Origin of the sequence: Arthrobacter sp. zg-Y750 (genome assembly GCF_020907365.1) — a bacterium.
Lineage (GTDB): Bacteria > Actinomycetota > Actinomycetes > Actinomycetales > Micrococcaceae > Arthrobacter_B.
This window is the reverse complement of sequence record NZ_JAJJOC010000014.1, coordinates 1-57,387: the sequence shown is the minus strand read 5'-3', so window position 1 is coordinate 57,387 and position 57,387 is coordinate 1. Positions and strand designations below refer to the sequence as shown.

The window sequence follows — 57,387 nt, the reverse complement described above, 5'->3', positions numbered from 1 at the left end:
GCGCCTGGCCAAGGAACTGATTGCCCGCGGCGGCGCGCCCTAAGCCGGCGCGCGGCGCGGCGGCTGCCAAAGCGGGCGCAGCAAAGGCCGCCGAGGTCTCCGATGCCCCGGAACGCGGCGGCTTCGAAGTACGGCTGGCAAACTTCACCGGACCCTTCGACGTCCTGCTGGGACTGATCTCCAAGCACGAACTGGACATCACCGAGATTGCCCTGGCGGCCGTCACCGACGAGTTCCTGGGCTACATCCGCGAGCTCTTCGGAACCGGGCCGGAAGTGGCACTGGACGAGGCCAGCGAATTCCTGGTTATTGCCGCCACCCTCCTGGACCTAAAGGCCGCACGCCTGCTGCCGGCAGGCGACGTCGAAGACGAAGAGGACGTGGCGCTGCTGGAAGCCCGCGACCTGCTCTTTGCACGCCTGCTGCAGTACAAGGCGTTTAAGGAGATGGCCTCCCGGATGGGGGAGCGGCTTCAGGAGGAGGCCCGCCGCTTCCCGCGGCAGGTCTCCCTGGACCCGCACTTTGCCGCCATGCTCCCGGAATTGATCTGGCGCACCACGCCCCGGCAGTTCGCCGACCTGGCTGAGCGTGCCCTGCAGCCCCGGGACGAACAACCGCCCACCGTGGGCCTGGAGCACCTGCACGCCCCCAAGACGAGCGTCCGGGAGCAGGCCGGCATCATTGCCGGCCGGCTGTTCGCCGAAGGCGCCGCCACATTCGCTGCGCTGGTGTCCGACGCCGACGGTCCGGTGGCGGTGGCGCGTTTCCTGGCGCTGCTGGAAATGTTCCGGGACGGCACAGTGAGTTTCGAACAGCAGGCACCTCTGGGTGAGCTGCGCATCACCTGGACCGGCGGCGACCCCTCGGCCCGGGACATAACGGACGAATATGACGGCCCAGGACCGGGCGCCGCCGCAGATACAGAAGGAGCGCAGGCATGACGACTGCCAACCAGGACACGTGGCGTGTCAACGGTGCCGGCCCCACAACCGGCATGCTGGACATCGCCGGCATGCCCGGCGGAGTCAAGGCCGCAGTCGAAGCGGTGCTGATGGTTGTGGACGAACCCGCCGCGCCGGCGGAGCTGGCCGCAGTGATCGGAGTTCCCGAGCCTGAGGTGCTCGCGGCCCTGACGGAACTGCAGCGTGAGTATGACGGCTATACTGGGGATGGACCCGAGGGCGCACCGCGTGGTTTTGAACTCCGCGACGTAGCAGGCGGATGGCGGATTTTTTCCCGCGCTGACTTTGCGCCCGTTGTGTCGAAGTTTGTACTGGAAGGCCAGAGTGCACGGCTGTCGCAGGCCGCACTGGAAACATTGGCGGTGATTGCCTATCGGCAGCCCGTCTCCCGGGCCCGGGTCTCAGCGATCCGGGGAGTAAACGTCGATTCGGTGGTCCGCACGCTGGTTCAGCGTGGATTGATCGTCGACGCCGGCACCGAAACTATTACGGGTTCGCTGCTGTACCGGACAACGCCGTACTTTTTGGAACGGCTTGGCTTGGGGAGCCTCGACGAACTTCCGCAGATTGCACCGCACCTGCCCGGGCTGGAAAACCTGGCCGAATTTGAAGACACTACTTACTAACCGCTAGACCCCAAAGGACTTACTCATGACCCCAGCACCCCGTTCCGGATCCGGCCGCAACACCCCCCGCGGCGGCGGACGCAGTGCCGGTGGCCCCGCCGGCGGCAAGACCTTCGGCGGCAAGGGCGGCGGCCGCGGCTCGAAGCCCGGCTCCTCCCGTACCGGCGGACCCCGCTCCGGCTCCGGCCTGAAGCCCGGCGAAGACCGCGCCAACGGCTACCGCCCCGCCCGCGAGGTCCGTCCGGAGAAATTCAAGTCCGACGCCGTGAAGGCCTTCGGCGACAGTTCCGCCAAGTCCGCCCCCCGCACGGGTGCGCCCAAGTCCGGCGGCGCCCGCCCCGGTGCCAAAACCGGTGCCGGAAAGTTCGGCGGCCCGCAGGCCGGCCAGCGCAAGAGCGGGGACCGTGCCTTCCGCAACGAACGCTTCGGCCAGAACCTGGGACCGGTCCGCCGTTCCACCACCCGCCGCCCTGCCGCGCCGGTCATCTCCGAGCACCACAACCCCGAGGGCGTCCGCCTGCAGAAGGTCATGGCCAGTGCCGGCGTCGCCTCCCGCCGCGTGTGCGAGGAAATGATCGCCGAAGGCCGCGTGGAGGTTGACGGCGAGGTTGTCACCGAGCTCGGTGTCCGCGTTGACCCGGCCACCGTCGCCATCCACGTTGACGGCATGCGCCTGCAGCTGGACGAAACCCAGAAGTACTACGTGTTCAACAAGCCGCGCGGTGTTATCTCCACCATGGAGGACCCCGAAGGCCGTCCGTGCATCAGCGACTACCTCAAGCCCTCCAGCAAGCACGAACGCCTGTTCCACGTGGGACGCCTCGACAACGAGACTGAGGGCCTGCTGCTGCTGACCAACGACGGCGAGCTGACCAACCGGCTCACCCACCCCTCCTTCGAAGTGCCCAAGACCTACCTGGTCCAGGTCCGCGGACCCATGGGCCAGGGCGTCGGCGCGCAGCTGCGCGAGGGCATTGAGCTGGAAGACGGCTTCCAGAAGGTCGACTCCTTCAAGCTGGTGGACTCCACCCCCGGGCACATCCTGGTGGAGGTCGTCCTGCACTCAGGCCGCAACCGTATTGTCCGCCGCCTGTTCGACGCCGTCGGGCACCCGGTGGAGCGCCTGGTCCGCACCAAGATCGGCCCGATCAGCCTGGGTGACCAGCGCCAGGGCAGCATCCGCGTCCTCGGCCGCACCGAGGTGGGACACCTCCTCGCTTCCGTAGGACTGTAAGCCATGGCCGCTGCCGCTGACGGGGGTACCCACCTGTCCGGATCCGTGCTGATCATCGGCACGGGACTGCTGGGCACCAGCATCGGCCTCGGGCTCTCCGCCCGCGGCGTGGATGTGGTGCTCTCGGACATCTCTCCCTCCACAGAGGCGGTGGCCCGCGACATCGGCGCCGGCCGGCTGCTCGGTACCGTGGGCGAAGGCTTTGCGCCTTCGCTGGTGGTGGTTGCCGCACCGCCGGACGTCACCGCGTCCCTCGCGGCGGCCGCGCTCAAGGACTGGCCGGACGCCGTCGTCGTCGACATTGCCAGCGTCAAGTCGGCAGTGCTGGCGGACCTGCGCGGCTACGACGCCGACCTGTCCCGGTACGTGGGCACACACCCGATGGCGGGCCGGGAGAAATCCGGGCCGGTTGCTGCGCGTGCGGAGCTGTTCAACGGCATGCCGTGGGTGATTTGTGCGCCGGTGGAAGCGGCCCCGGAAGCTGTGCGCCGCGCGGAGGCCCTGGCATATGACCTGGGTGCCGTGGTGGCCCGGATGTCCGCGGAGGAGCACGACGCGTCGGTGGCCCTGACCTCTCATCTGCCGCAGGTCATGGCCTCCCTGGTGGCCAGCCGGCTGCAGGAAACCCCGCCGCAGTCCCTGGCCCTGGCCGGGAACGGGTTGCGGGACGTCACCCGGATAGCGGCCAGCGACCCGCGGCTGTGGGTGCAGATCCTCAGCGGCAACGCGGACCGGCTGGTGCCCATCCTGCACGGGGTCCGCGAGGACCTGAACCGTCTGATCCGGACCTTGGAGGATCCGGTGGCGGACGGCGCCCGGCTGGACATGGCCCAGCTGATTGCCGAGGGAAACGTGGGCCAGGCCCGCATTCCCGGCAAGCACGGCGGCCCGGCCCAGTCCTTTGTGTCCTTCACCGTCCTGGTGGATGACACGCCCGGGCAGATCGCCCGGCTGCTCACCGAAATCGGTGAGATCGGCGTGAACCTGGAAGACCTGCGCCTGGAGCATGCCTCCGGACGCCAGGTGGGCCGGGCGGAGATTTCCGTCCTGCCCGGCCGGATGAATGACCTTGTTTCTGAATTAAGCGCCCGCGGGTGGAAGGTAGTGCAGTGAGTTCCAAGATTGATCCGGCCCAGTTCCGGCAGGGCAAGCCGCTGGTGGTGGCCATTGACGGGCCGTCCGGTTCCGGCAAGTCCAGCATCAGCCGCGAGGTGGCCCGCCGGCTGCACGCTGCCTACCTCGACACCGGCGCCATGTACCGCGCCGTAACCCTCTCCTGCATGGAAGCCGGAATCGACCTGACCGATTCGGTGGCCGTGGAAGCGGCTGCCGAAAGCGCCGACATTGCCCTGAGCGTTTCTCCGAACGAGGAATGGGTCCGGGTCAGCGGCCGGGACGTCACCGACGCCATCCGGGAACCCTCTGTCTCCTCTTCGGTCAGCGCCGTGGCCACGACGCTTGGCGCCCGGGCCGAACTGGTCCGCCGGCAGCAGCAGCTGATCCGGGATTCGGGGCTGCGGATTGTGGCCGAAGGCCGCGACATCACCACGGTGGTGGCGCCGCACGCCGAGGTCCGCATCCTGCTCACGGCCAGCGAAGAAGCCCGTCTGCGCCGCCGCGGCATCCAGCTCGGCGGAACGCAGAGCGCCGCCGCCCTGAAGGAACAGGTGCTGGTCCGCGACGCCAAGGACTCCACGGTGGTGGAATTCCAGCAGGCCGCCGACGGCGTCGTCACCATCGATTCCTCCGACCTGGACTTCGAAGAGACCGTTGCCGCGGTGCTCGACGTCGTCTACGCCAGCACCCACTAACCACCCCCGCCGGGGTTCCGGCACCGAACACGGGCACCTGCCCGTGTTTCAATGGGAGGAGGGCCGGCGCGGCAATGCCGCGCGGATCCTCCCGCACACTTACCGGGCTGAACGTCCGGCGACGGCCTGTACGCGCAGTGCTGCAGACCTCAACGGAAAGAAAGCAATTCTATGAACGGAAAACCTCTCAACGACGACACCGCCGGTGATTGGGCCTCCGCGGAGGAGTACATCCCCGCAGGAACCGACTCGGTCAACGAGCGCCTCGCAGCCATCGACGACGACGAGGCCGAGGTTCGCGCCCGCTCCCTCCGCGCCGGTCTTGACGACTACGAGCTCGACGAAGAAGACGCTGCCCTGCTGGACGGCGGCTTTGACGAATTCGACGAAGACGCACCCCTCCGCCAGGATCCCGTGGTGGCCATTGTCGGCCGCCCGAACGTCGGCAAGTCCACCCTGGTCAACCGCATCCTGGGCCGCCGCGAAGCGGTTGTCGAGGATACCCCCGGCGTCACCCGCGACCGGGTGTCCTACCCGGCCACCTGGAACGGCGTGAACTTCACCCTTGTGGACACCGGCGGCTGGGAACACGACGCCCGCGGCATCCACGCCCGCGTGGCCGACCAGGCCGAGATCGCCGTCGACCACGCCGACGCCGTCATGCTGGTGGTTGATGCCACAGTAGGCATCACCGCCACGGATGAAGCCGTGGTGCGGATGCTGCGCGGCAAGGGCAAGCCCGTCGTCGTCGTCGCCAACAAGGTGGACGACATCCAGAACGAAGCCGACGCCTCGTCCCTCTGGGGCCTGGGCTTCGGCGAGCCGTACCCGGTTTCGGCCCTGCATGGCCGCGGCACCGGCGACATGCTGGACGCCGTCCTGGACGTGCTGCCGGAGTACTCCGCCTACGGCGGACTGGACCGCTCCGGCGGTCCGCGCCGCATCGCCCTGATCGGCCGCCCGAACGTGGGCAAGTCCTCACTGCTGAACAAGCTGGCCGGATCCGAGCGCGTGGTTGTTGACGACCTCGCCGGCACCACCCGCGACCCGGTGGACGAAATGGTTGAACTGGGCGGCCGTACCTGGCGCTTCGTGGATACCGCAGGCATCCGCCGCCGCCAGCACATGGCCCAGGGTGCGGACTTCTACGCTTCGCTGCGCACCCAGGCCGCGCTGGAAAAGGCCGAGGTTGCCGTCGTGCTGCTGGCTGTGGACGAGGTCCTCAGCGAGCAGGATGTTCGCATCCTGCAGCTGGCGATCGAATCCGGCCGCGCACTGGTCCTCGCCTTCAACAAGTGGGACCTGCTCGACGACGACCGCCGCCGCTACCTCAAGACCGAAATCGAGCGCGACCTCGCCCACGTGGAGTGGGCCCCGCACGTGAACATCTCGGCCAAGACCGGCTGGCACAAGGACAAGCTGGTGCCCGCCCTGGACACCGCCCTGGAAAACTGGGACAAGCGCATCCCGACGGGCAAGCTCAACGCCTTCCTGGGCGAGCTTGTGGCCGCGCACCCGCACCCGGTCCGCGGCGGCAAGCAGCCCCGCATCCTCTTCGGCACGCAGGCGTCCTCCCGCCCGCCGAAGTTCGTACTGTTCACCACCGGCTTCCTGGACCCGGGCTACCGCCGGTTCATCACCCGCCGCCTGCGCGAAACCTTCGGCTTCGAAGGAACGCCGATTGAGGTTTCCATGCGGGTGCGCGAGAAGCGCGGCAAGAACAGCAAGCGCTAATCCGTCAGTTCCGGCGTCTTGTGCCCCGGTCCGGCTTCCCTTCTGGGCGAGCGGGGCCGGGGTCTCGCGTTCTGCGGGGATGCCCCGCCGCGTTGGAGGCGGCGCGGAACCGCTCCCGGGCCGTCTCCTGTACAGCTGACGCTGCCTTCGGGACCTCCGGACAGCAGGAGCTGTACAGTAGGCGGATTTCCCGGCCGCCCGGCTGCCGCAGAGGGGTTTGTTCGGGAGGGTACGTGCCGATTCGGGACTTTTGCCAACTATGATGTAGAGTATTCGAGTTGGTTCGGCCGGAAATAAACCGGCCGGGTAACGGGTTGTGGCGCAGCTTGGTAGCGCACTTGACTGGGGGTCAAGGGGTCGCAGGTTCAAATCCTGTCAACCCGACAGATAGCCTGATGAAACGTAAGTTTCGTCAGGCTTTTGTCGTTAACAAGCCCATATGCACCGACTCAGGGCTGCGGCCTCAGAGCCGCCAGGTCATCGGCCACGGCGGTCATCCGGTCGCGAAACTGGTGCCCGCCCGTCGCATGGCCGCGGACCCGGGCGTGCGGAAGCCGGGCAGCGTGGCGCCCGAGGTGGCCGAAGGGCACAACGTCGTCGTCCCGGCAGTGGTGCAGCCAGACCGGCAGGCCCGCCGGCAGTTCTGCTTCGGGCGGCAGGGCGTACTCCGCCTGCCAGCCCTCTGCGCCCCAGAACGGCATGGCCAGGAGGGCGAGTCCCAGCGGAGGGTCGCCCGGCCGGCTGCCCGAGAAGTGCTGCAGGGCCATGGACGCTCCAAACGAATGGCCTACGATCACCAGTTCCGGCCCGAGGGCTGCCCGTTGCCGTTCGATTTCGCTGCGCCAGGCCGCTGCGGACATGTCCTCGTCCGGAAAGCGCGGCGCCGACACAGGTACTCCCAGTAGTTCGTACAGTGCCTCGGCCATCGGCTGGTCATCTTCCCAGCCGCCGGCACCGTGGATAAAGAGGATTTCCATCTGGTGCTCCATTCCCGTACCGCTATTTTCCAACGAAAGCAGCGGATAGGGTACGGGTCCCGGGCAGGACCGGGACGCGGGGCATTTGGAACAGGCATGAGAACGGACAAGGGATGCGGAGCAGGCAAACTGCAGCGGCTGTGGCAGTGCTGACTCTGGCCGGGGTTACGGCCTGTTCAGGAACGGGCGGAACCGGACAGCGAACACCGCTCCCGGCAACGCCGGCACCGGCTACGGTTATGTCTGGAGCTGCCGCCCCGGACACCATCACCACCGGCCTCGACGCCCCGTGGTCCATCGTGTTCTTTGAAGGCGTCCCGCTCGTCAGCGAACGCGACTCGAGCCGGATCCTGGAGCTCGACGGCGAGGGCACCAGCCGCGAAGTTGGAACCGTCGCCGATGCAGCAGGCAGGGGAGAGGGCGGTTTGCTGGGGATTGCTGTACGGGACGGGTTCCTCTACGCCTACCTGACCGCTGGGGAAGGGAACCGGATTGAACGGCGGGAACTGGTCGGAACAGCCGGATCGCTGCAGCTGGGGCCGCCGGATACGGTACTGGACGGGATTCCCGCCGGTCCAGTCCACAACGGAGGACGCATCGCCTTCGGCCCGGACGGCATGCTCTACGCCACCACGGGCGACGCCGGAAACCGCGCCAGCGCGCAGGACCTGGAATCCGTCTCGGGCAAGATCCTGCGGATGACGCCCGAGGGCGCCGCGCCCGGGGACAATCCCTTCCCCGGCTCGCTCGTGTACAGCTACGGGCACCGCAATCCGCAGGGAATTGCCTGGGACGCCAATGGTGTCCTCTACGCGACCGAATTCGGGCAGGACACCTGGGATGAGCTGAACGTGATTGTTCCCGGCCAAAACTACGGCTGGCCTGAAGCAGAGGGCATCACCGGGGAAGCCGGTTTCACTGACCCGGTGCAGCAGTGGACGCCGGACGATGCGAGCCCCAGCGGGATGGCGGTGTCCAACGGGTACGCCTACATCGCGAACCTGAGGGGCCAGCGCATGCGGCGGGTTCCGCTCAGCGACCCCGGCAGCTCCGCGGAGTACTTCGCCGGAGAGTACGGCCGGCTGCGCGACGTCGTGAATGCACCGGACGGGAGCCTGTGGGTGCTCACCAACAACACTGACGGCCGCGGAAGCCCAGGCCCGGACGATGACCGCGTCCTCCGGCTGGAGCCGGAAGGGTGACGGCGGCTAAACGATCTGGTTGATCCGGATCAGGCTTCCGGTCGGATCCCGGAACGCGCAGTCGCGCACACCGTAGTCCTGATCGATGGGTTCCTGGACGACGTCGGCCCCGGCCGCTTCCAGCCGCGCGAACAACCCGTCGAGGTCATCGGTGGCCAGCGTCACGGACGAATACACACCCTTGGCGATGAGGTCCAGGATGGTCTGCCGCTCGGCGTCGGTAATCCCCGGATCGATAGCCGGCGGCTGCAGCACGATGGAAGTCTCCGGCTGGTCCACGGGGCCAACGGTGATCCACCGCATGTCCTCGTAGCCGACGTCGTTTCGCACCTCGAAGCCGAGGACATCGCGGTAAAAGCCCAAAGCGGCTTCGGCGTTGGTCTGTGGAAGGAAGGTGTAATGAATGTTGAGGTTCATGCTCGAAAGGCTACGCGCGGGCGCCAGCGTGCGCTTCTTGATTCCTGACCGGCCTGGTCACCTGCTTCGCCTGGCACGGTGGAATGCCCGCCGCGTCCGGAGCATGGCTGCGCCGGTAGGTGCTGGGCGGCACCCCCACCAGTTCCGTGAAGCGGGTGCTGAAGGTGCCCAGCGAGGAGAAACCCACCGCAAAGCAGATTTCCGTTACGCTGAGGTCCCCGCGCCTCAATAAGGTCATGGCGCGCTCAATCCGCCGGGTCATCAGGTAGGAATACGGCGACTCGCCATAGATGCGGCGGAACTCACGGCTGAGGTGTCCCGCGGACAGATACGCCCCGCGCGCCAGCTCCTCCACATTCAGGGGCCGGGCATACTCCCGGTCGATCCGGTCCCGAACGCGGCGGATCAGCGTGATGTTCTCCAGTCGCCGGGACCGGGCACCTGCCGAAGCTGTACCTGCCGACCCCGTGCTTGCCGAACCCGTGTCCTCCGAATCCATACGGCTATTTTTGCGCACCGCCGGACCAGTGTCCCGGTTGACCGCCGCTTAATCCGGGCTCATGCCGCAGCTAAGGTTCAGCACGGCGCCGTTCATGGCCTCGGCCCCGCCATCGGCAAGGAAAACCGCCGCGCGGGCGACGTCGTCGAGCGTCGGCAGGGTTTTACTGCTGGTCAGGGATTCCAGAAAGGTCCGGAATTCGCTCACCGGCATCGGCAGATCGGGTGTGTCGCCCAGTGTTTCGGCGATCCGCTGCGGCCGAAGGCAAACAGTGCGTACACCTGAGGGGCCCAGCTCGGCCGCCAGTGTACGCGTCAGGGCCTCGACGGCGGCGCAGGCCGCGGCGAATCCGCCCACGCCCGCCAGCGACATCCGGGCGGGCGAGGCGGAGAGGGTCAGGATGGTCCCCGCCTGCTGCCGGACCATGTGCCCGGCTGCTGCCCGCGCGGTCAGGAACTGTGTCCGCGGCCAGGCCGTGAGCGGGTCCAGGAGGTCGGCCAGCGGCATCTCCAGCAGCGGGATTCCCTGCACCAGCGGGATTCCGACGGCGTTGATCACGACATCGATCCGTCCGGCTGAAGAGATTACCTCCCTGGTGAAGTCCTCCACCGCCAGAGGATCGGCGGCATCCAGCACGTGCGTCGACACCGGCTCGGCGGTGAGGTCCCGAAGCTTCGCGGCGGTTCGGGACAGGTGCTCGTCCGTCCTGCCCGCCAGGAAGAGCCGGGCGCCCCGGGCGGCGAAGGCCGAAGCCACCGCGCTGCCGATGGCGCCCGCGGCTCCGTAGACAACTGCAACTGATCCTTGAACCGGCATGTTTTCTCCTTCGGTCAGCTCTATCCCGCAAACTTGCAGGCCGGGAACACCGGTGTCACCCGTGGCCGCGCTATTGCCCCCCGGCGGAGGTTAATGGGCAGCGCGCTTCCGGCGCCGCCGCCGGCGCATTATCCTGTCACCGGAAACCGGCGGGCCTGCTGCTGGAAGGCCTGCTGCAGGTGCTGGTCGTAGAGGGCTTGGACGGAGTCCATGAGCAGCTGGTACAACGGGGCATAGATGTCGTCACGCCTCCGGAAACCGAACCCTGGGGCGAGCGGTTTGCCTAGTACCGGGATCCGAACGGTCTGATAGTCCAACTCGTTGAGTGGGTGGAGGGACATGAGTGACAACATCCCAACGGAGCTCGCACGGGAGGAGCTTGTCCGTCTGGAACGGCGGCTGGCCCTGGAAGGTGCACCGGCATATGAGGACCTGCTGCACCGGGACGCTCTGGTCATCGTCCCCGGTGCCGTGCTCAACAAGGGGGAATGCGTTGCAGCCATTCAAGCCTCCGCTCCCTGGGACCGAATCGATATCGACCCGTTCTGGTATTTCGGTACGGCCGACACAGCAAGCATCGCGTACAGGTTCACAGGCAACCGCGGCCCCGACGAGTACCAGGCCGTGATGCTGTCCAGCTACCTTCTCGACGCGGGTTGGCCTCAGTTGATCCATCATCAGCAGACAGTGGAGGCGCCATAGCTGCCCCCTTTCTTTGGATCCGGGTCCCGAAGCATCCATTACCACCGTTTCGGTTGCAGGGTGAAAGGCGGGATGGAAGCCTCGGTGCATGCAAAATTTGAAGCTCCGTAAGGCCCTGGTCCTACCTTCCGTCTGCAGCCTGGCGGCAGGGCTTGCAGTGGCAGGAACGCTGTTCACGGCTCCCGCGGCCGCGGCACTGGCGCCGGTCAATCCTGTCCGGATCAACGACGCCGCCCCGGCGAACTCAGGATTCCTCGTTTTTGTGGAAGGAAATACGGCCATCAATGCAGATGAATCGGAAGGTTCCATCGCAACTGGAGGGAACCTGAGCTTCAGCACCTCCTACAACATCGCCATTTCGGAAGTACTCCAGACACCCACTGCACCCGGTGATCCGGCTCCGGTGTCGCTTTGGGTCGGGGGAGGAATCGCCTGGCCGGACAACGGGTCAATCGTCAGCGTGAACCAGGGCACCACGAAGGTCGGGGACACGAGCACCTACACGGCGTACGACGTGGACCCGAACGGCGCTCAAGTGAATTACCGGTTGACCGAGTTCGGTCAGCCGTACACGTCCACGCCCCAGATCAATGGCACGGTCCGCCAGACTCCCGCATCCGTCGCCGCGACCGAGGGCATTGTCGACATTCCCGGCGCTTTCACCCAATACCGGGCGCTCACCCAGGAGATGGGGGCCTGCACCGAGACCTTGGCACTGCGCAACGCCAACGGCGATCCGTTGCCCCGTCCGGTGGCTGCCGGGACCAACGCCTACATCACCCTCGTGGAAGGCCAGACCAACGTCCTGAACCTCACGGCCGAGGAACTGGACGCCCTGGACGTCCTTACCTTCACCAACCAGCCCACCGCGGCCACACCATTGCTGGTCAATGTCTCTGGGACCTCGTTCAACGGAACCACCCCGAACCTTGCCGGCATAGGCCGGGCCCAAGCACCGTATATCATGTGGAACTTCCCTTTCGCCACCAGTGTTACCGCCACGGGAGGGGCCGCCCTGCAGGGAACGTTGTATGCACCGAACGCGGACGTCGCTTGGCTCACCACCCAGAACATTGAAGGAAACATTATCGCGGGCTCGCTCACCCACGGGGCTTTGAACGAGCGGGAGACAGGACCGCGCGAGATCCACAGTGAGGCGTTCGCCACCACGTTGAGCTGCGCAGATCCGACACCTACTCCCACTCCGACTCCGACGCCAACTCCCACTCCGACGCCGACTCCCACTCCCACTCCGGAGCCCACGCCCACGCCCACGACGTGCCCGCCGACCCCAACTCCCACCCCAACGCCCACTCCCACACCGACGATCACGCCGACCCCGACAACCACGCCGACCCCGACAATCACGCCTACTCCGACAATCACGCCTACTCCGGAACCGACCACTACTCGGGCCTGTCTGCCAGCCGCCAACCCGCTACCGGCCCAGACTGTGCGGCCCCAGCTACCCAACACTGGTACCGGGCCTGCGGCTCTGCGCTGGCTTTCCGCAGCGCTCGTGCTGGCAGGAGGCACGGGAATCTATCTTGCCCGGGGCCGTGGATCGCGCGAATAGCCGGGAACGCACGCCAGGCACGGATCGGTGCAGGCACTACCTATGTGGCGGGTGGGGCCAGCGTGAAACTCATGCGAACTTTTGCATTTACTGTTGTCGAGCGGAAACCAAGGTGCAAGCCTCTGGCCTATGCACACTAAACGTCACTCAAGAGCCCTAATTGTCACTACTATGTGCAGCCTCGCGACAGGGTTCGCCCTGACAGGCTCCCTGGCCACCGCCCCGTCCGCCGCCGCGCTTGAACCGGCGTCCTCGGCCCAGGTCAGCAATGCCGTTTCGTTGGAAAACGGCATACTTATGTCCCTTACCGACCCCACACCCACGTGTTCCCCCTCGCTGGCGCCCGCCCCTACAGAGCCGGCGCCAACGCCAACCGATCCGGATCCCGTGCCCACGTCAGGCGTCCCGGAGCCTACGCCTACAGTCCCGGCGCCGACCCCGACGCCCACGGAGCCTTCGCCCAGCCCGACGACGACGGAGCCCAGCCCGCCGGTGACTACCTCGGAGCCCAGCCCGCCGATGACTACCTCGGAGCCGAGCCCGCCGATGACGGACCCCGAGCCGAGTTCGACGGCAACTGACCCCTCGTTGACCGTAACGGGCTTGACGGTTGACAGGGTCCTGGCCGTCTCGCCTCCGTGCATGGGTGCTGTGGATTCATCGCAGCCCGAACGGGCAGGCTTGGCCAACACCGGAACAACCGGTACGTCGCTCAGCCTGCTGGCCGCAGGCGGAATGCTGACAGCCGGTGCGGCCGGGCTTTACTTCGTTCGCCGCCGCGGAGTTCGGGAGTAGAACGCTCTGCCGGTCCATCCTTCCCATAGCAAAGGTCCCTGCCGGCCCCCGTACTTGACGGGGCGCCGGCAGGCCGCCGGCCAGTTGGAACCGCCCCGCGTTGGGCAGGGCCCGGGGGGCCATGGCCGGTCCGGCGACGCAGTGCTCCGCCGCAGCGCCTCATCCGACCGCTCAGACGGAGGTGGAAGGGACCCGGCGCGACAGCATGTTTCGACGCCCCTGAACAACCAGTGCCGTTGGAGGCCGGCAGCGGGTAGGCTAATACAGCAGGTAAGGCAGAAACAGTCATCGGAACCGGGTCAGCCAGGACAACTGGCTGATCAGTTTTCTTTTTGGGGAGGAAATTGCACATGGCGGGCGAGCAGTACAGCGCCGAACGAACGGGCGACCGACGGGAACCCAGCTCGGAAGACACCACATCCATCAGTCTTCCGCCAATCTCAGACTCCACCACGGTGGAGCCTAAGCTCACCCCGGACGAGCGCGCCGCGGTCGCGGCCCTTCCGGCGGGCTCCGCCCTGCTGATTGCCCACACCGGCCCCAACGCAGGTGCGCGTTTCCTGCTGGACCAAGACGTCACCACTGCAGGACGGCACCCCAACGCGGACGTTTTCCTGGACGACGTGACGGTGTCCCGCAAGCATGTGGAGTTCCGGCGCACTGCAGAAGGATTCCGGGTAGTGGATGCCATGAGCCTGAACGGCACCTATGTCAACAACGACCGCGTGGACAGCGTGCTGCTGCGCACCGGCAGCGAAGTGCAGATCGGCAAGTTCCGCCTGACTTTCTATGCTGCCCGGCCCGCATCTGCAGGAAACCAGGCGCCGGCACAGGCGTAGGGCAGATAAGGTAGTAGTCATGTCAGCATCTCAGTCCGTCAGGCGCAGCACCGGACCCGAACGGCTGCGCGGCAGGGTGCTGAACATCGGTGAAGTACTCGGCGAGCTCAGCGGGGATTTCCCCGCCATCAGCGCGTCCAAGATCCGTTTCCTGGAGGAAAAGGGTCTGGTGACGCCGCAGCGTACGGCGGCCGGCTACCGGAAATACAGCACCGCCGACGTCGAGCGCCTCCGCTTTGTGCTTGCCCTCCAGCGAGACCAGTACCTGCCCCTGAAGGTCATCAAGGATTACCTTGATGCGATCGACCGGGGTGAACGGCCCGAATCCCTCCCCGGCGGGATGTCCTTGGCACCGCGAGTTGTTTCCGACCAGCTGGCCGGAGAGCTGTCGGCCCGAGCACACGCGCGGACACTGACGTTTGACGAACTGGTGCAGGAATCCGGAGCCAGCGCCGAGCTGGTGCGGAGTTTGGCCAGCTACGGCCTGATCGGGCCGGCCGATGAGAACTACGACGAGCACGCGCTGAAAGTGGCCAAGGCGTGCGCCCAGCTTGAAGCCCATGGCATCGAGCCGCGGCACCTGCGCCCTTTCCGTGCCGCAGCGGATCGTGAACTGGGCCTGGTGGAACGTGTGGTTGCTCCGGTTGCGTCCCGGCGCGACGTTGCGTCCAAAGCCAGAGCTGCCGAAACCGCACGGGAAATCAGCGACCTGTGCCTGAGCCTGCACAGTGCGCTGGTCCACGGCCAGATCGCGCGGATGGAGTCCTGAGCATGCAGGAAGTCGAAGTTGTGGGTGTCCGGATTGAACTGCCGTCCAACCAACCGCTGGTCCTGCTCAAGGAAATAAACGGGGAACGCCACCTGCCCATCTGGATCGGGGCGCCCGAGGCCAGCGCAATCGCTTTTGTGCAGCAGGGCATTGTTCCGCCGCGCCCCATGACCCATGACCTGCTGGTGAACCTCATCCACGCGCTCAAGCGCGAGGTCAGCCTCGTTCGGCTGATCTCCGTGGAGGACACCGTCTTCCACGCCGAGATCGTCTTCGAGGACGGCACAGCGGTCAATTCACGTGCCTCTGACGCCATCGCAGTGGCCCTGCGCATCCCCTGCCCTATTTACTGCGCCGACCAGGTCCTTGACGAGGCAGGCGTCCGCATTGCCGACGCTGACGACGACGGCGAGGAAGAGCAGGACAACGCCGAGCAGGAAATGCGGCAGTTCCGCGAATTCCTGGCCGACGTCGAGCCTGAAGACTTCGAGCGCTAGACGCTTTTCCGGTCCCCGGGTCCGACACGCTGCGGAAAGTTCCGCCGCCTCTTTGACCTTGGTGCCCGTCAGTTCTAACGTCGAAGACATAGAGTTCCCATTGCACCGGGGGAGTTCTCGGGGGACACTGAGAAAGCCCCGACAGCTCCGGCCAGTGCCGACCCCCAGGGGAACCGTTACTAGGAGGCACAAGTGAGTCCGAAAGGCGATGCCGGCCAGCATGCCGCAGCACCGGGGAGCATCCCTTCCCAGAGTGCGCAGGGCTTGCTGTTCACGGAGGACCTGCCTGTGCTGGATGAAGACGCCGGCTACCGCGGTCCCACGGCCTGCAAGGCCGCCGGAATCACCTACCGCCAGCTGGATTACTGGGCCCGGACCGGGCTCGTTGAACCTGCCGTACGCGGTGCGGCCGGCTCCGGTACCCAGCGGCTGTACAGTTTCCGCGACATCCTGGTACTGAAAGTCGTCAAGCGCCTTTTGGACACCGGGGTATCGCTCCAACAGATCCGTACCGCGGTGGAACACCTGCGGGAGCGCGGCGTGGAGGATCTGGCGCAGATCACCCTGATGAGCGACGGCGCCAGTGTGTACGAATGCACCTCCGCAGACGAGGTCATTGACCTGGTGCAGGGCGGACAGGGTGTCTTCGGAATTGCAGTCGGCCGCGTGTGGCGAGAGGTTGAAGGCAGCCTGGCCCAGCTCCCGAGCGAACACGTCAATGACTTTCCCGGCGACGAGCTGAGCCAGCGCCGGATCGCCCGCAAAATCAGCTAGTCTCCTGCCGGCAGCGCCGGCAATAACGCTATGACGAATGCAGGAAGGCCACCCCGCGGGGTGGCCTTCCTGCATTTGTACGGTGAATCCTCAGCGGATGCTCAGATGCTGTCTTGGTTTACGCGACCGGGCGCCGCATCACGCGGTTGCGCACACTGCCCGTGTCCATGAGGTTCTTCAGCAACGCATCAAAGGTTCCGGAGGCCTGCTTGGCGGATTCGCCGGGCCAGTGGTGGACGGAATGCGCTGCACCCTGAATCTGCTGCCAGTTGGCCTGCTCGGCAATGGTGGGGCTAAGCAGCAGATCGCCGAACATCTGCTTCATTTCAGCCAACCGGAAAACATGCTCATTGGAACTGGGACGGACCCGGTTGGCAATGATCCCCGCCGGAGCGAGGTTGGGAGCGAACTCCTCCCGGAAAAGTTCAAGGGCACGCATGGTCCGCTCGGTTCCGGCAACGGAAAACAGGCCGGGTTCGGCAACCAGCAGCACCCGGTTGCTGGCGGTCCATGCCATGCGGGTCAGCCCGTTCAGGGATGGCGGGCAGTCGATGAGGACCAGCCCGTAGCCGGTGACCCGGGAGAGCAGGTTGGTCAGGCGGCGGAGATCCCGCTTGCCCAGATCCGGGCGGTCGTAGATACCCGAATAAGCCGAGCCCATGGCAACGTCCAGCACGGGGCGCTTGCCGGTGTCCTTGGCCAGGCGGCGGGCGTTCTCCACCCAGCCGCTGGGCACCACGTTGTCGCTGAACTGGACCCGGCGGGGACTGCGCAGCATCTCGCCGATGCCCAGCTGGTTTCCCGCACTGACGCCCAGGCCCGTGGTTGCATCAGCGTGCGGGTCCAGGTCCACGACCAGGGTCGGAATGCCCGCGGCCAGCGCGGCGGATGCCAGACCCAGAGTGACGGAGGTCTTGCCGACGCCGCCCTTCAGGCTGCTGATGCTCACTACTTGCACTTGTTGAACCAAAACCTAACGTGTCTAGGAATCACTGGAGGCTGCACACTCATTCTATGTGACGGACTACGGTTACCCTCGCATCAGGGATTTGCAGGGGTGGCGCTTACACTGGTGCAACAGTGTGAGCCCCGGCACGGTCCAGGCAGCGCTGTTCTCCCGGAGTTGCGCCCGCAGGCGGGCTTCGGTGCGTTCTGCCGATGGCCCGACAGCGTAGGTAGAATCCGATACAGGCGGTACTGTCCAGGTGCCCCAGCCCGCAATAGACGCAGGAGACCCATGTTCTCGAAGATATTGGTAGCCAACCGGGGCGAAATCGCCATCCGTGCCTTCCGGGCGGCCTATGAACTCGGTGCCAAGACCGTAGCCGTATTTCCGCACGAGGACCGCAACTCCATTCACCGGCAAAAGGCCGACGAGGCCTACCTGATCGGTGAAGAGGGGCATCCGGTCCGGGCGTACCTGGATGTGGACGAAATCGTCCGGGTGGCCAAGGAGTCCGGCTGCGACGCCATCTACCCCGGTTACGGCTTCCTGTCGGAAAACGCGCAGCTGGCCCGGGCCGCGGCCGACGCCGGCATCACCTTTGTGGGTCCCGCCGCCGACATCCTGGAATTGGCAGGCCATAAGGTCCATGCCCTGAACGCAGCCCGGGAAGCGGGTATCCCGGTCCTGCGCTCCACCCAGCCCAGCGCCGACGTCGAGAAGCTGCTGGGTGAGGCGGAGGACATCGGCTTCCCCATTTTCGTTAAGGCCGTCGCGGGTGGAGGCGGCCGCGGAATGCGCCGCGTGGATACCGCGGACAAACTTCCGGAGGCGCTGCAGGCCGCCATGCGCGAGGCGGAGACCGCTTTCGGTGATCCCACCGTCTTCCTGGAACAGGCGGTGCTGCGCCCCCGGCACATTGAAGTGCAGATCCTGGCGGACAACGAGGGCAACATTGTGCACCTGTTCGAGCGGGACTGCTCGCTGCAGCGCCGCCACCAGAAGGTGGTGGAAATTGCCCCGGCGCCCAACCTGGACGAGAACATCCGGCAGGCGCTTTACCGCGACGCGGTGAAGTTCGCCAAGGCACTGAAATACGTCAACGCCGGAACCGTCGAGTTCCTGGTGGACACCGTGGGTGAGCGGGCCGGCCAGCACGTCTTTATCGAGATGAATCCCCGCGTGCAGGTGGAGCACACCGTCACGGAGGAAATCACCGACGTGGACATTGTCCAGTCCCAGCTGCGGATCGCGGCGGGGGAGAGCCTGGCGGACCTGGGCCTGGCACAGGACGAGCTGCAGGTGCGCGGTGCCGCACTGCAGTGCCGGATCACCACCGAAGACCCGGCCAACGGCTTCCGTCCCGACGTTGGACGGATCACCGCGTACCGGTCAGCCGGCGGCGCCGGAGTGCGGCTCGACGGCGGCACGGTCTACGCAGGTGCCGAGATCAGTCCACACTTCGACTCCATGCTGGTGAAGCTGACCTGCCGGGGCCGGACCTACCCGATTGCCGTGAACCGTGCCCGCCGGGCGCTGGCCGAGTTCCGGATCCGCGGGGTGGCCACCAACATTTCCTTCCTCCAGGCCGTGCTGGATGATCCTGATTTTGTGGCCGGCGACGTTGCCACCTCCTTCATTGAGGAACGCCCCGAGCTGCTCAACGCGCGCGGCTCCGCGGACCGCGGCACCAAACTGCTTAATTGGCTGGCGGACGTTACCGTCAACAAGCCCTACGGCGAAGCAGCCGTCCACATCGACCCGGCAGAGAAGCTCCCGTCCCCGCTGCCGGAGGCTCGGCCGGGCTCCAGGCAGCGGCTGCAGGAGCTGGGCCCGGAGGGTTTTGCCGCGGAGCTGCGCAGGCAAACCGCGCTGGCCGTCACCGACACTACCTTCCGCGACGCACACCAGTCGCTGCTGGCAACCCGCGTGCGGACCCGTGACCTTGTCGCCGCCGCACCGGCAGTGGCAGCACTGACACCGGAGCTGCTCTCCGTGGAGGCCTGGGGCGGTGCCACGTACGACGTCGCCCTCCGCTTCCTGGGCGAGGACCCCTGGGAGCGACTGGCCGCACTGCGGCACGCACTGCCCAACGTATGCATCCAGATGCTGCTGCGCGGCCGCAATACCGTCGGTTACACCCCGTACCCCACGGAGGTTTCGGATGCCTTCGTGGAGGAGGCCGCAGCCACCGGCGTCGACATTTTCCGGATCTTCGACGCGCTCAATGACGTCTCACAGATGGAACCGGCCATCCAGGCCGTCCGCAGGACCGGAACAGCCGTGGCCGAGGTGGCGCTTTGCTACACCGCAGACATGCTCAACCCTGATGAGACGCTCTACACGCTGGACTACTACCTGGACCTGGCCCAGCGGATGGTGGACGCCGGCGCGCACATTCTGGCCATCAAGGACATGGCCGGGCTCCTCCGCCCGGCCGCTGCCGCGAAACTGGTGTCAGCCCTGCGGGAGCGTTTCGACCTGCCCGTGCACCTGCACACCCACGACACCGCCGGCGGACAGCTCGCCACCCTGCTGGCGGCGGCGGAAGCCGGCGTGGACGCCGTCGATGTTGCCAGCGCGCCGCTGGCCGGAACCACCAGCCAGCCGGCCATGTCCTCACTGGTCGCCTCGCTGACCAACACCGAACGTGACACCGGTATCAGCTTGGCGAACGTAGGGGCGCTGGAGCCCTACTGGGAGGCGGTGCGCCGGGTCTACGCACCGTTCGAGTCGGGCCTGGCCGGACCCACCGGGCGGGTCTACATGCACGAGATTCCCGGCGGGCAGCTCTCGAACCTCCGCCAGCAGGCCATCGCGCTGGGGCTTGGCGAGCGGTTTGAAGCCATCGAAGACATGTACAGCGCCGCAGACCGGATCCTGGGCCGCCTGGTGAAAGTCACGCCGTCGTCCAAGGTCGTGGGGGACCTGGCCCTGCAGCTGGTCGGTTCCAATGTCTCCCCGGAAGACTTCGAGGAGAACCCGCAGAACTACGACATCCCGGATTCGGTGATCGGCTTCCTCAGCGGTGAACTCGGCGACCCGCCGGGAGGCTGGCCCGAGCCCTTCCGGACCAAGGCGCTGCAGGGACGCGAGGTCAAGCCCCGCCGCGTTGAGCTGACGGAGGTGGACAAGGCCGGACTGCAGGCGGATTCCGCCACCCGGCAGGAAACCCTGAACCGGCTGCTCTTCGCAGGCCCGGCGAAGGAATTCGCCACGGTCCGGGAAACCTACGGCGACGTTTCCGTGCTGGAAACCCGGGACTACCTGTACGGGCTGCGCCGCGGTGAGGAGCATGTCATTGAGCTGGAGAAGGGCGTAAAGCTGATTGCGGCCCTGGACGCGGTGTCCGAACCCGATGAGAAGGGCATGCGTACGGTCATGACCACGCTCAACGGGCAGATGCGGCCCGTCTCGGTCCGGGACCGGAGCATCGAGAGCTCCAGCAAAACGGCGGAGCGTGCCGACCCGGCCGAGCCCGGGCACGTCGCTGCTCCGTTCGCCGGAGCCGTCACCGTCACGGCCAAGGAAGGCGCCGAAGTGGCCGCCGGGGAAACGGTGGCCACCATTGAGGCGATGAAGATGGAAGCCTCCATTACGGCACCTGTCGCCGGCACCGTGGAGAGGGTGGCCATCTCCACCGTGGAGCAGGTCCAGGGCGGGGACCTCCTGCTGGTGATCGCACCCAAGTGAGGTCCGCGGAAATGTAGCGGCGGGGCCGACTGCCTAGACTGGGGGAGTGACCCACTACGATCTAGCCATCATCGGTTCAGGCTCCGGCAACTCCATAATCACCCCGGATTGGGACGGCAAGCGGGTGGCCGTCATTGACGGCGGCACGTTCGGGGGAACGTGCCTGAACGTCGGATGCATCCCCACCAAGATGTTCGTATATCCCGCCCAGCTGGCGGCCGCCGCTGCCGACGGCGTCCGGCTGGGCGTGGATACGTCCATGCAGGGGGTCCGCTGGCGGGAGGTCCGGGACCGCATCTTTACCCGCATTGATGCCATCTCCGAGGGCGGCCGGCGGTACCGGGACGAGGAACTGGACAACGTCACGCTGTACAGCGAGAACGTACGCTTCACTTCGCCGCACGCCTTGGTCACCGAGTCGGGGGAGAAGATCACCGCTGACCGGATCGTTGTGGCTGCCGGTTCCCGTCCGGTACTCCCGGACACCCCGGGCATGGACCTGCCGCAGGTGCACACCTCCGACACGGTCATGCGCATTGATGACCTGCCTGCCCGGGTACTGATCATCGGCGGGGGATACATTGCGGCCGAATTCGGTTTCGTTTTCTCGGCACTGGGGTCCCGGGTCACCATGGCCGTCCGCTCGGAGGCGTTGCTGCGCTCCCTGGACGGCACCCTGTCCGAGCGCTTTACCGCAGAAGCAGCCAAGCAGTGGGACCTGCAGCTGAACACCACCGTGGATTCGCTGAAAGAAAACGCCGACGGTTCCGTACATGCCGTGCTCAGCAGTCCGGGCGGCACCCGGGAACTGGACGTGGACGTGGTGCTGGCCGCTACCGGGCGCAAACCGAATACCGACCGGCTGGACATAGCCGCGGCCGGTTTCGACGCCACGCCGGACGGACGGCTCGCGGTGGACGGGTTCGGCCGGGTGCTGGCCGGCGGAGAACCGGTGCCGGATCTTTGGGCCCTGGGCGATATAAGCAGCCCCTACCAGCTCAAGCACGTAGCCAACCATGAGGCCCGCGTGGTGGCCCACAACCTGGTGCACCCCGATGACCTGCGGGAGATGGACCACCGGTACGTCCCTGCGGCAGTTTTCAGCAGCCCGCAGATCGCCAGCGTGGGAATGACCGAAGAGCAGGCCTGCGCCGACACCGAAGCCCGGGGAGTGGAACTCGCCCTGGCGGTGCAGGAGTACGGCTCAACGGCGTACGGCTGGGCCATGGAGGACTCCACCGGCTTCGTCAAGCTCCTGGCTGAAAAGGAAACCGGCCGGCTGCTGGGCGCGCACATCATGGGTCACGAGGCCTCCATGCTGATCCAGCCGCTGGTCCAGGCCATGGAATTCGGGCTGGACGCAGCGACTATGGCCCGCGGCCAGTACTGGATCCACCCGGCCCTGACCGAAGTTGTGGAGAACGCGCTGCTCTCGCTCAAGACAAACGAAAAGCCGGGCAGGAACCGCCTTTAAGGGGTTCCTGCCCGGCCGGCAGGCAAGGATCAGACGCGCTGCCCGCTGTAGATCTCGTCAATCACTTCGGAGAAGTCGCGCAGCACCTGGGCACGCTTGATCTTCAGTGACGGGGTGAGGTGCCCGCTTGACTCGGTGAAGTCCGTGGGGACCACCCGGAACACCTTGATGGCCTCGGCCTGGGAGACCTTCTTGTTGGCCCGGTCAACCACGGCCTGGAGTTCTGCCTGCAGCTCGTCGGTCTTGGCCACCTCGGTCACCGTCATGCCGGCCGGCAGCTTGTGCCGTTCCAACCAGCCTGGCAGTGCTTCTTCATCCACCGTGATCAGCGCGGAAATAAACGGCTTGGCGTCGCCGACCACCACGCACTGGGAAACGATGGCGTCTGCACGGATTGAGTCCTCCAGCTGGGAGGGGACCACGTTCTTGCCGCCGGCGGTGACAATGATTTCCTTCTTGCGGCCCGTGATCTTCAGGAAGCCGTCCGCGTCCAGCTCGCCGATATCCCCGGTGTGGAACCAGCCGTCGGTAAAGGTTTCCGCCATCAGTTCCGGGCGCTTGTAGTAGCCCTTCATCACGCTGATGCCCTTGGCGAGGATCTCGCCGTCGTCGGCGATCTTGACGCTGTTGCCCGGCAGCGGCGCCCCCACCGTGCCGAGCTTGACCAGCTGCGGGGTGTTGGTGGTCAATGGGGCGGTGGTTTCGGTGAGGCCGTAGCCTTCGAGCACCAGCAGGCCGATCCCGTGGAAGAAGTGCCCCAGCCGCTCACCCAGGGGAGCACCGCCGGAAACGGCATACTGCACCCGTCCGCCCATGGCCTCGCGGATTTTTCCGTAGAGCAGCCGGTCGAACACAGCGTGCTTGAGCTTCAGGGACAGCGGTACCTTGCCTTCCTGCTTGGCGCGGGACCATTCCACAGCGGTGGCCACACCGGCGTGGAAGATCTTGCCCTTGCCGCCGTCTTCGGCCTTGAGCATGGAAGCGTTGAAGACCTTTTCCAGTACGCGCGGAACCACCAGGATGAACGTGGGCTTGAAGCTTTGCAGGTCCGGCAACAGGTTCTTCACATCGGGGGTATGGGCAACGGTGGCACCGGTGCCCACGCTGAGTACCGAAATAAAACGGGCAAGCACATGGGCCAGCGGAAGGAACATGATGGTCTGGGAGCCCTCACGGGCAACTTCAGGCTCGGCCAGCTCGGAGTTCTTCGTCAGGTTCACGAAGTTGGCGTGCGTGAGTTCGCAGCCCTTCGGCTTCCCGGTGGTGCCGGAGGTGTAAATGATGGTGGCGAGGTCTTCCATGGTGGCCGTAGCGCGGCGGACCTCGAGATTTTCGTCACTGACGGACGTGCCGGCGCTGCGAAGCGTATCAAGTCCGCCGCCGTCGATCTGCCACACGTTTGCCACTGCGGACAGGTCTTCGTCGGCGGCCGCCTGCCGGACAATGTTCTCGTGCCGGGCCGCTTCGACCACAATACCCACGGCACCGGAGTCGCTCAGGATCCAGGCGACTTGGGACGGGGAGGATGTCTCATAGACCGGAACCGAAACGGCTCCGGCGAACCACAGGGCAAAGTCAACCAGCGTCCATTCGTACCGGGTCCGGGACATGATGCCCACGCGGTCCCCGGCCTTTACTCCCGCGGCCACAAAGCCCTTCGCCAGGGCACGGACGTCCTTGGTGAACTCCGTGGCGCTGATGCGCTGCCATTCGCCCTGGCCGTCCCGGACAGCAAACAGCGCCGGGTTGCTCGGCTTGGCAGCCTGGTCCAGCAGCATGTTGGTGATGTTTGTCTGCGGCGGGGATTCCGCTAGGACGGGAACGCTGAATTCTCGCACGATAGCTCCTTTGATATCCGGTAGGCCCGTAGGCACTGCCAGCCTATAACGTAGATCACACTTCTGTACCCGTCGGTAACCTTGCGGATCGATAACGTTCGTGCCACCCCTCTTGCAGTTTCCCTAGAATAGGTTTCTGATGCGTTCCGTTACCCCAGCACCTGTTCCCCGTCCCGCCTCCCCGTTGCAGCGCCGTCCCGACGCGGCCGGGCCTTTCCGTACCCGCCGGCCCATGCGCCTGCCCAACCGGATGCGCCGCCGCGGACTCGCGATCGGCATTGATATCGGCGGCACAAAGGTGGCAGGCGGCCTGGTGGACGGCGACGGGCGGGTCCTCAGGCAGGCCCGCCGCCTGACTCCCGGGCATGATCCGCGCGAGGTCGAAGCGGTCATTGTGGATTTGGTGCAGGAACTCTCCGCGGACCATCATGTCTGGTCCGTTGGCATAGGCGCGGCCGGTTGGATGGACCTGGCCGGCAGCACCGTGCTGTTCAGTCCGCATCTGGCCTGGCGCAATGAGCCGCTCCGCGAAAACCTGGAACGGCTTCTGCGGCGCCGCGTGTTCCTGGTCAACGACGCCGACGGCGCGGCCTGGGCCGAGTACCGGTTCGGTGCGGGGGTGGGGGAGAGCAGGATGGTCTGCGTCACCCTGGGCACCGGGATAGGCGGCGCCATGGTGATGGACGGGCGGCTGGAGCGCGGCCGCTTTGGCGTGGCCGGCGAGTTCGGACACCAGATCATCATGCCCGGCGGCCACCGCTGCGAATGCGGCAACCGCGGCTGCTGGGAACAATATGCTTCCGGCAATGCCCTTGGCCGGGAAGCCCGTGAACTTGCGGCCGCCAACTCGCCGGTAGCCCAGGAAATCCTGCGGGCCGTGGACGGCAACATAGGGGACGTGACCGGGGCAGTGGTCACGCGGCTGGCCCTGGAAGGAGATCCGGCGTCGATCGAGCTCCTCGACGAGGTGGGGCAGTGGCTGGGCCTGGGCCTCGCCAACCTCGCAGCCGCCCTGGATCCGGGAATGTTCGTGATCGGCGGCGGCGTCAGCGATGCAGGAGACCTGATGCTGGAACCTGCACGGCGTTCGTTCGCCCGCAACCTCACCGGCCGGGGCTTCCGCCCCGCGGCCCGCATGGAGCGTGCCGCACTGGGACCAGCGGCCGGACTGATCGGCGCCGCAGACCTCTCCCGGATAGCCGCGCGCCGCTGAACCGCGGCGGTGGGGCAGATTCCGGCGGCATTGCCCGCCGCGCTCCGTCACGGGAGCGGCGGGCGCACTGCTGCGCCTAGACGGCCGCGCCGTCGTCGCCCTCATCGCGGTACTGCGGCAGGCGGAACAACAGGTAGCCGGCCGAGCCGACAAAAACGGCAACGGTGCCGAGGATGACGGCCAGCGGAGCGCTGCGCCAGAACATGGCGAACACCAGCAGGAGCAGCGGCCCGCCGACGGCGCCCAGCCAGGCAAGCACCACCGTCGGTTCGCCGAGGCCCAGCGGCGGCGGTTCCGGCGGAACAAACGCACCGTCCTGCTCGTCGGGAGCAGCGTAGTCCCGCGGCCCGCCCGCCAGCGCCTGGTTCTCGAAAAGGGCCCTGGTGCGTTCAGCCGGCGATGCCGTGCCGGGGGACGCGGGAGCCCCGGAGGCTTCCGGGCCGGGCTCCGCAGCAGGCTCCGCCGGCGGGGACGGCCGGGTATCCGGTGCGGGGCCCGCGTCGTCCATGTGTTCCAGGCGGGCCACCAGATCCTTCCAGACCTCTTCGTCGGTGGACTCGTTGTGCTCGGGTTCGCGTTCACTCATGTCCGGACCCCGGTGCTAACCCGTTGGATGAACTCGTGCGAACGGACAAAAATCAACAGCGAATCGTGGTCCATGGTTGCCACGTGGTAGCTGTTTTCCAGCGGAACCACTTCCAGCTCGGCGTTCACCAGCCTCCGGCGCAGCAGGTCCATGCTGGATTCCGGGACCACCGCATCCGTCCGCGAGCGGAAGGCCAGTACGGGGGCGGTGACGGCCGGCAGGCTGGCCGCCGTGTCCCGGAAGAGACGGCCGAGCTGCTGAACGGCTGCCACCGGGGTCCGGGCATAGGCGCCTTCGTCCTGGCCAGGCAGCCGGATGTCGTTGCCGATGGCGGGAACCGATTTGAGTACATACTTGAGCACCCCGGAATACCGGGCACGCGGGTCGCCGAAGGTGAGGCCGGGATTTACGACGGCGGCACCGGCCACCGGCTGGCGGGCCGCCAAGCGCAGGGCCAGGGCGCCGCCCATGGACAGTCCGGCAGATACAACACACCGGGTCCGGGCACGGAGGGAGAAGTACGCGTCCTCGTATTCCTCATACCAGCGCTGCCAGGGCGTCACGGCAAGTTCCTGCCAGCTTGTCCCGTGGCCCGGCAGCAGCGGCAGCTCCACGGCGTATCCCTGATGGGCGAGATGGCGTGCCCATGCCGCCATGCTCACCGGGGAACCGGTGAATCCGTGGCTCAGGAGCACGCCCACACCCGCGTTGGGACCGTGCCCCTCATAGGAGAAGGCAGCAGCGCCGGGGAGGGAAGTCATATCTCTATGGTTGCATTAGAGGGCGCTTTTTCCACCCCAAAAGGGGCAAACTATTCGTAGGCGCCGTTCGCTGAAATTAACCAGCGGGCTGGGGCGCGCATACAGTAGAGTCTGGGGAACCAAACAGGTCCCTAGCTTTGCCTTGTCCGGACGGGAGATCAAACCGCGTGTTCTATTGGGTGATGAAGACGATATTCATCGGGCCGGTGGTAAATCTTCTCTTCAGGCCCTGGGTTAAGGGAATGGACAACATCCCCGAATCCGGTCCTGCCGTCCTGGTGAGCAATCACCTGTCGTTCTCCGATTCGATTTTCCTTCCGCTGGCCGTGCCCCGGCCGGTGAGTTTCCTGGCGAAAAGTGACTACTTTAACGGCAAAGGCCTCAAGGGTAAACTCACGGCTGCTTTCTTCCGGCTTGCCAACCAGCTGCCGATGGACCGTTCCGGCGGTGCCGCCTCCGCATCCTCGCTGAAGGCAGGCGTGGACGTTCTGGAGAACGGCGGCCTGCTGGGTATTTACCCCGAGGGAACCCGCAGCCCCGACGGCCGCCTCTACCGCGGCAAGACCGGTGTGGCCAAGCTTGTGCTCTCCACCGGGGTACCGGTGATTCCGGTGGCCATGATCGGTACTGACAAAGTCCAGCCGATCGGACGCAGGATCCCCAACATCCGCCGGATCGGCATCATTGTGGGACGGCCGCTGGATTTCTCCCGCTATGCCGGGCTTGAGAACGACCGTTTTGTCCAGCGTGCAGTGACCGATGAAATCATGTACGAACTGATGCGGCTGTCCGGCCAGGAATATGTCGACGTGTACGCAAGCACCGTCAAGGAACAGCTGGCCGCCCGCAAGGGCGGAAAGGCGGCGGAAGCCCGTGGCGCGGCAGTACGGCTTGCCGCCGGCAAGGGGGCCGGGCCCGCAACCGGCGGCTCCGAACTGCCAACCGAGTCCGGGGACAAGCTGCCCGGAACCGTTACGGTAATCGGTTCGGCCAAGGGATCCCGGGATGCTGCCCGGGGGAAGCAGGGGAAGCCCGCCGCCGGTGCGCCGGAGCCCGACGACGGCACAGGCCGCGCGCGCCGTTCACACACCGCCTAGGGGCGGGCCCACGGCGGCACCGTATTGCGCTGTGTCCGGCGGAATATGACGTTCTTGTTTGTTCCCGGCAGGCAGCCAGTAGGATTTAAGCCGTGACGTACACACCCGTAGACAGCGACTCCACTCCTACAACCCTTACCGGTGCGGCAGCAACTTCGGCCAGCCACCCCGAACTGGATAACTGGCGCTCCCTCCCGATCGGCCAGCAGCCGTCCTGGCAGGATGATCCCGGGTATAAGGCCGCCATCGATGAACTGTCGATGGTTCCGCCGCTGGTGTTTGCGGGCGAAGTGGATGTCCTGCGGTCCCGTCTGGCTGAAGCCGCGCAGGGGAGGGCCTTCCTCCTGCAGGGCGGCGACTGCGCAGAGACCTTCCAGGCCGCGACCGCCGATAAGATCAGCGCCCGCGTGCGGACCCTGCTGCAGATGGCCGTGGTGCTGACCTACGGCGCCTCGGTGCCGGTGATCAAGATGGGCCGCATGGCGGGCCAGTTCGCGAAGCCGCGCTCCTCCAACGACGAGACCCGGGACGGCGTGACGCTGCCGGCCTACCGCGGTGACATGGTCAACGGTTATGAGTTCACGCCTGAGTCCCGCAGGCACGACCCGGCCCGCATGGTCCGGGCCTACCACACCTCTGCCTCCACGCTGAACCTCATCCGTGCCTTCACCCAGGGCGGGTTCGCGGACCTTCGGCTGGTGCACCACTGGAACAAGGGTTTCACCTCCAACCCGGCACACTCGCGCTACGAGTCACTTGCCCGGGAAATCGACCGTGCAGTGCGCTTTATGGAAGCATGCGGGGCCGATTTCGAAGCCCTGAAGCGGACCGAGTTCTTCGCCAGCCATGAGGCCCTGCTCCTTGACTACGAACGTGCACTGACCCGGGTGGACTCGCGGACCGGGCAGCCCTATGACACGTCAGGGCATTTCCTGTGGATCGGGGAGCGGACCCGCGACCTGAATGCCGCGCATGTGGACTTCCTGTCCCGGGTGCGCAACCCCATTGGCGTTAAGCTCGGCCCCTCAACAAGTGCCGAGGACGCCCTGGCCCTGATCGACAAGCTCGATCCGAACCGCGAGCCCGGGCGGCTGACCTTCATTACCCGGATGGGCGCGCGCAACATCCGCGAGAAGCTGCCGCAGCTGGTGGAGAAGGTCACTGCCTCCGGTGCCCAGGTCCTGTGGGTCACGGATCCCATGCACGGGAATACCGTTACATCTCCCAACGGGTACAAGACCCGCAACTTCGATGACGTGATGGATGAAGTCCGCGGCTTCTTTGAAGTCCACGACTCCCTGGGCACGTTCCCGGGCGGGATGCACGTGGAAATGACCGGCGACGACGTCGCGGAGTGCCTGGGCGGTGCCGATCCGATTGACCAGGAAGCCTTCGCGGAGGGCTATGAATCGGTGTGCGACCCCCGCCTGAACCACATGCAGTCACTGGAGATGGCGTTCCTGGTGGCCGGAGCCCTGTCCGGCAGGGGCCAGTAACTCCCCGCCGGCCGGGGAGGATTGGCTCCTCCCCGGCCGGCATACCGAAAGCCGGCTAAACCACCTTCAGGGTGATGGTGGAACCTTCCGGTGCCGTTCCGGCGCCGGGCTCCTGGTCACGGACCAGGCCGAGCAATCCGCCCAGCAGGTTTTCGACCTGCACGCTGAATCCGCGGCTTTCCAGATCTGCCTTGGCATCCTCGGCCCGGCGCCCCACATAGTTGGGTACCTCGACCATCCGGGGGCCGAGGGAAATAGTCAGGGTCACCGTTGAACCGCGTTCCAGAAGGCCCGACGCTGGTGTCTGCGACACCACGGCACCGGCAGGAACAGTGCTGCTGTTGACCTGTTCGGGCGAAACAGCGGCGGTGAGCCCCGCGGCCTCTATGGCCTTCACCGCGGCGTCCCGGCTTTGTCCCGTCACGGCGGGGACCTCAATCGGGGCCGGGCCCTTGGATACGGAGACGTTTACAGGCGTGCCCTGGCGGAGCTCCGTGTCGGGCAGCGGATCCTGGCTGATGATGTTGCCGGACGCCACGTTTTCGCTGTACTCCTCCGTGACCGTACCGAGTGCCAGGCTGGACTCGGACAGGTCTGCCTGTGCAGCCCCGAGGTTGCGCTGTACGAGGTTGGGCACGGAAAACAACTGCGGTCCCTTGGATACAAGCAATGTGACCGGCCGGAAGCGGCGGACCTCCAGCGTTGCGGCCGGATCCGTGCCCACGGCAAGCCCGGCCGCCACCACCTCGTCGTACACCTCGTTCGTGGTGTAGGACAGTCCGGCATCACCGAGCTGCGCGCCGGCCTCTTCCACGGAAACGTTGCTGACGTCGGGCACGGAAACGAGTGCTCCAGGCCCGGCGCCGAAGAACCAGCCGGCGAAGGCTGCTCCGGCCAGCAGGAGAGCTATCAGCACCCCCAGCAGGATGCCGCGGCGCCGGGATTTGCCGCTGCGCAGGGATACCTGCGCACGTCGGGCTTCCCGGTCGCTCTCGCGCAGCCGGTCGCGGTCGTGGCGCTTGTCCAACCGGCGCCTGGCGCGGGCACTGAGCCCCTCGTCGTCGTACCCGTCATCGTCTCCGTAGTCCGCGCTGTCGTCGTCCTCGTCGTCGTCTTCGTCTGCGGGCCCGTGTCCGGAGAAGCCGCCGGCCGGGAAAACGGTGGTGTCATTGTCGCTTCGGCGGATCACCTCTGTGTGGTTGCTTCCCGAAGCGGGCGGACGAAGGTCGGAGGTGTCGATGATGCTGGTGGCACCTGCTGCGGAAAGCACCTCGGTGGCACCGGGAGGCATCTTCGGGAGTGCCGGCAGGGCCTGGGTGGCGGCGCCGGGGGAGCCAACGCCGGCACCGGCGGGCGGGCAGTGGAAGTCCAGTTCCGCATCGCTCAGGGACGTACGGATATGCCGCAGTTCCCCCAGCAGCGCCCGGCCGTTGACCGGACGGTCTTCCGGGTCCCGGGCCGTGCACCAACGGACAAGTTCGTCGAGATCCTCGGCAAGTCCCGGGCAGAGGACGGAGGGTGCCGGAACGGTGGAATGGACATGTGCGAAAGCCACCTGGATGGGTACCTCGCCCGTGTACGGCTGGCGCCCGGTCAGCATCTCGTACAGCATGATGCCGGCCGAGTACACATCGCTGCGCTCGTCCGCTACGGCCCCCGTCACGAGTTCTGGTGCCAGGTAGGCAACGGTTCCCACCAGGGTTCCGGTATTGGTGCTTGTGGAGACGGCCCGGGCAAGGCCGAAGTCGGCAATCTTGATCCGGCCGTTCTCCGCCAGGAGGACGTTCTCCGGCTTGACGTCGCGGTGGACCAGGCCGGCGTCGTGCGCAGCCGCGAGTCCCTCAACTACGGCGTCCATCAGTGCCAGGGCCAGCCGCGGGGACAGGGAACCCCGCTCATCGAGCAATCCGCGAAGGGTGCGTCCCGGCACGTACTCCATGACCAGGTAGGCGAGGTCCTCGGTAATGCCCTGGTCCAGTACGCCCACAACGTGGGGGTGGGACAGCCGGGCGGCGGACTTGGCTTCGCTTTCGAAACGCCGCAGGAATCCACGGTCTGCGGCGAGGTGCGGATACAGCACTTTCAGCGCGACGTCGCGGTCCAGCCGGCGGTCGGTGGCGAGGTAGACGGAGGACATGCCTCCGCGCGCAATCAGGGACCGGACGTAGTAGCGCTCGTCTACCAGCGTCTCAACGAGGGAGTCTTTCAGGGGCTCTTGCACTCTTCGATCCTAATGGGGGTAGGCGAAAGGGTCCGGATCGACACCCGATCCGGACCCTTCGCTGCGCTTCAGGCCTTGCGTTTTGCCTACAGGAAGGAGGACCTGTGTGCGAGCACGGAGTTCACGTACCCCTGCGTGTCGGCGAACATGCCGTAGGTGTTCACCGAGTACTGGCCCTGGTAGTAGGACGCGATGGCGGTCTCCAGGCTGTCACTGCTGCGGACCAGCGCGCTGATGATGGCCACGCCCGCCGTGGCGTTGTCATAGGGGTCCAACAGGTTCAGCTGGCGTCCCACCAGCTGGGAAGCCCATTCTCCCGAGGACGGGATGACCTGCATGGTGCCGATGGCGTTGGCGGGGGATACTGCCCGCTGGTCGAAGCCGGACTCCTGCAGGGCGAAGGCCTGCGCCAGGGCCGGGTCGACGCCCATCTGGGCTGCGGTATCGGCAACAATCTGCTGCATCTGGGCGCGGCTGGGAACCGGCAGGGAGTTCAGCGTCTGCTTGTTCAGGTTGGCGCCGGCAACAGTGTGTTCCGGGTAGGTGTAGTGCAGGAAGGTGCTGGGCACCAGGTCCGTGGGTGCCGCGGTAACCGGGGCCGAGGACGCGATGCTGATGGTGCTGCCGCTGACGGCGATCTTCTGGCCCGGGTGGATCACCGACGTCGTGGTGAGGCCGTTGGCTGCCAGGACCGTGGTCAGGCTGACTCCGTGCCGGGCGGCGATGCCGCTCAGCGTGTCGCCGGAGACCACGGTGTAGGTGGACGCTCCCGCGTCAGCGGGCGCGACGGCGACGTCGGCCGGCGTGGCGGACGGGGCGGCCGGTGCGGATCCGTCAACGCGGATGGACTGGCCGGGGTAGATCACCGAGGTGAGGGTCAGTCCGTTGGCAGAGAGGACACTGGAGAGGCTGACGCCGTGGCGGGCTGCAATGCCGCTGAGCGTATCCCCGGAGACCACGGTGTAGGTGCCGGCGGAGGCAGCCGGAGCTTCGGGGGAAGCGGGGGCGGCGGGGGCAGCAGCACCGGTCAGCCGGAGTTCCTCGCCCGCAAAGATGAGGGACGTGGACTGCAGGTTGTTCACGCGCAGGAGTTCGGTCACGGAGAGACCGTACTGGGCAGCGATGGAGGTCACGGTGTCGCCGCGGACAATGCGGTGCGTGGCGGGGACGGAGGACTCGGCCGGCAGGGTAGCCGGAACCTGGGTGGCCAGCTGTGAGGCGGCAACTCCGGTTGATGCACCGGTGTTCAGGTTCTTAATGGCCTGGAGCGGCATCTGGGGGAACAGCGTGTTCTGCGGGGCGGTGGGCGCAGCAGCGGCCGGCTCGGCAAGGGCCAGGGCGGACATCATCACTGCCGGAATGGCGGCCGTTGTCACCGCGACACTCAGTTTGCGCGGCATTCCGGTACCAGCGGGACGTGCGCTTTGCGTTCCCGTTGTTGACGATGCGTTCATATGGTGCTGTTTCCTCATCTGTGATGGCCGCGGCCTTTACCGCAATCCTTGGGACTAAAAACAAGTGGTAGGGCTCGAAAGCTGTTATTTCTGTTACTACTGTTGCATTTGTTACTGATGTGACTTCTGGTACTCCTGTGAATTTACACCAAGGGCGGTGCCGCACAATACCTGAGTAGTCCCATTTGTGTTTCAGTTAGGCCACTAAAGCCCGAGTGGCCCGGGGTGCCCGGGTCGTGGCACCCTTGAAGGGTGAATGAACTTCAGGAACTGGTTTCCGACTGGCTGACCCTGCCCGACGTGGCTGAACAACTCGACCTCCCCATTAACAAGGTGCACAGCCTGCTGGAGGAGCGCGCCCTCGTGGCCGTCCGCCTGGGGGAACGGAAGATCCGCAGTGTCCCGGCTGCCTTTATCGCTGACGGCGCCGTGCTGGACAGCCTCAAGGGCACTATCTCGGTGCTGAACGATGCGGGCTTCCATGATGACGAAATGATCCGCTGGCTGTTCACCGCTGATGACACCCTGCCGGGACGTCCCGTCGACGCGCTCCGGGAAGGACGCAAGACTGAAATCCGGCGACGGGCGCAGGCCCTGGCCTGGTAGTGGTCCGCTTCCGCCGGTAACCGCCGGTAACCGCAGGAAAATAGCTGGACAAAATCTGGACAACACAGCTGGACAACACAGCTGGACAACACAAAGCCGCCCCGTCGCTGACGGGGCGGCTTTGTGTCTTGGGATGCTCCCTTGCCTGTGTTGGCTGTGCTGCCTGGTTGTCGGCTAGGCGCTGCGCCGGACGGCTGCATGCGCCAATGCATCCAGCGCCGCCCGTGACACTTCGTCCAGGGACAGATCCCCGAGGGCGGAGAAGGCAGTTTCCGTGTGCCGGGAGATGAGCTCTTCGGTGGCAGCCAGTGCACCCGTCTCCTGGATGATTCCGCGCAGGACGGCAACGCCGTCGTCGTCCAGCTCCGGATCCCCGAGCCTGGCAGTGATCTCCCTGCGCGCGTGCTCACCGCCGGCGAGTGCATAGGCAATCAGGACCGTACGCTTACCCTCCCGCAAATCGTCACCGGCAGGCTTGCCCGTGGTCTGCGGATCCCCGAAGACCCCCAGCACATCGTCACGCAGTTGGAAGGCCTCGCCCAGCGGCAGGGCAAAACGCGAATAGCCGGACAACAGGTCAGGTTCCGCTCCGGCAAGCGCGCCGCCCAGGGTCAGGGGATGTTCCGTGGTGTATTTGGCTGCCTTGTAGCGCAGGATATTCCGGGCCCGGACTACCGCGTGCTCAGGTTCGTGGCTCGGGCCGACAACCTCTTCAAGGATGTCCAGGTACTGGCCGGCCATCACCTCCGTGCGCATCCGGTTGAAGATCCTCCGGGCCGTCGTGCCGTGTGCAGCGCGCTGCCCGACGGCGGTGAACATCTCCTCGCTGAGGGAAAGGCACAGGTCGCCGGCAAGGATGCCGGCCGAGGCACCGAAGTGGGATCCGTCCAGATGCCAGTTGGAATCTGCGTGCGCGATGGAGAAGGTCCGGTGGACGCTGGGTCCGCCTCGCCGCGTGTCCGAGCGGTCAATGATGTCGTCATGGATCAGTGCTGCGCTCTGGAACAGTTCCAGGGCTACCCCGGCCCGGACCGCATCGGGCGCCAGGGCGGCGCCGCCCGCTCCACGCCAGCCCCAATAGGCCAGCAGGGCACGGAGCCGTTTTCCGCCGCGGGCGAGGTTTCGGACCGCGTCCAGCAGCGGGAGGGCTTCTGCGGACACTTCCGCGAGGACCGAATGCTGGACAGCCAGGAAGTCTTCCAGTTCCGCGCCCAGCAGGGCCCTGTACCCGGCCTGCTCATGTTCGGCCGCTTCTGCCGGGAGCGGGGCGGGGGAACCGTGGACCCCGTTGGCCGAAGCGGGACCTGATCCGGTTGCCGCGGCGGGGGAACCCGGTTCCGGAGCAGTGCCGGGAGCCACGGGCTAGCCCTCCGCTTCGACGAGGAGAGTGGAGCCTACGGTGACGGTGGAGGAATCTGCGTCCTTGGCAGTGACCGTGATATTAACGGTTTCCGGTTCCCCTGCACCTATCCGCAGGAAGTCCCGGGACGTGGGAGTGCCCGGTTCTGCGGGTGAGGCAGCGAACCCCTGGGCCGTCAGGGCTGCTTCGTAGTAAGCGATGACCTCGGCCACCGGCACGGCAGTGGAGGCGACCAGTACGGAGGTAATGGTTTTCCCCGAGCGGTCCACGGTGCTGGAGAGGATCTCGGCTCCGTCCATAACCGGGATCCGGTCGGTCGGGAAACCGTCCGCCAGCGCCACCGGCGTCTTCGTGGGAGAAGCGGAGGGAGCAGGAGCGGCGGCCGTGGAGGAGCTGGATTCAGGGTCCGCAGCAGCGCCGTCTCCGGCGGTGCAACCGGACACAGCCAGGGCCAGGGCCGCGATGGTCAGTGCAGGGAGGGACTTGTTCATCGGTTTCCGCATCGGTGGGGGTCAGGGTCCTGCACCCAAGTCTAGGCGACCGGACCGCCCGGGCAGGAAAGGAGTTATGGGGGTGGCGGTGGCTACGATGAGTTGGTGAGCAATGGCCCCGAGAACGGCAGCGGCAACCGCGACTGCACCATCATGCACGTGGACATGGACGCCTTCTATGTCTCCGTCGAATTGCTGCAGCACCCGGAGCTGGTGGGCAAGCCGGTGATTGTTGGAGGATTGGGGGGCCGGTCCGTTGTGCTGTCGGCTTCCTATGAGGCCCGCCGCTACGGCGTGCACTCAGCCATGCCTATGGCGGTGGCCAGGCGCCAGTGTCCGCAGGCGGTGGTGCTTGAACCGCACCAAGAGGTCTACCGGTCCTATTCCAAGCAGCTGATGGCAATCTTCGAATCCATCACGCCCCTGGTGGAGCCGCTCAGCGTGGACGAGGCCTTCCTGGATATCTCCGGTTCCATGCGCAGGCTCGGCCCGCCACGCGTCATAGGCGAACTGATCCGTAAAAGGGTGGCGGCCGAGCTGGGGATGACCGCCAGCGTAGGCATTGCCGCAACCAAGTTCGTGGCCAAGATCGCCTCCACCCGCTGCAAGCCCAACGGACTGCTGCTGGTGCCCAAGGACCGAACAGTGGACTTCCTCCACACCCTGGAGGTATCCGCACTGTGGGGGGTGGGCGCCAAGACCCGCGAGGTGCTGGCCCGGGTGGGCATAGCCACCGTCGCCGACGTCGCCAATACTCCGCCGAGCGTACTCCGGCGGCTGCTAGGTGCCACGGGGGAGCATGTGTTCGAACTGTCCTGGGGGCGGGACGCGCGCGCAGTGACACCGGTACGCCGGGAAAAGAGCATCGGGGCCGAAGAAACCTTCGCGGCCGATGTCAGCGACGATGACGTGCTGCATACCGAACTGCTGCGCCTGGCACACAAAAGCGCTGTGCGCCTGCGCGCCGCAGGCCTGCAGTGCAGGGCGGTTTCCCTCAAACTGCGCTACACCGACTTCACGACATTAACCCGCACCCGCACCCTCACCGAACCTTTGGACAGTGCCCAGATGATCTACGAGGCAGCCAAGGGCCTGCTAACGGCCCTGGGGCGGCGGCCCCAAAGCGTGCGCCTCATTGGCCTGCGGGCGGAACAGCTGGAGCCGGCGCAGGGTGCCGCCATGCAGCTCACCTTGGACGGGCGGGAAGACAGTTGGCGTTCGGCGGAGGATGCCCTGGACCGGATCAACCGGCGCTTTGGCGAACTCGGTGTGGTGCCGGCCCGGTTGATCGCACCCTCAGCCCGCAAGACACCGCCGGAGAGCACGGAATGAGGCACCGGAACGGCTCCGGCGGCCTACCCGCCGGAATACGTACACGGGCCGCTTTCATGCGGACCCGTTGACACCTATCCTTGGACTAAGTGCAAAGCAGCAGCGGCCTGCGCGGGAACATTCGGCGTAACGGGTTCGTTGGTTGGTTTACAGGGGCACAAACCGGACGGCAAGGAGGCAGCAATGGCACTCTCGGAACACGAGCAGCGCTTGCTGGATCAACTGGAGCAGCAACTACACGCCGAAGATCCGAAATTCGCGAACTCGATGGCAACGTCCGCCGGCCGCGGCATTTCCACCAGGCGCATTGTCCTCGGGTCACTCATGGCCGTGGTGGGGTTGGCGATACTGCTCCTTGGCATCACCGAAGCCGGCATAGTGGTCGGCGTCCTTGGATTCCTGGTTATGGGTGCGGGGGTCTACTACGCCACTACGCGCGGCCGCAAGAATGCGCCCAAACCTGCGGACGGCCGCAAGGAACGCGAATCAAGTGCCCAGCGCGGATTCATGAACAATCTGGAAAACAAATGGGACGAACGCAAGCGTGACCAACCCTAACCTTCCCCGGTGCCCGCTCCCGGTCCCGGCAGTGTCCACCTGAAACCACCCCAGGCACAGGCTTGGCATAAAGGATCCGCTTAGGCGGGTCCTTTTTTGTGTCCCCTGCGGGCCAGGCGGGCGGTCCAGTCCCTCCACTTTGCACCACCGCCTGCATCCCGCGGGAATTCGCGGAATTTGGAATACGGCGCGCCCGGAATCAGATGCCCCGCATCGTTGACTGTGGAGGGAAGTGGAGTAAAGTGGGGGACATAAGAGGGTAGGGGCGGTACTCGAGGGGTTTTCCCCTAATCGGACAGGGTGGTGAGTGATGTTCCTGGGAACACATTCACCGCGTTTGGACGAGAAGGGGAGGCTGATCCTGCCGGCCAAGTTCCGCGAGGAACTGGCTGACGGCCTCGTCCTGACCAGGGGTCAGGAGCGCTGCATCTACGTCTTCAGCCAGAAGGAATTCGAACGGGTCCACGACCAGATGCGGGAAGCTCCACTTTCCTCCCGCCAGGCGCGCGACTACATTCGGGTCTTTTTGTCCGGAGCCTCTGACGAAGTACCAGACAAGCAGGGCCGGGTCACCATCCCGCCGGCCCTGAGGTCGTATGCAGGCCTCGGACGCGAACTCGCCGTAATCGGCGCAGGAACGCGGGCCGAGATCTGGGATGCGGCTGCCTGGCAGAAGTACCTGGAAGAGCAGGAGACCGCTTTCTCGGAAACGGACGAGGACGCGATTCCCGGCATCTTCTAGGTGCACCACCCGCAAAGACAATCCCGCAGGCAGTTGTTTCTTGTATGAGATCTCCAGCCGCCCCACCGCGAGCCATCCTGGCTTCCCTTCCCCGGAGCCAGGCGGCCGGCAGCGGTGAGGCGCGGATGGGGGCCTGATCCAAGAACCAGCAGCTGTTGCCGGTACCACTCACTACGTACGGAAGGAAGCCTCAGATGAGCGAAGAGCGCCCCACCGAGGAACGGCATGTTCCGGTGCTGCGCGACCGCTGCATCAATCTCCTGGCTCCCTCGATTGAACGCGCAGTCGCAGAACGCGGCCGCGCCGTCGTCGTGGATGCAACCCTGGGAATGGGCGGACACAGCGAAGCCATGCTGCAGCGGTTCCCGGAACTGCACCTGATCGGCATTGACCGTGACCAGCAGGCCCTGGCGCTGGCCGGAAAGCGGCTCGAACCCTTCAACGACCGGATCGACCTGGTTCACGCCGTGTATGACGAGATTGCCGACGTCGTCACGGACCTGGGCTTCGACGGCATCGACGGCGCACTCTTCGACCTCGGGGTCTCCTCCCTCCAGCTGGACGAGAGGGACCGCGGCTTCGCGTATTCATACGACGCGCCGCTGGACATGCGGATGGATACCACCCGCGGACAGACCGCCGCCGACGTCGTCAACACCTACAGCGAAACCGAACTGGTCACCCTCATCCGCAAGTGGGGCGAGGAGAAGTTCGCCGGCCGCATTGCATCGGCCATCGTTGCGGCCCGCGCCGTCCAGCCCTTCTCCACCACCGGCGAGCTGGTGGAAACCATCCGCAAGGTGGTTCCCGCTGCTGCGGCCCGCACCGGCGGACACCCCGCCAAGCGCACCTTCCAGGCCCTGCGGATCGAAGTGAATGAGGAACTGGACGTGCTGGAGCGCGCCATCCCGGCATCACTGTCGGTGCTGAACCTGGGCGGCCGGGTTGTGGTGCTCTCCTACCACTCGCTTGAAGACAAGATCGTCAAGGGTGTCTTCGCCGCGGGAGCCCGGTCTTCCGCCCCCAAGGGTTTCCCCGTTGAGCTTGAGCAGCACAAGGCCCAGCTCACACGGCTGACGAAGGGCACCGAAGTGCCCACCGACGAAGAAATAGCAGAGAACCCCCGCGCGGCATCGGCCAAGCTCCGGGCAGTAGAACGAATCCGCAAACCCATGGATGGGGCCAGGAAATAATGAGTGAACGTCGGCCATCGGCCCGAATCGGCTCCGGCCGCGCAGCGCAGTCGGTTGTGGGCAACACCGCCCGTGCCCTCGACTGGGACACAGCCACAGCCGCTCCCGCGCCCAAGAGGCGCACTCCGCTGTCGCTGGTCCCCGCGGCCGCCCGCAGGAAGCGCACTCCGTTCGCTGTCGTATGCTTCGCGGCACTGGTGCTGGGACTGGCGTCCGTGCTGCTCCTGAACATCTCCGTTTCCAGCGGCCAGTACGAGCTTGTACAGCTGCAGAGCCAGCAGGCGGAACTCGCCCAGCGCAACGAGGCCCTGACACAGGAAATCGAAAACCACCAGGCGCCCCAGGTCCTGGCAGCGGCCGCAGGGGAGCTGGGCATGGTGTCCTCACCCACCTTCGGCACCATCGACCTGATGACCTTGGGCGTTACGGGCAGCCCCGAAGCCGCCAAGGAAGCAGACCCGGCCAAGGCACTGATCGGTGCTCCCAGTGTCCTGACACAACCGGTGGCACCCGCGCCTTCCGTGGTTCCGGAGGAATCCCGGGATACTGTGAGGGCGACCGAGGAGCAGGAGGAAACCGCTCCCCGGGAACAGGACACGGCTCCCGCCGCGCCCACGGTTGTACCCCAAGCGCCCGAGACGGTACCGGAAGCTGAGCTGAACGGTGGAACCATTCCGGTTCCGGGCCAGCGAAGCGGAAACTGATCCAGGCCGGCAGGCATCGAACTTAGGCATAAACAAGGACACGTTGTGGCACAAACTTCCGGCCCGGACAACCACAGGGTGGCCATCGTAGCCAAGCGGCTGCGTGTCGGGCTGGTCCTGGCACTGGCACTGCTGGCACTGCTGGGGCTCCGCCTGTTCTGGGTCCAGGCGGTGGACCCGGACGGCATGGCGCAGGCCGCCGTCGACAAGCGGCTGGTGACCGTACCTGTCCCGGCCCTGCGCGGCAGCATCCTGGATGCCAAGGGCAACTACCTGGCCCGCAGTGTGGAGCGCTTCGACATAGTTGTGGACCAGCGCCTCTCCCAGGACATCGAGGAGAAGTACAAGCGCCGCGACGCCGAAGGCACCCTGCAGGAAGTCACCTTCGACCAGGCCTTCACGGAACTTTCGGCCGTACTGGGCCAAGACCCGGAGACCCTGCGTTCTGCTGTGCTGGGGGAGAAGGGCTTCAACTTCGTCGCCAAGACCGTGACCCCTGAAATCAAGGAGAAGGTCCTGGCCGTCAAGTTCCCGGGGATCTACGCGGACCGCACCACGCTGAGGACCTACCCCTCCGGAGCGGTGGGCGGTTCCATTGTCGGTTTCCTCGGCACGGAAGGTGCCCAGGAAGGCCTGGAGCTTACCCAGGACGGCATCCTGGCCGGTGCTGCCGGCAGCAAGACGTACGAAATCGGCGGTGACGGCATCCGCATCCCGTACGCCACCAACACTGACGAACCGGTCCGGGACGGGCAGTCCATCAAGCTCAGCATCGACCAGGACCTGCAGTGGTTCGCCCAGCAGACCATTGCCGCGCAGGTGGAGGAATACCACGCCGAGTGGGGCAACATCGTCGCCATGGAGGTGGAGACGGGCAGGGTTGTTGCACTGGCCGAATCCACCACTGCCGACCCGAACGATCCCGGCGCAACACCGGCGGAATCGCGCAAGGCACGCTCCGTCACGGACTCCTTCGAACCCGGTTCCACCACCAAGGTGATCACCATGGCCGCCGGCATCGAAGAGGGGATCATCACCCCGCAGTCGCAGTTCGAACTTGAGCCCACCTACACCGTCGACGGCCAGACGTTCAAGGACGCCTCGCCCCACGGAGTGCTCCACATGACGGCCTCGGGAATCCTGGCCAAGTCGCTGAACACCGGGACCGTGAAGATCGGCCAGCAGTTGACTCCCCAGGAACGGTACGACTGGCTGACGAAGTTCGGAGTCGGCCAGCCCCTGAACGTGGGCCTGAACGGAGAGACCGCAGGCCTGCTGGCCGACCCGGAGGGCTGGGACAACCGGCAGCAGTACACCGTGCTCTTCGGCCAGGGCCTGACCCAGACCGCGCTGCACACCGCCAGCGTCTACCAGACCATCGCCAACGACGGCGTCCGGCTGAAGCCGAGCATCATTGACTCAGTGATCGACGAGGACGGCACGGAGCATCCGGTGGAGAAGGACAAGGGAACCCGGGTGGTGTCCAAAGAGACGGCCACGCAGGTACAGCACATGCTGGAGACGGTCACCACGGATGGTTCCGGCGCCACCGGCGCGCTGAAGCAGTACCGCGTGGGTTCCAAGACCGGTACCGCGGAGGCTCCCGGCGCCAACGGCGGTTACGACGGTTCCACACTCTCCTATGCTGGTATTGCACCCATGGACGACCCCAAGTACGTGGTTGTGGTGACCCTCCAGCGGCCCCAGGGCGACCTCTACTACATCGTTCCCGGCCAGTCCTTCCAAAAGGTCATGGAACAAGCCCTGGTCAGCAACAACGTGCCGCCGTCCAAGGGCGAGCCGGAGACCTACCCCATTGAGTACTAATTCCTGGAGCAACGAAGTGCCAACAAGTGAAGATCAGCAGCCCGGTTCTGGGTTCCGCCCTGCCGCCGTGGAACCCGTCACCATGCGTGCTGCGGTAGACCGGCTGCCGGCGGCCCTGCGCGCGGTGGCGCCCGCAGCAGGAACCGGGAACACCGCCTGGGGCACTGAACTGACCGGTCTCACCATCAACTCCCGCGAGGTGCTGCCGGGCGACCTGTATGTGGGTGTTGCCGGGGCGCGCCACCACGGTGCCCGTTTCGCTGCCGCTGCCGAAAAGGCCGGCGCCGCCGCAGTTCTGACCGACGAGGCCGGGCTGGAACACCTCGAAGGACTCGGCATCCCGGTGTTCCTCGCAGGCGACGTCCGCCGCCTGGTGGGCCCGCTCGCCGCTGCCGTGTTCAACAGCATGCCCGCCGACGGGCAGCGCCCGGTGCTGCTCGGCGTCACCGGCACCAACGGCAAAACCACCACCTCCTACTTCGTGAACTCCCTGCAGCAGGCACTCGGGCGGACCACCGGGCTCATCGGCACCATCGAGATCCTGGCCGGCGGGGAATCGATTCCCAGTGTGCTGACCACCCCTGAATCGCCCCAGGTCCACGGGCTGCTGGCGCTCATGCGCGAGCGGGGCCTGGACGCGGCCACCATGGAGGTCTCTTCGCACGCCATCAGCTACCGGCGGGTGGACGGGATCCGTTTTGACGTAGCCGGGTTCACCAACCTCACCCAGGACCACCTGGACCTGCACGGATCCATGGAGGAATACTTCGCCGCCAAGGCCGCGCTGTTCCAGCCCGACCGTGCCCGCCGCGCCGTGGTGACCGTCGACGGCGAATGGGGCACCAGGATGGCCGAACGGGCCGGGGTGCCGGTCCTGACCCTGTCCACGGACGGTGCAGGTGCCGGTGCGGACTGGAACGTGACCGAGGTGGCTCCCCGCGGCCTCGGGCACTCTTTCGTGCTGAGCGGCCCGGACAACGTACAGCTGCGCGTGTCTACCGCCCTGCCCGGCGGGTTCAACGTATCCAACGCAGCCCTGGCCACCGTTATGGTCCTGGCCTCCGGTGTCCCCGCGGACGCCGTACAGAGGGCCCTCGATTCCCATGACCCGTTCACCGTTGAGGTGCCGGGACGGATGCAGCTGATCGGCGAAGAGCCGGCCGCCATTGTTGATTTTGCGCACAACCCCGATGCGCTGACCCGCACCCTGGAGGCCGTGCGGCGCCCTGACGAAGACAGCAGGGTGATCATCGTCTTCGGTGCCACCGGCGAACGCGACCAGACCAAGCGCCCGCTGATGGGGGCCATCGCAGCGCGGCTGGCCGACGTCGTCGTCGTCACCGATGACGACCCGCACGGTGAGGACGCGGCGGCGATCCGCGCCGACGTGCTCCGCGGTGCATCTGCAGCGCAGTCCCGGGAGGGGCTCACCTGTGTCATTGAGGAAGTGGCGCCCCGTGCTGCAGCCATTGACCGCGCCGTGGAACTTGCCCGGCCGCAGGACACTGTCCTGGTGGCGGGCCGGGGCCACGAGGTCTGGCAGGAAGTCATGGGGGAGAACCTCGCCCTGGATGACAGGGTGGAGCTGCGCCGGGCTTTGACAAGATACGGATTCACTGCCCTTTCCAGCGACGGGGTAGAGTCCTAAATCGTTATGATTGAACTTAATGCAGCCGAAATAGCGGCAATCACGGGCGGCGAACTGATCGGTCCGGCCGCGCAGGCACCGGTTCCGGCAGTGACTTCCGCCACTACGGATTCCCGTGAAGTAACCGGGGGTTCGCTCTTCATAGCCAAGCCGGGGGAGAACTCCGACGGCCACCTGTACGTGGGGACGGCCTTTGAACGCGGCGCCGTGCTGGCGCTGGTGGAGCGTCCCGTGACCGACGACGCCGGCGCGCTGTTCCCCGCCGTTATGGTTCCCGACGCCGTCCTCGCCATGGGCGCCATCGCCGCGGAAATAGTCCGCAGGCTCCGCGCCCACGGCGAGCTGACCGTCATCGGCATTACCGGATCCGCCGGAAAGACCACCACCAAGGACCTGCTGGCAGGGGTGCTGTCGCAGGCGGGCCCCACCGTGTCGCCCGTCGGGTCCTACAACGGTGAAGTAGGCCTGCCGCTGACTGTGTTCAACGCCGGCTACGGGACCCGCTACCTCGTGATGGAAATGGGTGCCACGCGCATCGGTAACATCCGCTACCTGGCGGACATGGTGAAGCCGGACATCGGAGTGGTCCTGTTCGTAGGGTCCGCCCACGCCGGCGAATTCGGCGGCGTGGAAAACATTGCCGTGGCCAAGGGTGAACTGGTGGAGGCGCTGCCCGAAGGCGGTACCGCCATCCTGAACGCAGACGACGTCCGCGTGTCCGCGATGGCCTCCCGCACCCAGGCCCCGGTGCTGTACTTCACCTCCTCGCCGGAGGAAGCCCACGGGGCCAAGAACGCCGTGCGCGCCCTGGACGCGCGTACCGACGCCGAGGGCCGCCCGGTCTTTACGCTGCTGCTGCCCGACGGCAGCAAGCACGAGATCCGCTCCGGGCTCATTGGCGCGCACCACACCGCGAACCTGCTGGCAGCCGCTGCGGCTGCGTATGCCGCCGGCATCAGCGGCGAGCAGATCGCCGCGGGACTGTCCGGACGCACCGCGGCCAGCCGCTGGCGGATGGAACGCACCGACCGGGCCGACGGCGTCACCGTCATCAACGACGCCTACAACGCCAATCCCGAATCCATGCGGGCAGCGCTGCGGACCCTGGCCGAACTCGGCGCCGAACGCCGCACCTGGGCGGTGCTGGGCGAAATGCTCGAACTCGGTGAAGACTCCGTCACCGAACACGACGCGATCGGCCGGTACGTTGTCCGGCTGAACATCTCCAAACTGATTGTCGTGGGCACCGGCGCCCGCGCCATGCACACCGGGGCCGTTATGGAGGGTTCATGGGGGGATGAATCCACCTTCGTGGAGACCGCCGAGGACGCCGAACGTATCCTCGCCGAATCCCTGGCGCCCGGTGATCTTGTCCTGTTCAAATCCTCCAACGGAGCAGCCCTGCGCTACCTCGGCGATCGGATAGCCTTGACCCCTGTACCACCGTCCGCAGTCACAGACTCAGCCGCCCAGCCGGCCCGCGCCGAAGGGACCGGAGGCGAGAACCTGTGATCTCCCTGCTCGTAGGGTCTTCGCTGGCCATGGTTTTTGCCTTTGCCGGAACACCCCTGTTCATCCGTTTCCTGGTGCACAAAGGCTACGGCCAGTTTGTCCGCGACGACGGCCCCACCTCGCACCACACCAAGCGCGGCACCCCCACCATGGGCGGCGCCGTCATTGTGGCATCCGTGGTGGCTGCGTACTTCATCACCCACCTCATCAGCGGCATGCTCGGATCGGGATCGTTCAGCCCGACGGCGTCGGGCCTGCTGGTGCTGCTCCTCACAGTGGGCATGGGCATGGTCGGTTTCATTGACGACTACACCAAGATCTCCAAACAGCGCAGCCTCGGCCTGAACGCCAAGGCCAAAATCATCCTGCAGGCCGCGGTGGGCATAACCTTCGCCGTCCTGGCCCTGCAGTTCCCGAACGACCAGGGGCGCACACCTGCCTCCACCGCCATTTCATTCGTCCGTGACACCGGCGTGGACCTGGCGTTTGCCGGAACCATCATCGGCGCGGTCCTGTTCGTGATCTGGTCCCTGCTGATCACCACCGGAACCACCAACGGCGTGAACCTGGCCGACGGCCTGGACGGCCTCGCCGCCGGCGCCTCGATCCTGGTCTTCGGGGCCTATTTCCTGATCGGCATCTGGCAGTACAACCAGAGCTGCGGTGCCGAGGATGCAGGCTCCGTTTGCTACGAGGTCCGCGACCCGATGGACCTGGCACTGCTGGCCGGAGCCATGGCCGGCGCGCTGGTCGGTTTCCTCTGGTGGAACACGGCGCCCGCCAAGATCTTCATGGGCGACACCGGTTCGCTGGCCATCGGCGGTGCCATTGCCGCTTTCGCCATCCTTTCCCGCACCGAACTGCTTCTCGTGATCCTGGCCGGACTGTTCGTGATCATCACGCTGTCGGTCATCATCCAGGTGGGGTACTTCAAGATCAGCGGCGGCAAGCGTGTGTTCAAGATGGCCCCGCTGCAGCACCACTTTGAACTCAAGGGCTGGGCAGAAGTGACGGTGGTGGTCCGGTTCTGGATCATCGCCGGACTATGCGTAGCCGTGGCACTGGGAATCTTCTACGCCGAATGGGTGGTGGGACTGTGAGTGCTCCTCTGGAGGAACTGACAACCTGGGACGCTGACTGGAGCGGACTGCGCGTGGTGGTGACCGGCATCGGCCTCTCCGGCTTCTCCGCCGCGGACACCCTCGTGGAACTCGGTGCCCGGGTGGTTGTCGTTGACGCGCGCGACACGGAGGAAAACCGTGCCAAGGCGGACACCCTGCGGATTGTGGGTGCAACGGACATCCTGCTGGGTGCGGATGCCGTTGCGTCCCTGCCGCCGGTTGACGGGCAGGCGCCCGACCTGGTGGTGACCTCCCCGGGGTTCCGGCCCACCCATCCGGTGCTGGCAGCAGCCGCCGAGGCAGGTATTCCGGTGTGGGGCGACGTCGAGCTGGCCTGGCGGGTGCGCATCCGCGAAGGCCGCAAGACAGCGCAGTGGCTTGCCATCACCGGAACCAACGGCAAGACCACCACCGTTTCGATGACGGAGAGCATGCTCCGCGCAGCCGGACTGCGAGCCATCGCGGCCGGCAACGTCGGCACGCCGATCCTGGACGCCATCCGGGACCCGGAAGGCTACGACGCCATTGCCGTGGAGCTGTCCAGCTTCCAGCTGCACTGGACGCACTCCATTTCGCCGCTGGCCAGTGTGTGCCTGAACATTGCTGAAGACCACGTGGACTGGCACGGCTCCTATGAGGCCTACATGGCCGATAAGGCCAAGATCTACGAAAACACGCAGGTTGCCTGCATCTACAACGCCGAACAGTACGAGACCGAACACATGGTCGAGGAAGCGGACGTGGTGGAAGGCTGCCGTGCCATCGGCTTCACCACCGGTGTTCCCGCCGTCAGCATGGTGGGCGTTGTCGAAGGCCTGCTGGTGGACCGCGCGTTCATCGAACAGCGGAAGGACTCGGCCGCTGAGCTCGCCGCCATGGCGGACCTGGGGGAGTACGCCCCGCGGCACATGGTGGCCAACGCACTGGCCGCCGCGGCACTGGTGCGGGCCTACGGCGTCGAACCGGCTGCCGTCCGTGAGGGACTGCGCGCCTACTCGCCCGGAGACCACCGGATCCAGGCGGTTGCCCGGCTCGGAGACATCCTCTGGGTCAATGACTCCAAAGCCACCAACCCGCACGCGGCTTCGGCCTCCCTGGCCGCCTTCAGCAGCGTGGTCTGGATTGCCGGCGGCCTGTCCAAGGGCGTGGGCTACGACGACCTGATCGCGGCGCACCGGGACCGGCTCAGGGCCGTGGTCCTGATAGGCGCAGAGACCCGCGACCTGCAGGATTCCCTGGCAAGACACGCACCCGATGTACCGGTGATCCGTGCACTCGGAGAGCAAACTGGTGAAGAGCAGTCCCCGGTCACCAGCGCCGAGGAAATCATGGTCCGTGCCGTTGCTGCAGCGGCCGCCGTCGCGGAGGCCGGTGACACCGTCCTGATGGCTCCGGCAGCTGCGTCCATGGACCAGTTCACGTCATACGCCCACCGCGGCGAGGCTTTTATCGAAGCGGTTGCCGGGTATGTGGGCGAGCAGCAGGAAAACACCACGCCGGGACAGGTCCAAACCCCGAAGGAGCCCTAGATTGGCCACCACGCCCACCGGCAGCAAGCGCAAACCGGTCCTGCGCCGGAATCCGGGCGCGGGATCCAGTAACGGAACGGGCGCGGTATCAGGGACTGGCGGGGCATCGTCCGGCGCCGGCCGGGCCTCCTCCGCACCCCGGCCGTCTTCCGGCCGGGCCTCCGCGGGCGGGCCCTCCGCGGACAGGTCCTCCGCAGGCAGGTCCTCCGCAGGCAAATCCTCCGCAGGCAAAGCGGACAGGACCGCCACGGCCAGCAGGGCCGCGGAGACGACAGCCGCCGCCGCCAAGCCGGTCTCCCGCCGGGAACGCTTTATGGTTTTCCTGGAAGGCAGCGGCCGCCTTGCCACCGGTTCCAGCTACTACACCATCCTCGGCGCCACGCTGGCGCTGACGGCCATTGGCCTGATGATGGTCCTCTCGGCCTCCTCGGTTGAATCCATCGCTGCAGCCGCCGGAAGCGACGCCGGAGCGGCCACCACGTTCGACCTGTTCCTGAAGCAGTCGATGTTCGCAGCAGCCGGCGTCATCGCGATGCTGGTGCTCTCACGGCTGACCACCCGCCACTACCGGGTCTTGGCCTGGCCGCTGTACTTCCTCGCGATTTTCCTGCTCATCCTGGTGCTGGCGATCGGCAAGGAAGTCAACGGCAACAAGAACTGGATCGAGATTGGTCCCATTACCGGACAGCCGTCGGAAGCGGCGAAGCTGGCCATGGCCATCTGGTTTGCGGCCGTGCTCTCCCGCAAGGGGCGGCTGCTCACTGAGTGGAAGCATGCGCTGATCCCGGTGGTGCCCGGCGGCGGCATCCTGATTGTGCTGGTCATGGCCGGCAGCGACCTCGGCACCGTGATCATCATGGGCCTGATCATGGTGGCCGCACTGTTCTTCGCCGGCGCCCCGGGGCGGTTCCTGGCTGCCCTCGCCGCTGCCGCAGCCTTCGGAGCCCTGCTGATGTCTGCGCTCAGCGGCAACCGGTCCGGCCGAATCAGCGCCTGGCTGAAGCTGGACTGCGGCACCGGACTGTGTGACCAGGCCAACGCGGGCATGTACGCCCTGGCATCCGGCGGCTGGCTGGGCGTGGGCATCGGACAGAGCCGGCAGAAGTGGAACTGGATTCCCGAAGCACACAACGACTTCATCTTCGCCATCATCGGCGAGGAGTTCGGCCTGCTGGGCACCCTCGTGGTGGTCAGCCTGTTTGCCGTGCTGGCGATCGCCACCGTCCGGGTAACCATGCGCCACACGGACCCCTTCATCCGGATCGCATGCGGTGCCGTCCTGGTCTGGATCATCGGCCAGGCGGCAGTGAACATCGCCATGGTCACCGGCCTGCTGCCTGTCATCGGTGTTCCGCTGCCCTTCATTTCCTACGGCGGATCGTCCCTGACCTTCACCCTCGCCGCCATCGGCGTCCTGCTTTCCTTTGCCCGCAAAATTCCTGAAAGTGAACCAACAGCTCCATGACGCAGCACCCCTTGTCCGTAGTCCTGGCCGGAGGCGGCACCGCCGGGCACATCAGCCCGCTGCTGGCCATTGCAGACGCCGTGACCGCGCAGCGCCCCGACTCCCGCATCACCGTGGTGGGAACGGCGTCAGGCATGGAAACGCGCCTGGTCCCGGCTGCCGGCTACGAGTTGGCCACCATTGACCGGGTGCCCATGCCCCGCCGTCCCTCGGCGGACCTGGTGAAGCTCCCGGCCCGTCTGGTGCGTGCCGTGAAGCAGGCCGGTGCGATCCTGGACGCTGCACAGGCCGACGTCGTCGTGGGCGTGGGCGGATATGTTTCCACACCGGTGTACCTGGCGGCCCGCCGCCGCTCACTGCCCGTGATTGTCCATGAAGCCAACGCCCGTCCTGGCCTGGCCAACCGCGTGGGCGCCCGCTTTGCCGCCGTCACCGGGGTCGCCTTCGAAGCCACCAGCCTGCCGAAGGCCACGTGGGTGGGCATGCCGATGCGACGGGAAATCTCCTCGTTGGACCGGAACGCTGCCCGGGCCGGTGCCCGTGCCGCGCTGGGACTGAAACCGGACATGCCCACACTGGTGGTCACAGGCGGGTCCTCAGGAGCCGCCAGCATCAACCGTGCCGTGGAACAGGCCCTGCCGGCACTGGCAGCCGCCGGGATCCAAACCTTGCACATCACCGGCCGCGGAAAGTCCCTGCTGGATGCTGCCGGCCGGCCGCTGGCCGCCCCCGGCTACACCCAGGTGGAGTACGTGGACGGGATGGAGACCGCCTACGCGGCAGCGGACCTGCTGCTGGCGCGCTCCGGCGCAGGCACGGTCTGCGAGACCAGTGCCGTGGGCCTGCCCGCCGTGCTGGTGCCGCTGCCGCACGGCAACGGTGAACAGGCACTGAACGCCGAAGCCCTGGTCTCTGCCGGCGGTGCGCTCACCGTGGCCGACCCACTCTTCACAGCCGAATGGATATCGGGCAGGCTGATACCTTTGCTGGCCGATCCGGCAGCACTGGACGCCATGTCCCGGGCGTCGTCCAGCCTGGGAATCCGTGACGCGGACCAGCGGATGGCGGCATTTATTCTCGAAGCAAGCGATAGGTCAAAGGCATGAACCGGCTCAACCCCAGTGACTTGGGACAGGTACACTTCATCGGCCTGGGCGGCGCGGGAATGTCCGCCGTGGCGCGGGTGCTCGTAGCCCAGGGGGTGCCTGTTTCCGGTTCAGATGCGAAGGATTCCCCGGGGCTGCGCGCGCTCGAGGCGCTGGGTGCCACGGTCTACGTCGGGCACGACGCCGCACACGTGGCGGACGCAGACACCGTTGTGGTCTCCACGGCCATCCGCGAGCAGAACCCCGAACTGGCCGAGGCCCGTGCCCGCGGGCTGCGGATCATCCACCGGTCGGTGGCGCTCTCCGCGGCCATGGGGACGCAGGACCTGGTGGCCGTGGCCGGAACCCACGGCAAAACGACCACTTCCGCCATGGTGACGGTCATGCTGCGCGAAGCGGGGCTGGACCCTTCGTTCGCCATCGGCGGCGACGTTGCCGCGCTCGGCGTCAACGCCATGCACGGTACCGGCCCGGTTTTCGTGGCGGAGGCCGATGAATCCGACGCTTCGTTCCTGAACTACAGCCCGCGGGTCTCTGTGGTGACCAACGTCGAAGCGGACCACCTGGACCATTACGGCACCGAAGAAGCGGTGTTCGCCTCCTTTGACGCGTTTGCGGCCCTGCTGCCCGCCGGCGGACTGCTGATTGCCTGCGCCGACGACGCCGGCGCCAGCGCGCTGGCCGAGCGCAGCGGTGCCCCGCGGGTCCTGACCTACGGCTACGCGGCAACGGCCGGAGTCCGGGTCTCGGATACCCGCGCCGCGGGCGCAGGGTCGGTCAGCACGCTGCACTTCACGGTGGACGGCACCGAATCCCAGGTGGAGCTGGCGCTGCAGGTTCCGGGCGCCCACAACATCCTCAACGCGGCGGCGGCCTTCGCCGTCGCCCTGGAACTGGGCGTCGACCCGCAGGCCGCCGCGGCGGGACTGGGCACCTTCTCCGGTGCGGCACGGCGCTTCGAACCACGCGGCAGTGCCCGGGGCGTGCAGGTCTTCGACGACTATGCGCACCACCCAACCGAGGTGAACGCGGCCCTGAAGGCCGCCCGGACCGTAGCCGGCTCTCACCGGGTGCATGTATTGTTCCAGCCGCACCTGTTTAGCCGCACACGCAACTTCGCGGCCGAGTTCGCGGCTGCCCTGGACCTGGCGGACACCGCCACGGTGCTGGATATCTACCCCGCACGCGAAGATCCCATTGACGGGGTCACCAGCGAACTAATCACCTCGCGGCTGCACGTGCCCGGCGGCTACGCCGGCTCTGCGGACGAAGCCGTGGCGCAGGTGGCGGACAACGCCGACGAGGGGGACATCATCCTCACCGTGGGCGCCGGCGATGTCACGGCCCTGGGCAGCGAACTGGTCCGCCGGCTGGCCGCCGGGAAAGCCGTCCATGGCCGGTAGGAAGCGCCCCGGAGGCGACGCCGAGATCATTACCGCCACCCGGGCGCTGGACCCTCGGGACGAAATTACGCACGCCCCGGGCAACGGGGCAAGGGGAGCCGGCAGGACCGGCGGGGCCAAGGGTGCCCCTCGCCCGGCAGGCACCGTCCTGGCCTTTCCCGAGCCTCCGCGCAAGCGCCGTCGCCGGATCGTATGGATCACTGCTGTGTCCGCGCTGGCAGCCGTGGCCCTGTTCTTCGTTTTCCTGGTCTATTCGCCTGTCCTGGCGCTGAAGACCGTGGTGGTGGAGGGCACGGTACTGCTGCCGCGCGAGCAGGCCGAAGCCGCGCTCGAGCCCCTGAAAGGGCAGACCCTGCCCACCATTTCCGACGGGGACGTAGAAGCGCTGCTGCGGGACCGCCCGGAAATCGAGAAGATCGACGTCGCGGCCCAGCCGCCGTCCACACTGGTGGTCACCGTCACCGAGCGCGTTCCGGTGGCCGTCCTGCAGGACGGTCCGCAGTTGGCGCTGATCGATGAGCAGGGCAGGCGCCTTGCAGCCGCTGCTGACCGGGCGGCGGTGCCGCTGCCGCTGATCGACGGCGGTGCCGAGGCTGTGAATGCGCAGGTTTTCCCCAGCATCACCTCGGTGCTTGCCGCCTTGCCGACCAATGTCCTGGCCCTGCTGGAAAGTGCTTCGGCCCAGACCGTGGACTCCGTGGAACTGAAGCTGGCGAGCGGGCAGACGGTATTCTGGGGGAGCGCCGACGACAATGCGGCCAAAGCGCGTGTCCTCGAAGCGCTGATGCGGATGGCACCGACGGATCCGCCCGTGCAGGTCTACGACGTGAGCACTCCGGACCGGCCGGTTACCCGCTGATCCGCAAGAGGCGCAGAAAGAATCCGCCGACACGCGGGGCCGGTAATTGCAGAAGCAGCGCTGGCCCCATAGCGTCTCAGGTAGAGGATTACTTGACATAACTATAACTCTCAAGCTGAGGGTTAGGGTTGGTCAGGTTCAAGGTTTTCGGCCGGGCAGCCGCAGGGACTCCAAGGGGAGGTCCCGGCGGTTTACCCGGGCCGGCAGTTGCAGAACACTAAAAAGTTGCAGAGATTCGAACAAGGGACACAGGACGTGGCAGCACCGCAGAATTACTTGGCCGTCATCAAGGTCGTCGGCATCGGCGGCGGTGGCGTGAACGCCGTAAACCGGATGATTGATGTTGGCCTCCGCGGCGTGGAGTTCATCGCCATCAACACCGATGCGCAGGCTCTGCTGATGAGCGACGCCGACGTCAAGCTTGACGTTGGACGCGAACTCACCCGCGGCCTGGGCGCCGGCGCGGATCCCGAGGTCGGCCGCAAGGCAGCTGAGGACCACGCCGAAGAGATTGAGGAAGTCCTGCGCGGAGCCGACATGGTCTTCGTTACCGCCGGCGAAGGCGGCGGAACCGGCACTGGCGGCGCTCCCGTCGTTGCCCGCATCGCCCGCTCCCTGGGTGCGCTGACCATCGGTGTCGTCACCCGCCCGTTCACCTTCGAAGGCCGCCGCCGCTCCAACCAGGCGGAATCGGGCATCGATACCCTGCGGGACGAAGTGGACACGCTGATCGTGATCCCCAACGACCGCCTGCTCTCGATCAGCGACCGCAACGTGTCCATGCTGGATGCCTTCCGTTCCGCCGACCAGGTGCTGCTCTCCGGCGTGCAGGGCATCACCGACCTGATCACCACCCCGGGTCTGATCAACCTCGACTTCGCCGACGTGAAGTCCGTCATGCAGGGCGCCGGCTCGGCCCTCATGGGCATCGGTTCGGCCCGCGGTGAGGACCGGGCCGTCAAGGCAGCCGAGCTGGCAATAGCTTCTCCGTTGCTTGAGGCCTCCATCGACGGTGCCCACGGCGTACTCCTGTCCATCCAGGGCGGCTCCGACCTCGGCCTCTTCGAAATCAACGAGGCAGCCCGCCTGGTCCAGGAAGTGGCGCACCCCGAAGCCAACATCATCTTCGGTGCCGTCATTGACGATGCCCTGGGTGACGAAGCACGCGTTACGGTTATTGCCGCCGGTTTCGACCAGGTGGACGTCACTTCCCAGCCGGCTTCGCACAAGCCCGCTGAGCCGGCCACCCCGCCGGCTTCGGCTCCGGCCGCAGGCGGCTACGCTGCTGCAGCACCGGCGTCGGCAGGACTTTCGGCCTGGTCGCAGCGGTCCCACCAGCACAGCGACGTCCCGGCAGACGCCGGGTTCGACATCGACCTTCCGGCCGTCGTGGAGTCCGATCTGTCCACCGGCCGTCCGGATGACCTCGACGTCCCCGATTTCCTCAAGTAGGAACCGCAGGAACAGCTGAGCATGGCAGCGGGGTTGTCCCGGATGTTTTGGTGGCACCGGCAGGTTGGCGACAACCTGTGGGCGGGCTTCACCAACACCTCCGCGGGCAACCTCGCTTTGCATGTAGGGGACAACCCTGCCGCCGTCCTGCAGCGCAGGGCCGCGCTTGAATCCCAGCTGGGCGTAGCGCCCGGCTCGCTGCGGTTCATGAACCAGGTCCACTCGGCCCGGGTAGTGGATGCCTCGGCCCCGGGTGATGCCGGGGGAGCGGATACTTCCGCACCCACCGCGGACGGACTCATCAGCATCGGGGGCAGCGTTCCGCTGGCGGTCCTGGTGGCAGACTGCATGCCCGTCCTGTTCGCGGGCGCAGGCCCGGCCGGGAACCCCGTCACCGCCGCCGTCCACGCCGGCCGCAAAGGCCTGCTGGACGGCATCCTGCCGGCCGCAGTGGAACAAATGCGCTCGGCCGGCGGTACGGACATCCAAGCCTGGATTGGGCCCTGCGTCTGCGGGACCTGCTACGAAGTCCCGGCAGCCATGCAGGCCGGAGCCGCGGCCCTGCATCCGGCAGCAGTGTCACGCACCCGCAGCGGTACACCAGCCCTGGACCTTCCGGCAGGCGCCGAAGCGCAGCTGGCTGCGCTGGGCGTCCGCAGTGAACGGATCCCCGGCTGCACCCTGGAGAACGAGGACCTGTTCTCGCACCGCCGCAATCCGGCCACCGGACGCCTCGCCGGGATCATCTGGCGCCGCGCCTAACTGCCGGCAGCGGGCTGAGACAATGAAAGAACCATGACATCTATGCATTCATCCCGGGCCGTCGAACTCGCGGACCGGCTGGGCCGGGTCCGCGCCCGGATTGCCGCCGCCGACCGCCCGGCACGCTCCGGTGAGCCCCGCCTGATTGTGGTCACCAAATACTTCCCGGCCTCCGACGTCGAAATCCTCGCCGGACTCGGCGTGCGCGAGGTGGGTGAGAACAAGGACCAAGAGGCGGCGGCCAAAGCCGCACAGCTGCACGGGCTGGGTCTTCACTGGCACTTCATCGGCCAGCTGCAGTCCAATAAGGCCAAGTCAGTGGTGCGGTATGCCTCCTCCGTCCATTCCGTGGACCGCCTGTCGCTCGTGACTGCGCTTGGCAAGGCCATGGCGGCAGAGCAGCAACGCCGGGCGGGGGAGTCGCTGCCGGTCAGGCAGGACCTGCGCTGCTTCCTGCAGGTGGACCTGCGCACGCAGCATGCCCGGGCGGCAGATCCCGGCCGCGGGGGAGCGGCACCGGAGGAACTGGCGCAGCTGGCGGACGCGGTGGCCGGCACCCCGGGACTGGAACTGTCCGGGCTGATGGCCGTGGCTCCGCTGGACGGGGACCCCGCCGAGGCGTTTGCCCGGCTGCGCGGGCTCTCGGAGCGGCTGCAAAAGGACCACCCCGGGGCGCGGGGCATCTCCGCCGGTATGAGTTCGGACCTGGAAGCCGCACTGGCCAACGGGGCGACACACCTGCGAATAGGTTCCGATGTTCTGGGCCCGCGCCCGCCCGTGCGGTAGCGTCGAAGTAAGAACATCACAAAGCCGCCGCCCGGCATGTAGCCCGGGGAAGCACCGGAACCACGGGCAGCTGCGGCGTTGAAGGATTAGAGGAGCAACCATGGCTGGCGCAATGCGCAGGACAATGATCTACCTTGGGCTCGCCGACGGTGACGAGCACTACGAGTCCGAGCAGCGGAACCTGCGGGAAGCCCCGGTCCGGGACGAAGACTATGCTCCCATTCACGAACCAGAGGAGCTGGACCCCGAACCCGCTCCCGCACCCGTTGTTCGCAATGCAGTCGAGGAGTACCGCGCACCCGTGACACCCATCAAGCGTGCCCCGTCATCCCGCGAGGATGTATCCGGCCTTCGGCAGATCACCACTGTCCACCCGCGCTCCTACAACGATGCCAAAATCATCGGTGAGAGCTTCCGGGACGGCATCCCGGTCATCATGAACGTCACCGACATGGGCGAAGCAGATGCCAAGCGCCTGGTGGACTTCTCCGCCGGCCTGGTCTTTGGACTGCGCGGCAGCATTGAGCGCGTGACCAACAAGGTCTTCCTCCTGTCGCCTTCACACGTGGAGGTCCTTGGGGACGACAAGAAGATCAGCGAGTCGCAGTCCACCTTCTTCAACCAGAGCTAACGTGCTCCCGTACCAACGGGACGCGGGGGCTGCCAACCGACTTCCGGAAATGAAACCCTTCGCGTGAATATCATTCTTCCCCTGGTGTATCTGGTGCTGGTGCTCTTCCAGCTCGCCCTGATCCTGAGGATCGTTTACGACGCGGTGCAGATGTTCGCCCGCCAGTGGCGCCCGAAGGGCCCGGCACTCGTGCTGGCTACGGCCATCTACGGTGTCACCGATCCGCCGGTACGGCTTTTCCGCCGCATTATTCCGCCGCTGCGCCTTGGCGGGGTGGCACTGGACCTCGCGTTCCTGGTCCTGTTCATCATCGTGTCAATCCTGACGCAGATCGTCGCCGGCGTGGCCCGCTAGGTCCGGCCCGCTGGGGCCCGGTTAGTTTTCGGCCTCCAAAAGATATACTGTGAAAATTGATACAACCCCAGATTTTTGTATGTCCGAAATTCTCTACGTAGAACCGCCTGCCTGACACGCAGGCGAATCTTATAATCCAGTATGAGGTGACCAGATGGCTCTGACGCCAGAAGATGTTGTCAACAAGCGGTTCCAGCCGACCAAGTTCCGGGAAGGCTATGACCAGGACGAAGTCGACGACTTCCTCGACGAGATCGTGGTGGAGCTGCGCCGGCTGAACGCCGAAAACGAAGATCTCCGCCGCCAGCTGGCAGAAGCGGCAGCCGGTGGCTCCGTATCGGAGAAGACCGTCCCCGCGCCCGTCGCGGCCGCCTCCACCACCGAGCAGGTCCGCGAAGAGCCCAAGCCTGAGCCTAAGGTTGAAGCACCCCGCGTGGAGGAGCGTCCCGCTCCGGTCGAGCCGAAGCAGGAAGCGGCCCCGGCTGCACCTGCAGGCAACACCACCGAAACCGCAGCCGGCATCCTGGCCATGGCCCAGAAGATGCACGATGACTACGTCAGCGCCGGCGTCGAGCAGCGCGACAAGATCATTGCCGAGGCACAGATCGAAGCCAGCGGCCTCGTCACCGATGCCCAGGAGAAGAGCCGCAAGATCCTCAGCACCCTGGAGCAGCAGAAGGCTGTCCTGGAGCGCAAGGTCGAACAGCTCCGCGGCTTCGAGCGTGACTACCGTTCACGCCTGAAGGCATACATCGAAGGCCAGCTGCGTGATCTGGATGCACGCGGCTCGGTTGCTTCGGAGACCGCCGACGCGTAACAGCGTCAGGTCCCGGCCGCGTTCCGCGTTCGGATAAGAATCACTTCAGCGGGGGGGGGGGGGGGGGGGGGGCCGCCGCCGCGCCCCGGCGGGGGGGGGGGGGGGGCCGGGGGCGCGGCGCGG

The 57,387-nt window shown here is 66.3% G+C and carries 54 protein-coding genes and 1 tRNA gene (1 of these 55 only partly in view); 41 read left to right on the top strand and 14 right to left on the bottom strand.

From position 1 onward, the window contains the following. The 8 genes from LOC57_RS10740 to LOC57_RS10705 form a co-directional block, all read left to right on the top strand. Positions 1-43: the final stretch of a ParA family protein gene (locus tag LOC57_RS10740; protein WP_227910806.1), read on the top strand. It extends 851 nt beyond the left edge of the window; only the last 43 of its 894 coding nucleotides appear in the window; its start codon lies off the left edge, out of view; the stop codon is at positions 41-43. Further along, positions 21-941: a segregation and condensation protein A gene (locus LOC57_RS10735; RefSeq protein ID WP_442860719.1), complete on the top strand. Its 921-nt coding sequence runs from the start codon at positions 21-23 to the stop codon at positions 939-941. The genes LOC57_RS10740 and LOC57_RS10735 overlap by 23 nt, the downstream gene beginning before the upstream one ends. Further along, positions 938-1,588, top strand: a complete 651-nt coding sequence (scpB, locus tag LOC57_RS10730) for an SMC-Scp complex subunit ScpB (RefSeq protein WP_442860718.1) — start codon at positions 938-940, stop codon at positions 1,586-1,588. The genes LOC57_RS10735 and scpB overlap by 4 nt, the downstream gene beginning before the upstream one ends. Positions 1,589-1,613: 25 nt before the next feature. Continuing rightward, complete coding sequence (locus LOC57_RS10725) at positions 1,614-2,822, top strand: pseudouridine synthase (protein WP_229959643.1); 1,209 nt, start codon at positions 1,614-1,616, stop codon at positions 2,820-2,822. Between the two features lie 3 nt (positions 2,823-2,825). After that, positions 2,826-3,935, top strand: coding sequence for a prephenate dehydrogenase (locus LOC57_RS10720; RefSeq protein WP_227910808.1), 1,110 nt, complete (start codon positions 2,826-2,828; stop codon positions 3,933-3,935). Further along, positions 3,932-4,633, top strand: a complete 702-nt coding sequence (cmk, locus tag LOC57_RS10715) for a (d)CMP kinase (protein WP_227910809.1) — start codon at positions 3,932-3,934, stop codon at positions 4,631-4,633. Before LOC57_RS10720 ends, cmk begins: the two co-directional genes overlap by 4 nt. Positions 4,634-4,804: 171 nt before the next feature. Further along, positions 4,805-6,367, top strand: coding sequence for a ribosome biogenesis GTPase Der (gene der / locus LOC57_RS10710; protein WP_227910810.1), 1,563 nt, complete (start codon positions 4,805-4,807; stop codon positions 6,365-6,367). Positions 6,368-6,677: 310 nt separating this feature from the next. Then, positions 6,678-6,751, top strand: a tRNA-Pro gene (locus LOC57_RS10705). 65 nt (positions 6,752-6,816) lie between these two features. Here LOC57_RS10705 and LOC57_RS10700 read toward each other — a convergent pair. Continuing rightward, the gene (locus LOC57_RS10700; protein ID WP_229959641.1) at positions 6,817-7,344 is read right to left on the bottom strand and encodes an alpha/beta fold hydrolase; all 528 of its coding nucleotides are present in this window, start codon (positions 7,342-7,344) and stop codon (positions 6,817-6,819) included. 113 nt (positions 7,345-7,457) lie between these two features. On the opposite strand from LOC57_RS10700, the gene LOC57_RS10695 reads away from it, so the two are divergent. Continuing rightward, complete coding sequence (locus tag LOC57_RS10695) at positions 7,458-8,546, top strand: PQQ-dependent sugar dehydrogenase (RefSeq protein ID WP_229959637.1); 1,089 nt, start codon at positions 7,458-7,460, stop codon at positions 8,544-8,546. Between the two features lie 6 nt (positions 8,547-8,552). Here LOC57_RS10695 and LOC57_RS10690 read toward each other — a convergent pair whose 3' ends face one another. The 4 genes from LOC57_RS10690 to LOC57_RS10675 form a co-directional block, all read right to left on the bottom strand. Further along, positions 8,553-8,963 (bottom strand): VOC family protein, encoded by a 411-nt coding sequence (locus LOC57_RS10690; RefSeq protein ID WP_229959635.1) that lies wholly within the window; start codon positions 8,961-8,963, stop codon positions 8,553-8,555. 10 nt (positions 8,964-8,973) lie between these two features. After that, on the bottom strand, positions 8,974-9,462 hold the full coding sequence (locus LOC57_RS10685; protein ID WP_229959633.1) for a helix-turn-helix transcriptional regulator: 489 nt from the start codon (positions 9,460-9,462) through the stop codon (positions 8,974-8,976). 48 nt (positions 9,463-9,510) lie between these two features. Then, entirely contained in the window at positions 9,511-10,278 is a 768-nt protein-coding gene (locus LOC57_RS10680; RefSeq protein WP_229959632.1) for an SDR family NAD(P)-dependent oxidoreductase, read from the bottom strand. A 128-nt stretch (positions 10,279-10,406) separates the two neighbouring features. Continuing rightward, positions 10,407-10,619 (bottom strand): hypothetical protein, encoded by a 213-nt coding sequence (locus LOC57_RS10675; protein ID WP_229959630.1) that lies wholly within the window; start codon positions 10,617-10,619, stop codon positions 10,407-10,409. Between LOC57_RS10675 and LOC57_RS10670 the strand changes: the two genes are divergently transcribed. Then, positions 10,618-10,980, top strand: coding sequence for a hypothetical protein (locus LOC57_RS10670; protein ID WP_229959628.1), 363 nt, complete (start codon positions 10,618-10,620; stop codon positions 10,978-10,980). The genes LOC57_RS10675 and LOC57_RS10670 overlap by 2 nt on opposite strands. 88 nt (positions 10,981-11,068) lie before the next feature. After that, positions 11,069-12,556 carry a choice-of-anchor A family protein gene (locus LOC57_RS10665; RefSeq protein ID WP_229959626.1) on the top strand — a complete coding sequence of 496 codons (1,488 nt, stop codon included), beginning with the start codon at positions 11,069-11,071 and terminating at the stop codon, positions 12,554-12,556. Between the two features lie 143 nt (positions 12,557-12,699). On the opposite strand, the gene LOC57_RS10660 is transcribed toward LOC57_RS10665, so the two are convergent. Then, positions 12,700-13,248, bottom strand: coding sequence for a hypothetical protein (locus tag LOC57_RS10660; RefSeq protein ID WP_229959624.1), 549 nt, complete (start codon positions 13,246-13,248; stop codon positions 12,700-12,702). Between the two features lie 453 nt (positions 13,249-13,701). Between LOC57_RS10660 and LOC57_RS10655 the strand changes: the two genes are divergently transcribed. From LOC57_RS10655 to LOC57_RS10640, 4 genes are all read left to right on the top strand, one after another. Beyond that, positions 13,702-14,190 (top strand): FHA domain-containing protein, encoded by a 489-nt coding sequence (locus LOC57_RS10655; RefSeq protein ID WP_227910820.1) that lies wholly within the window; start codon positions 13,702-13,704, stop codon positions 14,188-14,190. A 19-nt stretch (positions 14,191-14,209) separates the two neighbouring features. Next, complete coding sequence (ftsR, locus tag LOC57_RS10650; protein WP_229959622.1) at positions 14,210-14,959, top strand: transcriptional regulator FtsR; 750 nt, start codon at positions 14,210-14,212, stop codon at positions 14,957-14,959. A gap of 2 nt (positions 14,960-14,961) precedes the next feature. Continuing rightward, on the top strand, positions 14,962-15,456 hold the full coding sequence (locus LOC57_RS10645) for a bifunctional nuclease family protein (RefSeq protein WP_227910822.1): 495 nt from the start codon (positions 14,962-14,964) through the stop codon (positions 15,454-15,456). Positions 15,457-15,648: 192 nt separating this feature from the next. Further along, on the top strand, positions 15,649-16,230 hold the full coding sequence (locus tag LOC57_RS10640) for a MerR family transcriptional regulator (RefSeq protein WP_283996607.1): 582 nt from the start codon (positions 15,649-15,651) through the stop codon (positions 16,228-16,230). Positions 16,231-16,348: 118 nt separating this feature from the next. Here the strand turns inward: LOC57_RS10640 and LOC57_RS10635 are convergent, their stop codons facing one another. Next, positions 16,349-17,188 carry a ParA family protein gene (locus LOC57_RS10635; protein WP_227910823.1) on the bottom strand — a complete coding sequence of 280 codons (840 nt, stop codon included), beginning with the start codon at positions 17,186-17,188 and terminating at the stop codon, positions 16,349-16,351. Between the two features lie 279 nt (positions 17,189-17,467). On the opposite strand from LOC57_RS10635, the gene LOC57_RS10630 reads away from it, so the two are divergent. Together LOC57_RS10630 and LOC57_RS10625 are read left to right on the top strand one after the other, a co-directional pair. Further along, entirely contained in the window at positions 17,468-20,866 is a 3,399-nt protein-coding gene (locus LOC57_RS10630; RefSeq protein WP_229959621.1) for a pyruvate carboxylase, read from the top strand. A 46-nt stretch (positions 20,867-20,912) separates the two neighbouring features. Next, complete coding sequence (locus tag LOC57_RS10625) at positions 20,913-22,340, top strand: mycothione reductase (protein WP_229959619.1); 1,428 nt, start codon at positions 20,913-20,915, stop codon at positions 22,338-22,340. Between the two features lie 29 nt (positions 22,341-22,369). On the opposite strand, the gene LOC57_RS10620 is transcribed toward LOC57_RS10625, so the two are convergent. Continuing rightward, on the bottom strand, positions 22,370-24,178 hold the full coding sequence (locus LOC57_RS10620; protein WP_229959617.1) for an AMP-dependent synthetase/ligase: 1,809 nt from the start codon (positions 24,176-24,178) through the stop codon (positions 22,370-22,372). Between the two features lie 139 nt (positions 24,179-24,317). On the opposite strand from LOC57_RS10620, the gene LOC57_RS10615 reads away from it, so the two are divergent. After that, on the top strand, positions 24,318-25,391 hold the full coding sequence (locus LOC57_RS10615) for an ROK family glucokinase (RefSeq protein WP_442860717.1): 1,074 nt from the start codon (positions 24,318-24,320) through the stop codon (positions 25,389-25,391). A gap of 76 nt (positions 25,392-25,467) precedes the next feature. Here LOC57_RS10615 and LOC57_RS10610 read toward each other — a convergent pair whose 3' ends face one another. Together LOC57_RS10610 and LOC57_RS10605 are read right to left on the bottom strand one after the other, a co-directional pair. After that, entirely contained in the window at positions 25,468-25,977 is a 510-nt protein-coding gene (locus LOC57_RS10610) for a hypothetical protein (RefSeq protein ID WP_227910827.1), read from the bottom strand. Then, a complete protein-coding gene (locus tag LOC57_RS10605; protein ID WP_227910828.1) occupies positions 25,974-26,738 on the bottom strand; it encodes an alpha/beta hydrolase in 765 nt (254 codons plus the stop codon). Before LOC57_RS10605 ends, LOC57_RS10610 begins: the two co-directional genes overlap by 4 nt. A 167-nt stretch (positions 26,739-26,905) precedes the next feature. Between LOC57_RS10605 and LOC57_RS10600 the strand changes: the two genes are divergently transcribed. Together LOC57_RS10600 and LOC57_RS10595 are read left to right on the top strand one after the other, a co-directional pair. After that, positions 26,906-27,835, top strand: a complete 930-nt coding sequence (locus tag LOC57_RS10600) for a lysophospholipid acyltransferase family protein (RefSeq protein ID WP_229959615.1) — start codon at positions 26,906-26,908, stop codon at positions 27,833-27,835. A 92-nt stretch (positions 27,836-27,927) separates the two neighbouring features. Next, the gene (locus LOC57_RS10595) at positions 27,928-29,331 is read left to right on the top strand and encodes a class II 3-deoxy-7-phosphoheptulonate synthase (RefSeq protein WP_229959613.1); all 1,404 of its coding nucleotides are present in this window, start codon (positions 27,928-27,930) and stop codon (positions 29,329-29,331) included. A gap of 55 nt (positions 29,332-29,386) precedes the next feature. On the opposite strand, the gene LOC57_RS10590 is transcribed toward LOC57_RS10595, so the two are convergent. Further along, positions 29,387-31,552 carry a Stk1 family PASTA domain-containing Ser/Thr kinase gene (locus tag LOC57_RS10590; protein ID WP_229959611.1) on the bottom strand — a complete coding sequence of 722 codons (2,166 nt, stop codon included), beginning with the start codon at positions 31,550-31,552 and terminating at the stop codon, positions 29,387-29,389. A gap of 86 nt (positions 31,553-31,638) precedes the next feature. Next, entirely contained in the window at positions 31,639-32,952 is a 1,314-nt protein-coding gene (locus LOC57_RS10585) for a lytic transglycosylase domain-containing protein (protein WP_227910832.1), read from the bottom strand. Positions 32,953-33,258: 306 nt separating this feature from the next. Between LOC57_RS10585 and LOC57_RS10580 the strand changes: the two genes are divergently transcribed. Next, positions 33,259-33,612, top strand: a complete 354-nt coding sequence (locus LOC57_RS10580) for an Rv2175c family DNA-binding protein (RefSeq protein ID WP_227910833.1) — start codon at positions 33,259-33,261, stop codon at positions 33,610-33,612. Between the two features lie 174 nt (positions 33,613-33,786). Here LOC57_RS10580 and LOC57_RS10575 read toward each other — a convergent pair whose 3' ends face one another. Together LOC57_RS10575 and LOC57_RS10570 are read right to left on the bottom strand one after the other, a co-directional pair. Beyond that, the gene (locus LOC57_RS10575) at positions 33,787-34,830 is read right to left on the bottom strand and encodes a polyprenyl synthetase family protein (protein ID WP_227910858.1); all 1,044 of its coding nucleotides are present in this window, start codon (positions 34,828-34,830) and stop codon (positions 33,787-33,789) included. 144 nt (positions 34,831-34,974) lie between these two features. Further along, a complete protein-coding gene (locus tag LOC57_RS10570) occupies positions 34,975-35,463 on the bottom strand; it encodes a hypothetical protein (RefSeq protein ID WP_229959609.1) in 489 nt (162 codons plus the stop codon). Between the two features lie 105 nt (positions 35,464-35,568). On the opposite strand from LOC57_RS10570, the gene dinB reads away from it, so the two are divergent. From dinB to LOC57_RS10470, 20 genes are all read left to right on the top strand, one after another. Continuing rightward, on the top strand, positions 35,569-36,795 hold the full coding sequence (gene dinB, locus LOC57_RS10565; protein ID WP_331460656.1) for a DNA polymerase IV: 1,227 nt from the start codon (positions 35,569-35,571) through the stop codon (positions 36,793-36,795). 183 nt (positions 36,796-36,978) lie between these two features. Further along, on the top strand, positions 36,979-37,353 hold the full coding sequence (locus tag LOC57_RS10560) for a DUF3040 domain-containing protein (protein WP_227910835.1): 375 nt from the start codon (positions 36,979-36,981) through the stop codon (positions 37,351-37,353). Positions 37,354-37,663: 310 nt separating this feature from the next. Continuing rightward, a complete protein-coding gene (gene mraZ / locus LOC57_RS10555) occupies positions 37,664-38,095 on the top strand; it encodes a division/cell wall cluster transcriptional repressor MraZ (RefSeq protein ID WP_227910836.1) in 432 nt (143 codons plus the stop codon). 194 nt (positions 38,096-38,289) lie between these two features. Then, on the top strand, positions 38,290-39,288 hold the full coding sequence (gene rsmH / locus LOC57_RS10550; RefSeq protein WP_227910837.1) for a 16S rRNA (cytosine(1402)-N(4))-methyltransferase RsmH: 999 nt from the start codon (positions 38,290-38,292) through the stop codon (positions 39,286-39,288). Continuing rightward, complete coding sequence (locus LOC57_RS10545; RefSeq protein WP_227910838.1) at positions 39,288-39,992, top strand: hypothetical protein; 705 nt, start codon at positions 39,288-39,290, stop codon at positions 39,990-39,992. Before rsmH ends, LOC57_RS10545 begins: the two co-directional genes overlap by 1 nt. 45 nt (positions 39,993-40,037) lie before the next feature. Beyond that, positions 40,038-41,819, top strand: a complete 1,782-nt coding sequence (locus LOC57_RS10540) for a peptidoglycan D,D-transpeptidase FtsI family protein (protein ID WP_229959607.1) — start codon at positions 40,038-40,040, stop codon at positions 41,817-41,819. An 82-nt stretch (positions 41,820-41,901) separates the two neighbouring features. After that, on the top strand, positions 41,902-43,467 hold the full coding sequence (locus tag LOC57_RS10535; RefSeq protein ID WP_229959674.1) for a UDP-N-acetylmuramoyl-L-alanyl-D-glutamate--2,6-diaminopimelate ligase: 1,566 nt from the start codon (positions 41,902-41,904) through the stop codon (positions 43,465-43,467). 6 nt (positions 43,468-43,473) lie between these two features. Continuing rightward, positions 43,474-44,979: a UDP-N-acetylmuramoyl-tripeptide--D-alanyl-D-alanine ligase gene (locus tag LOC57_RS10530; protein WP_229959605.1), complete on the top strand. Its 1,506-nt coding sequence runs from the start codon at positions 43,474-43,476 to the stop codon at positions 44,977-44,979. Then, positions 44,976-46,079: a phospho-N-acetylmuramoyl-pentapeptide-transferase gene (gene mraY / locus LOC57_RS10525; protein WP_227910841.1), complete on the top strand. Its 1,104-nt coding sequence runs from the start codon at positions 44,976-44,978 to the stop codon at positions 46,077-46,079. The genes LOC57_RS10530 and mraY overlap by 4 nt, the downstream gene beginning before the upstream one ends. Beyond that, complete coding sequence (gene murD / locus LOC57_RS10520) at positions 46,061-47,629, top strand: UDP-N-acetylmuramoyl-L-alanine--D-glutamate ligase (protein ID WP_229959603.1); 1,569 nt, start codon at positions 46,061-46,063, stop codon at positions 47,627-47,629. The genes mraY and murD overlap by 19 nt, the downstream gene beginning before the upstream one ends. Before the next feature lies 1 nt (position 47,630). After that, on the top strand, positions 47,631-49,094 hold the full coding sequence (locus LOC57_RS10515) for an FtsW/RodA/SpoVE family cell cycle protein (RefSeq protein WP_229959601.1): 1,464 nt from the start codon (positions 47,631-47,633) through the stop codon (positions 49,092-49,094). Then, positions 49,091-50,200: an undecaprenyldiphospho-muramoylpentapeptide beta-N-acetylglucosaminyltransferase gene (gene murG, locus LOC57_RS10510; RefSeq protein WP_229959599.1), complete on the top strand. Its 1,110-nt coding sequence runs from the start codon at positions 49,091-49,093 to the stop codon at positions 50,198-50,200. The genes LOC57_RS10515 and murG overlap by 4 nt, the downstream gene beginning before the upstream one ends. Beyond that, on the top strand, positions 50,197-51,603 hold the full coding sequence (murC, locus tag LOC57_RS10505; RefSeq protein ID WP_229959597.1) for a UDP-N-acetylmuramate--L-alanine ligase: 1,407 nt from the start codon (positions 50,197-50,199) through the stop codon (positions 51,601-51,603). The genes murG and murC overlap by 4 nt, the downstream gene beginning before the upstream one ends. Beyond that, positions 51,593-52,462, top strand: a complete 870-nt coding sequence (locus tag LOC57_RS10500) for a cell division protein FtsQ/DivIB (RefSeq protein WP_227910846.1) — start codon at positions 51,593-51,595, stop codon at positions 52,460-52,462. Before murC ends, LOC57_RS10500 begins: the two co-directional genes overlap by 11 nt. A 255-nt stretch (positions 52,463-52,717) precedes the next feature. Beyond that, complete coding sequence (gene ftsZ, locus LOC57_RS10495) at positions 52,718-53,914, top strand: cell division protein FtsZ (protein ID WP_227910847.1); 1,197 nt, start codon at positions 52,718-52,720, stop codon at positions 53,912-53,914. A gap of 21 nt (positions 53,915-53,935) precedes the next feature. Continuing rightward, positions 53,936-54,676 carry a polyphenol oxidase family protein gene (locus LOC57_RS10490; protein WP_229959595.1) on the top strand — a complete coding sequence of 247 codons (741 nt, stop codon included), beginning with the start codon at positions 53,936-53,938 and terminating at the stop codon, positions 54,674-54,676. A 33-nt stretch (positions 54,677-54,709) separates the two neighbouring features. Next, positions 54,710-55,462, top strand: a complete 753-nt coding sequence (locus LOC57_RS10485; protein WP_229959593.1) for a YggS family pyridoxal phosphate-dependent enzyme — start codon at positions 54,710-54,712, stop codon at positions 55,460-55,462. Between the two features lie 100 nt (positions 55,463-55,562). Then, positions 55,563-56,093 (top strand): cell division protein SepF, encoded by a 531-nt coding sequence (locus LOC57_RS10480; protein ID WP_227910850.1) that lies wholly within the window; start codon positions 55,563-55,565, stop codon positions 56,091-56,093. Between the two features lie 63 nt (positions 56,094-56,156). Continuing rightward, positions 56,157-56,447 carry a YggT family protein gene (locus LOC57_RS10475; protein WP_227910851.1) on the top strand — a complete coding sequence of 97 codons (291 nt, stop codon included), beginning with the start codon at positions 56,157-56,159 and terminating at the stop codon, positions 56,445-56,447. Between the two features lie 154 nt (positions 56,448-56,601). Then, complete coding sequence (locus LOC57_RS10470; RefSeq protein ID WP_227910852.1) at positions 56,602-57,264, top strand: DivIVA domain-containing protein; 663 nt, start codon at positions 56,602-56,604, stop codon at positions 57,262-57,264. Positions 57,265-57,387 lie beyond the last annotated feature (123 nt).

Bases quoted from the DNA above. Each gene is read 5' to 3' on its own strand.
- scpB (WP_442860718.1), top strand. From the start codon at position 938: ATGACGACTGCCAACCAGGACACGTGGCGTGTCAACGGTGCCGGCCCC.
- LOC57_RS10725 (WP_229959643.1), top strand. From the start codon at position 1,614: ATGACCCCAGCACCCCGTTCCGGATCCGGCCGCAACACCCCCCGCGGC.
- LOC57_RS10720 (WP_227910808.1), top strand. From the start codon at position 2,826: ATGGCCGCTGCCGCTGACGGGGGTACCCACCTGTCCGGATCCGTGCTG.
- der (WP_227910810.1), top strand. From the start codon at position 4,805: ATGAACGGAAAACCTCTCAACGACGACACCGCCGGTGATTGGGCCTCC.
- LOC57_RS10700 (WP_229959641.1), bottom strand. From the start codon at position 7,344: ATGGAAATCCTCTTTATCCACGGTGCCGGCGGCTGGGAAGATGACCAG.
- LOC57_RS10695 (WP_229959637.1), top strand. From the start codon at position 7,458: ATGCGGAGCAGGCAAACTGCAGCGGCTGTGGCAGTGCTGACTCTGGCC.
- LOC57_RS10690 (WP_229959635.1), bottom strand. From the start codon at position 8,963: ATGAACCTCAACATTCATTACACCTTCCTTCCACAGACCAACGCCGAA.
- LOC57_RS10685 (WP_229959633.1), bottom strand. From the start codon at position 9,462: ATGGATTCGGAGGACACGGGTTCGGCAAGCACGGGGTCGGCAGGTACA.
- LOC57_RS10680 (WP_229959632.1), bottom strand. From the start codon at position 10,278: ATGCCGGTTCAAGGATCAGTTGCAGTTGTCTACGGAGCCGCGGGCGCC.
- LOC57_RS10670 (WP_229959628.1), top strand. From the start codon at position 10,618: ATGAGTGACAACATCCCAACGGAGCTCGCACGGGAGGAGCTTGTCCGT.
- LOC57_RS10675 (WP_229959630.1), bottom strand. From the start codon at position 10,619: ATGTCCCTCCACCCACTCAACGAGTTGGACTATCAGACCGTTCGGATC.
- LOC57_RS10665 (WP_229959626.1), top strand. From the start codon at position 11,069: ATGCAAAATTTGAAGCTCCGTAAGGCCCTGGTCCTACCTTCCGTCTGC.
- LOC57_RS10655 (WP_227910820.1), top strand. From the start codon at position 13,702: ATGGCGGGCGAGCAGTACAGCGCCGAACGAACGGGCGACCGACGGGAA.
- ftsR (WP_229959622.1), top strand. From the start codon at position 14,210: ATGTCAGCATCTCAGTCCGTCAGGCGCAGCACCGGACCCGAACGGCTG.
- LOC57_RS10645 (WP_227910822.1), top strand. From the start codon at position 14,962: ATGCAGGAAGTCGAAGTTGTGGGTGTCCGGATTGAACTGCCGTCCAAC.
- LOC57_RS10630 (WP_229959621.1), top strand. From the start codon at position 17,468: ATGTTCTCGAAGATATTGGTAGCCAACCGGGGCGAAATCGCCATCCGT.
- LOC57_RS10615 (WP_442860717.1), top strand. From the start codon at position 24,318: ATGCGTTCCGTTACCCCAGCACCTGTTCCCCGTCCCGCCTCCCCGTTG.
- LOC57_RS10610 (WP_227910827.1), bottom strand. From the start codon at position 25,977: ATGAGTGAACGCGAACCCGAGCACAACGAGTCCACCGACGAAGAGGTC.
- LOC57_RS10605 (WP_227910828.1), bottom strand. From the start codon at position 26,738: ATGACTTCCCTCCCCGGCGCTGCTGCCTTCTCCTATGAGGGGCACGGT.
- LOC57_RS10585 (WP_227910832.1), bottom strand. From the start codon at position 32,952: ATGCCGCGCAAACTGAGTGTCGCGGTGACAACGGCCGCCATTCCGGCA.
- LOC57_RS10570 (WP_229959609.1), bottom strand. From the start codon at position 35,463: ATGAACAAGTCCCTCCCTGCACTGACCATCGCGGCCCTGGCCCTGGCT.
- LOC57_RS10560 (WP_227910835.1), top strand. From the start codon at position 36,979: ATGGCACTCTCGGAACACGAGCAGCGCTTGCTGGATCAACTGGAGCAG.
- mraZ (WP_227910836.1), top strand. From the start codon at position 37,664: ATGTTCCTGGGAACACATTCACCGCGTTTGGACGAGAAGGGGAGGCTG.
- rsmH (WP_227910837.1), top strand. From the start codon at position 38,290: ATGAGCGAAGAGCGCCCCACCGAGGAACGGCATGTTCCGGTGCTGCGC.
- LOC57_RS10545 (WP_227910838.1), top strand. From the start codon at position 39,288: ATGAGTGAACGTCGGCCATCGGCCCGAATCGGCTCCGGCCGCGCAGCG.
- LOC57_RS10535 (WP_229959674.1), top strand. From the start codon at position 41,902: ATGCGTGCTGCGGTAGACCGGCTGCCGGCGGCCCTGCGCGCGGTGGCG.
- LOC57_RS10530 (WP_229959605.1), top strand. From the start codon at position 43,474: ATGATTGAACTTAATGCAGCCGAAATAGCGGCAATCACGGGCGGCGAA.
- murD (WP_229959603.1), top strand. From the start codon at position 46,061: ATGGGTGGTGGGACTGTGAGTGCTCCTCTGGAGGAACTGACAACCTGG.
- murG (WP_229959599.1), top strand. From the start codon at position 49,091: ATGACGCAGCACCCCTTGTCCGTAGTCCTGGCCGGAGGCGGCACCGCC.
- murC (WP_229959597.1), top strand. From the start codon at position 50,197: ATGAACCGGCTCAACCCCAGTGACTTGGGACAGGTACACTTCATCGGC.
- LOC57_RS10500 (WP_227910846.1), top strand. From the start codon at position 51,593: ATGGCCGGTAGGAAGCGCCCCGGAGGCGACGCCGAGATCATTACCGCC.
- LOC57_RS10490 (WP_229959595.1), top strand. From the start codon at position 53,936: ATGGCAGCGGGGTTGTCCCGGATGTTTTGGTGGCACCGGCAGGTTGGC.
- LOC57_RS10485 (WP_229959593.1), top strand. From the start codon at position 54,710: ATGACATCTATGCATTCATCCCGGGCCGTCGAACTCGCGGACCGGCTG.
- LOC57_RS10480 (WP_227910850.1), top strand. From the start codon at position 55,563: ATGGCTGGCGCAATGCGCAGGACAATGATCTACCTTGGGCTCGCCGAC.
- LOC57_RS10470 (WP_227910852.1), top strand. From the start codon at position 56,602: ATGGCTCTGACGCCAGAAGATGTTGTCAACAAGCGGTTCCAGCCGACC.